The sequence below is a fragment of the Chitinophaga ginsengisegetis genome, from assembly GCF_900168065.1.
Taxonomy (GTDB): domain Bacteria; phylum Bacteroidota; class Bacteroidia; order Chitinophagales; family Chitinophagaceae; genus Chitinophaga; species Chitinophaga ginsengisegetis.
Genome location: NZ_FUZZ01000001.1, coordinates 173014 through 230684, shown reverse-complemented (window position 1 = coordinate 230684; position 57671 = coordinate 173014). Strand labels below are relative to the sequence as shown.

Annotated in this window: 50 protein-coding genes and 1 tRNA gene (2 of these 51 only partly in view); 28 read left to right on the top strand and 23 right to left on the bottom strand. The window is 47.0% G+C overall.

From position 1 onward, the window contains the following. The 5 genes from B5Z18_RS00900 to B5Z18_RS00880 form a co-directional block, all read right to left on the bottom strand. Positions 1 to 69: the beginning of a DUF4397 domain-containing protein gene (locus B5Z18_RS00900; RefSeq protein ID WP_079467532.1), read on the bottom strand. 726 nt of this gene lie to the left of the window's left edge; only the first 69 of its 795 coding nucleotides appear in the window; it begins with the start codon at positions 67 to 69; the stop codon falls past the left edge of the window. 18 nt (positions 70 to 87) lie between these two features. Further along, a complete protein-coding gene (locus tag B5Z18_RS00895) occupies positions 88 to 2643 on the bottom strand; it encodes a TonB-dependent receptor plug domain-containing protein (protein ID WP_079467531.1) in 2556 nt (851 codons plus the stop codon). A gap of 20 nt (positions 2644 to 2663) precedes the next feature. Further along, on the bottom strand, positions 2664 to 3617 hold the full coding sequence (locus tag B5Z18_RS00890; RefSeq protein WP_235015857.1) for a cytochrome-c peroxidase: 954 nt from the start codon (positions 3615 to 3617) through the stop codon (positions 2664 to 2666). A 200-nt stretch (positions 3618 to 3817) separates the two neighbouring features. Continuing rightward, positions 3818 to 4462 (bottom strand): YceI family protein, encoded by a 645-nt coding sequence (locus tag B5Z18_RS00885; RefSeq protein WP_079467530.1) that lies wholly within the window; start codon positions 4460 to 4462, stop codon positions 3818 to 3820. Between the two features lie 83 nt (positions 4463 to 4545). Further along, complete coding sequence (locus B5Z18_RS00880) at positions 4546 to 5802, bottom strand: peroxiredoxin family protein (RefSeq protein WP_079467529.1); 1257 nt, start codon at positions 5800 to 5802, stop codon at positions 4546 to 4548. 272 nt (positions 5803 to 6074) lie between these two features. Between B5Z18_RS00880 and B5Z18_RS00875 the strand changes: the two genes are divergently transcribed. The 7 genes from B5Z18_RS00875 to B5Z18_RS00845 all read left to right on the top strand — a co-directional run bounded on the left by B5Z18_RS00875 (position 6075) and on the right by B5Z18_RS00845 (position 12722). Continuing rightward, positions 6075 to 8276: a B12-binding domain-containing radical SAM protein gene (locus B5Z18_RS00875; protein ID WP_079467528.1), complete on the top strand. Its 2202-nt coding sequence runs from the start codon at positions 6075 to 6077 to the stop codon at positions 8274 to 8276. Between the two features lie 109 nt (positions 8277 to 8385). Further along, positions 8386 to 8934: a hypothetical protein gene (locus B5Z18_RS00870; RefSeq protein WP_079467527.1), complete on the top strand. Its 549-nt coding sequence runs from the start codon at positions 8386 to 8388 to the stop codon at positions 8932 to 8934. Between the two features lie 24 nt (positions 8935 to 8958). After that, complete coding sequence (locus tag B5Z18_RS00865; RefSeq protein ID WP_079467526.1) at positions 8959 to 9597, top strand: hypothetical protein; 639 nt, start codon at positions 8959 to 8961, stop codon at positions 9595 to 9597. Then, positions 9567 to 10346: a sensor histidine kinase gene (locus B5Z18_RS00860; protein WP_079467525.1), complete on the top strand. Its 780-nt coding sequence runs from the start codon at positions 9567 to 9569 to the stop codon at positions 10344 to 10346. The genes B5Z18_RS00865 and B5Z18_RS00860 overlap by 31 nt, the downstream gene beginning before the upstream one ends. 9 nt (positions 10347 to 10355) lie before the next feature. Beyond that, entirely contained in the window at positions 10356 to 10991 is a 636-nt protein-coding gene (locus B5Z18_RS00855) for a response regulator transcription factor (protein WP_079467524.1), read from the top strand. Between the two features lie 176 nt (positions 10992 to 11167). Then, positions 11168 to 11956, top strand: coding sequence for an ABC transporter ATP-binding protein (locus B5Z18_RS00850; protein ID WP_079467523.1), 789 nt, complete (start codon positions 11168 to 11170; stop codon positions 11954 to 11956). A gap of 16 nt (positions 11957 to 11972) precedes the next feature. Further along, a complete protein-coding gene (locus B5Z18_RS00845) occupies positions 11973 to 12722 on the top strand; it encodes an ABC transporter permease (protein WP_079467522.1) in 750 nt (249 codons plus the stop codon). A gap of 46 nt (positions 12723 to 12768) precedes the next feature. Here B5Z18_RS00845 and B5Z18_RS00840 read toward each other — a convergent pair whose 3' ends face one another. After that, positions 12769 to 14253, bottom strand: a complete 1485-nt coding sequence (locus B5Z18_RS00840; RefSeq protein ID WP_200817182.1) for an arylsulfatase — start codon at positions 14251 to 14253, stop codon at positions 12769 to 12771. 61 nt (positions 14254 to 14314) lie between these two features. Beyond that, entirely contained in the window at positions 14315 to 15592 is a 1278-nt protein-coding gene (locus B5Z18_RS00835; protein ID WP_079467520.1) for a hemolysin family protein, read from the bottom strand. Between the two features lie 145 nt (positions 15593 to 15737). Here B5Z18_RS00835 and B5Z18_RS00830 point away from each other — a divergent pair. From B5Z18_RS00830 to B5Z18_RS00820, 4 genes are all read left to right on the top strand, one after another. Then, positions 15738 to 15821 (top strand) — tRNA-Leu (locus B5Z18_RS00830). Between the two features lie 301 nt (positions 15822 to 16122). Further along, complete coding sequence (locus tag B5Z18_RS33010) at positions 16123 to 16209, top strand: RagB/SusD family nutrient uptake outer membrane protein (RefSeq protein ID WP_143313572.1); 87 nt, start codon at positions 16123 to 16125, stop codon at positions 16207 to 16209. 48 nt (positions 16210 to 16257) lie between these two features. Beyond that, entirely contained in the window at positions 16258 to 18936 is a 2679-nt protein-coding gene (locus B5Z18_RS00825; protein ID WP_079467519.1) for a DUF5054 domain-containing protein, read from the top strand. A 204-nt stretch (positions 18937 to 19140) separates the two neighbouring features. Then, complete coding sequence (locus B5Z18_RS00820; protein WP_079467518.1) at positions 19141 to 19884, top strand: hypothetical protein; 744 nt, start codon at positions 19141 to 19143, stop codon at positions 19882 to 19884. 72 nt (positions 19885 to 19956) lie between these two features. Here the strand turns inward: B5Z18_RS00820 and B5Z18_RS00815 are convergent, their stop codons facing one another. Next, complete coding sequence (locus B5Z18_RS00815) at positions 19957 to 20319, bottom strand: DUF2200 domain-containing protein (protein ID WP_079467517.1); 363 nt, start codon at positions 20317 to 20319, stop codon at positions 19957 to 19959. Positions 20320 to 20424: 105 nt separating this feature from the next. On the opposite strand from B5Z18_RS00815, the gene B5Z18_RS00810 reads away from it, so the two are divergent. From B5Z18_RS00810 to B5Z18_RS00800, 3 genes are all read left to right on the top strand, one after another. Then, complete coding sequence (locus B5Z18_RS00810; RefSeq protein ID WP_079467516.1) at positions 20425 to 21621, top strand: metallophosphoesterase; 1197 nt, start codon at positions 20425 to 20427, stop codon at positions 21619 to 21621. An 89-nt stretch (positions 21622 to 21710) separates the two neighbouring features. After that, on the top strand, positions 21711 to 23237 hold the full coding sequence (locus tag B5Z18_RS00805; RefSeq protein WP_079467515.1) for a family 43 glycosylhydrolase: 1527 nt from the start codon (positions 21711 to 21713) through the stop codon (positions 23235 to 23237). Positions 23238 to 23360: 123 nt separating this feature from the next. Beyond that, a complete protein-coding gene (locus B5Z18_RS00800; RefSeq protein WP_079467514.1) occupies positions 23361 to 23723 on the top strand; it encodes a VOC family protein in 363 nt (120 codons plus the stop codon). A gap of 43 nt (positions 23724 to 23766) precedes the next feature. Here B5Z18_RS00800 and B5Z18_RS00795 read toward each other — a convergent pair whose 3' ends face one another. Beyond that, positions 23767 to 25320: a S41 family peptidase gene (locus B5Z18_RS00795; RefSeq protein WP_079467513.1), complete on the bottom strand. Its 1554-nt coding sequence runs from the start codon at positions 25318 to 25320 to the stop codon at positions 23767 to 23769. A 373-nt stretch (positions 25321 to 25693) separates the two neighbouring features. On the opposite strand from B5Z18_RS00795, the gene B5Z18_RS00785 reads away from it, so the two are divergent. Continuing rightward, positions 25694 to 26713: an efflux RND transporter permease subunit gene (locus tag B5Z18_RS00785; protein ID WP_079467511.1), complete on the top strand. Its 1020-nt coding sequence runs from the start codon at positions 25694 to 25696 to the stop codon at positions 26711 to 26713. Positions 26714 to 26735: 22 nt separating this feature from the next. Here B5Z18_RS00785 and B5Z18_RS00780 read toward each other — a convergent pair whose 3' ends face one another. From B5Z18_RS00780 to B5Z18_RS00770, 3 genes are all read right to left on the bottom strand, one after another. Then, a complete protein-coding gene (locus tag B5Z18_RS00780; protein WP_079467510.1) occupies positions 26736 to 27050 on the bottom strand; it encodes a hypothetical protein in 315 nt (104 codons plus the stop codon). Further along, positions 27010 to 27285 carry a hypothetical protein gene (locus B5Z18_RS00775; RefSeq protein ID WP_143313454.1) on the bottom strand — a complete coding sequence of 92 codons (276 nt, stop codon included), beginning with the start codon at positions 27283 to 27285 and terminating at the stop codon, positions 27010 to 27012. The genes B5Z18_RS00780 and B5Z18_RS00775 overlap by 41 nt, the downstream gene beginning before the upstream one ends. 332 nt (positions 27286 to 27617) lie before the next feature. After that, positions 27618 to 28649 (bottom strand): WG repeat-containing protein, encoded by a 1032-nt coding sequence (locus B5Z18_RS00770; protein ID WP_159454134.1) that lies wholly within the window; start codon positions 28647 to 28649, stop codon positions 27618 to 27620. 280 nt (positions 28650 to 28929) lie between these two features. Between B5Z18_RS00770 and B5Z18_RS00765 the strand changes: the two genes are divergently transcribed. From B5Z18_RS00765 to ppsA, 4 genes are all read left to right on the top strand, one after another. Beyond that, positions 28930 to 29667, top strand: a complete 738-nt coding sequence (locus B5Z18_RS00765) for an FISUMP domain-containing protein (protein ID WP_143313453.1) — start codon at positions 28930 to 28932, stop codon at positions 29665 to 29667. A gap of 56 nt (positions 29668 to 29723) precedes the next feature. Next, entirely contained in the window at positions 29724 to 30089 is a 366-nt protein-coding gene (locus B5Z18_RS00760) for a hypothetical protein (RefSeq protein ID WP_079467506.1), read from the top strand. A 306-nt stretch (positions 30090 to 30395) separates the two neighbouring features. After that, on the top strand, positions 30396 to 30848 hold the full coding sequence (locus B5Z18_RS00755) for a hypothetical protein (protein WP_079467505.1): 453 nt from the start codon (positions 30396 to 30398) through the stop codon (positions 30846 to 30848). Between the two features lie 173 nt (positions 30849 to 31021). Then, complete coding sequence (gene ppsA / locus B5Z18_RS00750) at positions 31022 to 33637, top strand: phosphoenolpyruvate synthase (protein ID WP_079467504.1); 2616 nt, start codon at positions 31022 to 31024, stop codon at positions 33635 to 33637. A 62-nt stretch (positions 33638 to 33699) separates the two neighbouring features. On the opposite strand, the gene B5Z18_RS00745 is transcribed toward ppsA, so the two are convergent. From B5Z18_RS00745 to B5Z18_RS00720, 6 genes are all read right to left on the bottom strand, one after another. After that, complete coding sequence (locus B5Z18_RS00745; RefSeq protein WP_079467503.1) at positions 33700 to 33990, bottom strand: DUF1330 domain-containing protein; 291 nt, start codon at positions 33988 to 33990, stop codon at positions 33700 to 33702. A gap of 17 nt (positions 33991 to 34007) precedes the next feature. Next, on the bottom strand, positions 34008 to 34415 hold the full coding sequence (locus B5Z18_RS00740) for a DinB family protein (RefSeq protein ID WP_079467502.1): 408 nt from the start codon (positions 34413 to 34415) through the stop codon (positions 34008 to 34010). A 67-nt stretch (positions 34416 to 34482) separates the two neighbouring features. After that, positions 34483 to 35322 (bottom strand): AraC family transcriptional regulator, encoded by an 840-nt coding sequence (locus tag B5Z18_RS00735; RefSeq protein WP_079467501.1) that lies wholly within the window; start codon positions 35320 to 35322, stop codon positions 34483 to 34485. A 32-nt stretch (positions 35323 to 35354) separates the two neighbouring features. Then, entirely contained in the window at positions 35355 to 36587 is a 1233-nt protein-coding gene (locus tag B5Z18_RS00730; protein WP_079467500.1) for an RNA polymerase sigma factor, read from the bottom strand. 5 nt (positions 36588 to 36592) lie between these two features. Then, a complete protein-coding gene (locus B5Z18_RS00725) occupies positions 36593 to 36934 on the bottom strand; it encodes a YciI family protein (protein ID WP_079467499.1) in 342 nt (113 codons plus the stop codon). 100 nt (positions 36935 to 37034) lie between these two features. Beyond that, the gene (locus B5Z18_RS00720; RefSeq protein WP_079467498.1) at positions 37035 to 37514 is read right to left on the bottom strand and encodes a GNAT family N-acetyltransferase; all 480 of its coding nucleotides are present in this window, start codon (positions 37512 to 37514) and stop codon (positions 37035 to 37037) included. A gap of 238 nt (positions 37515 to 37752) precedes the next feature. Here B5Z18_RS00720 and B5Z18_RS00715 point away from each other — a divergent pair, with 238 nt between their 5' ends. From B5Z18_RS00715 to B5Z18_RS00690, 6 genes are all read left to right on the top strand, one after another. Then, complete coding sequence (locus B5Z18_RS00715) at positions 37753 to 39690, top strand: alpha-L-arabinofuranosidase C-terminal domain-containing protein (protein ID WP_235015856.1); 1938 nt, start codon at positions 37753 to 37755, stop codon at positions 39688 to 39690. 251 nt (positions 39691 to 39941) lie between these two features. Further along, complete coding sequence (locus tag B5Z18_RS00710; RefSeq protein ID WP_079467497.1) at positions 39942 to 40535, top strand: RNA polymerase sigma-70 factor; 594 nt, start codon at positions 39942 to 39944, stop codon at positions 40533 to 40535. Between the two features lie 82 nt (positions 40536 to 40617). Next, entirely contained in the window at positions 40618 to 41808 is a 1191-nt protein-coding gene (locus B5Z18_RS00705) for a FecR family protein (RefSeq protein ID WP_079467496.1), read from the top strand. Between the two features lie 272 nt (positions 41809 to 42080). After that, entirely contained in the window at positions 42081 to 45323 is a 3243-nt protein-coding gene (locus B5Z18_RS00700) for a TonB-dependent receptor (protein WP_159454132.1), read from the top strand. A gap of 9 nt (positions 45324 to 45332) precedes the next feature. Next, the gene (locus B5Z18_RS00695) at positions 45333 to 46973 is read left to right on the top strand and encodes a RagB/SusD family nutrient uptake outer membrane protein (protein WP_079467494.1); all 1641 of its coding nucleotides are present in this window, start codon (positions 45333 to 45335) and stop codon (positions 46971 to 46973) included. A gap of 26 nt (positions 46974 to 46999) precedes the next feature. Beyond that, complete coding sequence (locus tag B5Z18_RS00690) at positions 47000 to 49666, top strand: MBG domain-containing protein (protein ID WP_079467493.1); 2667 nt, start codon at positions 47000 to 47002, stop codon at positions 49664 to 49666. 73 nt (positions 49667 to 49739) lie between these two features. Here B5Z18_RS00690 and B5Z18_RS00685 read toward each other — a convergent pair whose 3' ends face one another. Next, on the bottom strand, positions 49740 to 50165 hold the full coding sequence (locus tag B5Z18_RS00685) for an SH3 domain-containing protein (protein WP_079467492.1): 426 nt from the start codon (positions 50163 to 50165) through the stop codon (positions 49740 to 49742). A gap of 24 nt (positions 50166 to 50189) precedes the next feature. Then, positions 50190 to 50681, bottom strand: coding sequence for a BON domain-containing protein (locus B5Z18_RS00680; RefSeq protein ID WP_079469930.1), 492 nt, complete (start codon positions 50679 to 50681; stop codon positions 50190 to 50192). Positions 50682 to 50864: 183 nt separating this feature from the next. On the opposite strand from B5Z18_RS00680, the gene B5Z18_RS00675 reads away from it, so the two are divergent. Then, a complete protein-coding gene (locus B5Z18_RS00675; RefSeq protein ID WP_079467491.1) occupies positions 50865 to 52127 on the top strand; it encodes an alpha/beta hydrolase in 1263 nt (420 codons plus the stop codon). Here the strand turns inward: B5Z18_RS00675 and B5Z18_RS00670 are convergent. Then, positions 52124 to 52816 carry a molybdopterin-dependent oxidoreductase gene (locus tag B5Z18_RS00670; RefSeq protein ID WP_079469929.1) on the bottom strand — a complete coding sequence of 231 codons (693 nt, stop codon included), beginning with the start codon at positions 52814 to 52816 and terminating at the stop codon, positions 52124 to 52126. The two genes, B5Z18_RS00675 and B5Z18_RS00670, sit on opposite strands and share 4 nt — an antisense overlap. 181 nt (positions 52817 to 52997) lie before the next feature. Here B5Z18_RS00670 and B5Z18_RS00665 point away from each other — a divergent pair, with 181 nt between their 5' ends. Next, on the top strand, positions 52998 to 54023 hold the full coding sequence (locus B5Z18_RS00665; RefSeq protein WP_079467490.1) for a sterol desaturase family protein: 1026 nt from the start codon (positions 52998 to 53000) through the stop codon (positions 54021 to 54023). Here B5Z18_RS00665 and B5Z18_RS00660 read toward each other — a convergent pair. Both B5Z18_RS00660 and B5Z18_RS00655 read right to left on the bottom strand, forming a co-directional pair. After that, positions 54011 to 55096 (bottom strand): metallophosphoesterase, encoded by a 1086-nt coding sequence (locus B5Z18_RS00660; protein WP_079469928.1) that lies wholly within the window; start codon positions 55094 to 55096, stop codon positions 54011 to 54013. The two genes, B5Z18_RS00665 and B5Z18_RS00660, sit on opposite strands and share 13 nt — an antisense overlap. Before the next feature lie 120 nt (positions 55097 to 55216). Then, complete coding sequence (locus B5Z18_RS00655; protein ID WP_079469927.1) at positions 55217 to 55678, bottom strand: cold-shock protein; 462 nt, start codon at positions 55676 to 55678, stop codon at positions 55217 to 55219. 299 nt (positions 55679 to 55977) lie between these two features. On the opposite strand from B5Z18_RS00655, the gene B5Z18_RS00650 reads away from it, so the two are divergent. Beyond that, positions 55978 to 57671, top strand: the 5' portion of a protein-coding gene (locus tag B5Z18_RS00650) for a S41 family peptidase (protein ID WP_079467489.1). It continues 1573 nt past the right edge of the window; the window shows 1694 of its 3267 coding nt (coding positions 1-1694); the start codon lies at positions 55978 to 55980; the stop codon falls past the right edge of the window.

Sequence of the window (57671 nt, the reverse complement as noted above, 5' to 3'; positions counted from 1 at the left end):
CGTTTTATTGCAGGCGCTGAAAGCCAACAGGGTAAAGCTGCTCAGGAGGAAGAGGGTATTATTTTTCATGATTGCATTTTTTAAGGATTAGAAACGGGCATATAATCTCACAAATGGTTGGATGCCTGCGCTGCCGTTCTGAATACCAACTACTGATGGATTGCGCAATCCAGCTATTGCTTTATCGGAGTAATCGCCCAATACATTGAAGGCATTGTTTACGCCGGCGGTTACCTGTATGGCTTTGCTGATACGGTATCCTACGGAGAAGTCGGTTACCCAGATGGGTTTCAGCTCCTGGAAGTAGTAGTCGGGCCGCGGGAAATTAGCATTGAGTGCAGAAGCGGTAGTAACAGATCCAAAATAAATGGTGCGCGCGAGAAATGTAAAGCGGGGTGTATTCAGTATAGCCTGTAACGTTATTTTCTGTTGCGGGATATTGGTAGTTACCCTCGCTTTTTCTGATTCACTGAAGATGACATATTTATATTGTTCCAGTCCTTTGGGCGTATTTACAGACGTTACCTCATTTTTTACAAAGTTGCCGCCAGCCAGCAGTTGCAGGCTATTCCGGTGCAGCGGTATTTTGTAACTGCCAGTGAATTCAATTCCTTTTGTACGGGTACTGAAAGCGTTGTAGAAAAACTTCGCCTGTGTGGTACCTGTTTGCAGGAGCAATGCTCTTACATCTGCGGGGAGATTGGGATCGGTAGCGGAGAAGTTACCGGTGTTGCCTACCCGGTTTTTTATATCCACAAGATAGGCATCTATACTCAGTTCTACGTTCCGGGCGGGTTGCGAGGTGATACCCGCGGTGTACCCTGTACTTTTTTCCGGTGTAAGGGAAGGGATGCCGAGTGCGCGGGTAGCTGCATTTTTATTGGAGGCAGTTACCTGGTCGATGGCGCGGCCCTGCTGGAAACTGGTAGAGGTTTCGGTATAATAGAACTGCGCGAGGTCGGGTGCGCGGAAGCCGGTATTGGCAGAACCGCGGATGCCGAGCCAGGGCGCAAAGCTATACCGGGTGGCTATTTTGCCGGTGGTAACATTGCCAAAGTCGGAGAAGTTTTCCGCACGTACCGCGGCAGACACCAGCCATTTTTCGGTGACATTGAGTTCCACATCGGCATAGCCGGCCACGATAGCGCGACTGACATTCACTTCATTGGAAGGCCGGAACCCTGCATGGATCTGTGATCCGGGCGAGAGGCCGTTGAGTGCAAGGAGGCCGCCGTCGGCGAGGTAAGGAATCCCGTTCACGGAAGTGTCTACCGAGTAAATGGGACGCAGGTCTGCTTTGCTGTAGGAGGCTTCTTCGCCGGCGATGATCTGGTAGGTTTCGGTACGGTATTGTGCGCCGAATGCTATGTTGAGGCCATGCAATACAGAGGTGAAGTACCGGCTGATATCCAGGCTGGCGGTATTTTGCGAGGCGTTGTATTTACCTGCGTCGAAGGTGGTGGGGCTTTTCAGTCCCAGGCTGGCGTTGAGTGAATTGCTGATCACATTGCCGAAATCATTTTTGCCAAATACATTTGAGATATCGAGGTTCCAATCGCCTGCTTTGGCTTTCAGGCCGATAGCGATGGATTTATCGGTGATGCTGTTATCCATGGCAGGGAGGAAACCATCCGGGTAAAGGCCGGTGTTGTTGCGTTCCGTCCAGCCGGGGAGACGGTATACCGCAGTGAATTGGGAGTTGCGGTGACTGATCCCCCCAAATGCGTACACTTCCGCGTGGTCACTAACGGGAATGGCTGTATTAAAAAACAGGAGTGCATCTTTAGCTTTGTTGGAACCTCCGCCGCGCTGGTCAAAGAAGTGGCGGTCGATGCCACGGCTGGCGAGGATGGCGTCGTCTATTTCTTTGGTGTAGATGTTATCGTATCCGCGGGTATTGGCGCCGCCGCCGTAAATGGGACCGTTGTATAGTCCGGCATCATCGCGGCCGGGTTGGAGGGAAACGGCTTGTGTGGCGAATTCGGCGGTGGCGTTGAGGTAGCCGCCACGGTCGCCTATTTTGAGGCCGTAGTTGATATTGGTGCGGGTACTGGCGCCATCACCGCGGCGGCGGATGCTGCCGGTGGTACTCACGATCACATCGTTGGTTTGTTTTTTCAGTACGATATTGATAACGCCGGCGATGGCATCGGAGCCGTATTGTGCGGCGGCGCCGTCGCGCAGTATTTCAATGCGCTCAATAGCGCCGGCTGGGATGGAGTTAAGGTCGTATCCGGTGGCGCCGTTGCCGAGGCCGCCCCAGTTAACATTGGAGCTTTTATGTCGACGTTTACCATTTACCAGTACCAGCAGCTGATCCACGCCCAGGCCCTTTAATTGTGCAAGGCTGAGGGCCGATCCGGCATCGCCGGCATTGGAGCCGTTTACGGAGTGAAAGGAGGGCGACACATATTGCAGCAACTGTGTGATGCTGGTTTGTGGCGCTGCCTCCTGGAGTGATTTAATATCGATGATATCTACCGGTACCGGCGAATTCAACTTGGTACGGTTGGCGCTGCGGCTGCCTACAATTTGTACTTCGCCCAGCTGGCTGGTGGTATCGGTGAGATGTTTATCCTGTGCTGTAAGTGTTGCTGAGAACAGCAGCAGGGGGGAGATGACCGGCAGTATAATTTTTTTCATGCCCTGGTTGATTTTTATGGTTAATGATGTGATAATTTGAATCGGTCGTCTGTAAGCGCTACCAGGAAGGCTTCGAGGTCTTCCATCTCTTCTTTGCTAAGGTTCAGTGGTTTGCTGAGCGACAAATCCCGGTTGATGCCATCATGTACAATGTTGTTGGGTTCATTGTAATAGGCAATTACTTCTTTCAGTGTTTTGAACATACCGTTATGCATATACGGAGCGGTAACGGCTACATTGCGTAGTCCTGGTACTTTGAAGAAGCCGCGGTGGGAGCTGTCTTTCGTTGCTTCAAAGCGGCCGGCATCTGTAAGGGTAGTTCCGTTATAAAGACCGATATTTTTAAAGCGGTCTGCCGTAAAATCTTCTCCCGAATGACAATTATTGCAATTGGCTTTACCGATAAAAAGCAGGCGACCGCGTATAGCCGAAGGCGTTAGTGCGTTATCGTCACCGGCGATGTACCGGTCGTACGGACTGTTGGCGGTTTCCAGCGTGCGTTCAAAAGCGGCGATGGCCTGCAGCAGGTTTTTGCTGGTAGGCGGACTGTTAAACAGTTGCTGGAAGTAGCGCCGGTAGCTTTCATCGTCGTTCAGGCGTTGTACGGCTTCTTCAATGGGCAGTCCCATTTCATCCGGGTTGATGATAGGTTGCAGGGCCTGGTCTTCCAGGGAAGCGGCGCGCCCGTCCCAGAAGAAGTTGGGGCGGCCGGAGAGATTGGTGATGCCGGGTGTATTTCTTTTGGTAGGTGTATGATGAATACCGTTGCTGAAGGCGAGGGTATCTGCAAATCCAAATTGAGGGATATGGCAGGAAGCACAGCTGATGCTGCGGTCTTTCGACAGCAACGGATCAAAAAATAGTTTTTCTCCAAGTTGGGCTTTGGTAGGCGGATCTGTGATATTAAACCCGGCTACGATAGTAACGGCACATAGCATACCCAGTAAAATGAATATCATTTTTCTCAGCTTCATGGTGGTAAAAGTTATAGATGGCATGAAATGCCCGGCAGCAACATGCAGGTTGCCAAAAAAGTAATTGGTTGATGAATAAAAAAAGGTGTTGCTGTAAGGAGGCTGTAAAAAGAAATGGTTATTGGCATTCCCGGGAGCATGGGCGGGAGTGCCCGTGCTCCCCAGGAATTATATAATGGGGTAGTAAAAACAAGAACGAATTATTTGGCAGCGGCTACCAGTGTTACATCCAGGTCAAAGTCATCATAGATGGCTTTATCGCCGATGCCTTCAAAGAAGCTTTTGGAACCGTATTTAATATTGTATTTGGTACGATCCACTTTAATAGCTGCTTTGGCTGTGAGTTTGCTGCCTGCAACCGTTACAGTTGCGGGGAAGGTAACCGGGTTGGTGATGCCTTTGATGGTTAAGTTACCGGTTACTTCGTAGTTACCGCCGCCTTTGGAAGTGACGCTGGTAGTTACAAAAGTGGCTGCCGGGAATTTTTCCACGGCGAAGAAGTCTTCGCTTTTCAGGTGGCCCAGTAATTTAGCATTGCCACCGGCATCTTTGATATCGGTTACTGCGATGCTGCGGGTATCCAGTGAAAAGCTGCCACCTTTCAGTACATTGCTTTCTACTTCCAGTTTGCCGTCGGCAATATTGATGGTACCCTCGTGTTGTCCGGTTACTTTTTTACCTGTCCAGTTTAACTTGCTTTCTTTAATGTCTACCTGGAAAACAGTTGCTTTCCTGGCGGAAGCAGCTTTGGTTGGTTTTTCTCCTTTGTTGACAGTAGCAGGTGTGGTGAAAGACATCAGGAAGATAGATCCTCCAATAAAGAATAATGATGCTAATCGTTGCATATATGTTGTGTGTTTAAATTTGGTGCAATTTAAGGGTGACGGGCGGATTAGCGTTTACGGGATCCGGAAATTAAATGTTAAAATTACTTTTCAGCGATTAAAGCATCCAGGTCCTGGTTCCATTTGGCCACATAATCCTTGTAATACTGGCCTGTAACCTCTCCGGTATAGCCGGTATGTATTTGTCTTACTTCGCCTTTACGGTCTATTATAATAGTGGTAGGGAAGGCCATCATGCGGTTGAGCGCTGGCAGCTTCTCTGATGCCACTTTCTTATCAGCAATGCCACCAAAAAGAATATCATATTGTATGTTGTATTTTTCTTTCAGTTTACCCAGGGTATATTTTGCATATTCCAGGTCATCTTTCTGTTCAAAGCCGATGGCGATTGCTTCTACGCCGCGGTCTTTGTTTTTATTGTACCACGGTGAGAGGAAGGAAGTCTGATCCGTGCAGTTAGGGCACCAGGTACCGATGATTTCCACGATCACTACTTTACCTTTGTATTTGTCGTCGCTCAGGGAAACGTTGTTACCATTGAGGTCCGGCAGGGTGAAGTCCAGTTTTTTATACCCTTCTTTCAGGAAAGTAAGTTTGTAGGGATCCGGTAATTCGGCGGCAGCATTTTTTTCTCCGTCAAATTTGATGTTATTGTAGATACCCAGGCTGATTTCCCCGGTGAGGGATTTATCATCATTTACTTTTCCTTTGATGTAGATAGGACTGGGGCCGGTGAAGCCGGATAATTCAAATTCATCGCCATGAACAGTGCCTTCCAGCTCGCGGCTGTCGCCCACTACAGACATTACTACGCCGGTGAGTTTATTACCGTTTTGTTTCAGTAACCCGATCCGGTTGGGAGTAGGTTCCTTACTGTAAATTTTCAGGTCCCATTTACCACTGATATCGTAAGTGGGAGCGGCTTCTGTGCCAGGTTCCGCGAAGCGGTAGGTTTGTCCGTGTTCCGCTGTAAAGGGCAGGGCATTGCCGCGGAAGTTGGGTACCAGGCTGCGGTATTCGCCGGTGATCTTACCGTCTGATTCAATTTTGGCGACGAGTGCGGCATCATAGGTGTTCATCTTTATAAATAAAGAGTCGTTGCCAATGCGTTGCACGTGGAAGTCGTCGCGGCGGGAACCGTTGATCAGCGTAAACACTGCGTGTTCGGGGTCTTTTCCTTTCAGCTCAAAGTTAAAAGGGACCTGCGATTCGCTGAGGGTAAACACGCCTCTCCAGATGCCTTGTTTTACGAATGGTTTTTTAGGGGCGGCAAAGGAACTGTTGCCAAATAATCCTGCCACCATCAGGCCGGTTAGAAATAGGTGCTTATGCGTTTTCATGTTTGTATATTATTGGTTGAACAATGCAAGACGTTGCCGGTCCTGGTGGGGCGACGAGGTATGCTACGAAATAAAACTGGTGGTGAAATACTGATGGAGTGGTGGCTTTATCAGTGGTGGTGAAACAAAGATAAAGGGGTCTTTTATTATTTCCAAATAAAAGTCTATAAATTTTGTAGACTAATAGGAAAGGCCCACTGCATCATACTCTTAAGGCATCCGTATCGTTTCTCCTTAAAAAAGAACTAAATTTGCGTTTTAAATAACCTGACTTGAGTAATTCCGTTTTTTTAATAACGCCACCATTTACCCAGCTGAACACGCCGTACCCGGCCACTGCTTATCTGAAAGGATTTCTGAATACCAGGCATATTACTTCCTTCCAGTCCGACCTGGGTATTGAGGTAACGCTCCGTTTGTTTTCAAAACAGGGCCTGGAGCGGTTGTTTGCGCATATTGCTGCGGCCCCGCCGGTGGCGGCTTCGGAGAATATTGCACGGATGCTGGTGTTGCAGGAGGATTACATACAAACCATCGACGCGGTTATTTTATTTTTACAGGGAAAGAATCCCACGCTGGCACATCTTATCTGTAAACGGGATTACCTCCCGGAAGCCTCGAGATTTGCGCAGCTGGACGACCTGAACTGGGCCTTTGGCTCTATGGGCACGCAGGATAAAGCGAAACACCTGGCCACCATGTACCTGGAAGATCTGTCGGATCTGATCATGGAATGTGTGGACCCACATTTTGGTTTCAGCCGCTATGCAGAACGCCTGAGCCGCTCCGCCAACAGCTTTGATGAATTATACGCCGCATTACAGGCGGAATATACTTATATAGATACCATCCTGACCGATCTCCTGGCGCTGCATATGCAACAGGTACAACCAGCTATGGTAGCGATTTCTGTGCCTTTTCCCGGTAACCTGTATGCCGCATTGCGCTGCGGACAATGGATCAAACAACATTATCCGGCTGTAAAAGTAGCGATGGGCGGCGGGTTCCCTAATACCGAGCTGCGCTCGCTGGCGGATGCGCGCGTATTTGAATTCGTGGACTTTATCACGCTCGACGACGGTGAAGCGCCCATAGAAAATTTGCTGTTGTTTCTCGAAGGAAAGAAAACGGCGGAAGAGCTGAAGCGTACTTTCCTGCTCACAGAAGACAAAGTAACTTATGTGAACAGCAAAGCCACGCACGATTACAAACAGGCCCAGCTGGGTACTCCGGACTACAGCAACCTCCTGCTGGACAAATACATTTCCGCTATTGAAGTGGTAAACCCGATGCACAGCCTCTGGAGCGATGGGCGCTGGAATAAGCTCACCATGGCGCATGGCTGCTATTGGGGTAAATGTACCTTCTGTGATATTTCTCTTGATTATATAAAGATATATGAACCCATTACGGCCTCGCTGCTATGCGACCGGATGGAAACCATCATTGCGCAAACCGGGCAAAACGGTTTCCACTTTGTGGATGAAGCCGCGCCACCTGCGCTGATGCGGGCGCTGGCACTGGAAATTATCCGGCGTAAGCTCACTGTTAGCTGGTGGACAAACATCCGTTTTGAAAAGAGCTTTACCCGTGACCTTTGCCTGTTGCTGAAAGCATCGGGTTGTATTGCCGTTTCCGGCGGCCTGGAGGTAGCTTCCGACCGTTTGCTGGGGCTGATCCAGAAAGGTATTACTGTGGCCCAGGTGGCGCGTGTAAACCGGCATTTCACGGAAGCGGGTATTATGGTGCATGCCTACCTGATGTACGGATTCCCTACGCAAACAGCGCAGGAAACCATTGATGCGCTGGAAATGGTGCGGCAGATGTTCCAGGCGGGGATACTGCAATCGGCCTTCTGGCACCAGTTTACCATGACTGCCCACAGCCCGGTGGGACTGGAGCCCGCGAAATTCAGCGTACAAAAAGAAACAGACGAAATCGGCGCCTTTGCCAATAATGATATTATGCATATTGATCCTACGGGTGCGGACCATGAAACTTTCAGCTATGGCCTGAAGAAGTCGCTGCTGAACTTTATGCATGGCGCCTGCCTGGATTACCCGTTGTCTAAATGGTTCGACTTCAAAGTGCCGAAAACCACGGTGCATCCCGATTTCATCACTACCGCGCTGATGGAGGAAGAAGCGGGCACGGTGAAGCCCACGTCGAAAGTAGTGTACCTGGGCAAACAGCCGGCGATGGAAATTATTACCAAGTCAAAGAAGGGGAGTACCTGGGAAATGTCTTCCTTAACTTTCCAGGGCAAAAAAGAGAAAGTAAATATCAGCGTGCAACCTCCCCAGGGAGCATGGCTTACGCAAATGCTGCAACAGCTGGCCGTGGCTAACGCTAAAACATATACGCTGCAGGAAGTGAAAGACAGCTATGAGGCGGCAGGGCTGGATGATTTTGAATTGTTTTGGGACAACAAACCGGTAAACACCCTTCACAAGCTGGGTTTGCTCAAGTTGTAAAAAAGAGGACGGCTGCAGGTGGAAAGCAGTAAAATACATTACCGGGGATTTTCCCGGTATCAGTCATGAACAAAAAGTCAAATATTTGTTTCCACTAAACTGACCTAACATGAGTGATCAAATGTCCCTTGCAGGCTATGGTTGTAACGACCAGGGCTACCTGAATCCTATAACTGAACAGCTGGATTACCGCATGCCCTTTACCGAGGACCAGGCCGTGACCTATGGAATGCCTATTACTGTTGCGGCATATTTTGGTATGCTGAATAACTTCTACAAATTTTTAATTGCTAATCCGGGACTGATTCCTTTATTTCAGGGTTCATACTCCGTGGATTTCAGTAAAGCTTCTCTTTTACGTATTCTCAGCCAGGAAGGTTGCGAATACGTACGTTTTCATTTTGCGATTCCGGAGCCCAACGAAAAACTGAGCCTGGTAGCTGAGGGATTAACTTTCGATAGCAGCCAGGTAGGGTATGCGCAGCTGCTGCAGAAAGTTACAGCCAACGACATGGTGCATGCCGGCGGCGATCCTAAAATAGAGGAGAGAGGTAATGGAACACCGGTTCCGGTTCCTCCATTGAAACATTTATTTGAATTGCTGAAAGGGCATGGATCACCGTTAGCCACGGCAGATCTGGACCTGATATTTAGTTAACCCGAATTAAAACTTTTTGTGCCGATGAACGGTTGGGTGTACGCATATTATGCTTTATTGATAGCCTGTTTTATTATTAGCTTATTTTACCTGGAACACAGGGAAGTAAAGCTGCTGTGCGTATTGCTCGGCGTATCTATTATTACCGAAGTGATAGTAGAATTGATCGGCACAGAAGGTTTAGGTTTTTTTATAGTGTATCATTTTTTTGTGGTGCTGGAATATAGTCTGATTACAATTATTCTCCGATCGGGGATCAGGGATTACCGCTGGCGCTTACTGATGGGTATTTCCATTTTTGTGTTTTGCATGGTATCTCTTTTCTACAGCTTTGTATTGGGCGGGTGGCGTGCCTTTCCGGGTATCAACATCACGATAGAGAGCTTCCTGGTTATTTGCTGGTGCCTTTTATCCTTTTTTTCAATAACCCCGGATAGTGAAGCGTCTATATTCCGGCACCCTGTTTTTTGGTTAACCCTTGCCTTCTTTATTTATTTCGCGGCTTCCGTGAGTGTAAATGCCTTTTATAACCTGTTACTGGAAAACGATACCACCAGGGCCAGGCATTTTTTCGCGGTGTTGAACTCATTATCCAATTACCTGTTGTATATTATGCTGATAAAAGGCGTCGTATGCTTCCGGTCAAACAGGATCTCTTTGTAGCTGTGATTTTTATTTCGTTGCTGGTTACCATCATGGGACTGGTGGTAGTGGCAGCGGTAATAAGTTATAAGAAGAAGCAGGATGCATACTTACATCAGCTTAAGTTAATGAAAGAAGATTACGACAAACAACTAATGTGGTCCCAGATTGAAATGCAGGAAGAAGCCTTTGCCCACCTCGGACAGGAGCTGCATGACGATATCGGCCAATTGCTAAGCAGTACCAAGCTCCTGATCAATGTTACCCAAAGGAGCATGAAGGAAATCCCCGATACCCTGCAAATTGCAGAAGATACCCTGAGTACCGCTATTCAGCATCTGCGGGCGCTTTCCAAGTCGTTCAGCCGCCAGTGGCTGGACCAGTTCAGCCTGATAGAAAACCTGAAGGCGGAGGTAGACAGGATCAATTCCAGCAGGGCCATCACCGTAAAGTTTACCCATGAACTAACGGTGCTGCCATTACAGGCAGAGCCCCAGATCATCCTGTTCCGGATTATCCAGGAAGCCATGCAGAACTGTATAAAACATGCCCGTCCGCAGGTAATTGACATCAGTATCAGAACGGCAAACCAACAGCTGATCCTTATTATCGCAGATGATGGCTCCGGATTTGATAAAGCAGGGATGTCGGCTATTGGTATGGGCATCCGGAATATGCAGCACCGCACCACTTTGCTTGGAGGCGATATCCGCTGGGAGGTAACTACCGCCGGCGGTACCGCAGTATTGATAACATTACCCCTTGAATAATTTTTGTTTATGAAGATCAACATAGGTATTGCAGATGACCACCAGTTGTTCCTGAAGTCGCTTAGTTTACTGGTGAGCGGCTTCGCCGGCTTTCATATTGTGGCGGAAGCCATGAACGGCAGGGAGATGCTGGATAAACTGGCACAACTGCCTGCATTGCCCGACATCCTGTTGCTGGATGTAAATATGCCGGTAATGGATGGCGCCAGGGCCACCGAGGCAGTACTGAAATTATATCCCACGGTAAAAGTAGTAGCGTTGTCGATGAAAGACAATGACGCCACGATCATAGAAATGCTGAAGGCCGGTTGCTGTGCCTATCTCCTGAAAGATATCCATCCCACAGAACTGGAAAAGGCATTAACGGAAATTTATACCACCGGTCAGTATAACAACGATGCCTCCAATGTTAACTACCGCCGGTTGCTGCTGCAGTCAGAACAAAAGCAAACGCTCACAGAGCGGGAACGGGAGTTTCTCCACCTGGCCTGCAGTGATCTTACCTATAAAGCCATTGCCGCTAAAATGAACGTTACTGAAAGAACGGTGGATGGTTACCGCGAAATACTGTTTAATAAATTAAACGTGCAAAGCCGCACGGGTATGGTACTGGAAGCTTTGCGCAGACAACTGGTTACTTTATAGTGCCTGGTTTCCCTATAGTTTTTTTACGGGCCGACGCAAATACGCCAACGGACAGTTGGCTTTCACCGTTTTAACTCCTTCATTTACCGCTTTTCCGGTGGCATTCGCCGGTTTAGCCGCGGTGATCCCCGTGGTTGTTGTATTTTCGACCGTCCGTTTAAACTAAATATGATCAGATGATCAATCAACAACAAGCAGCTGCTCCCGTTCTGGCTGTGAGCCAGCTAAACGTGCAGTATGGGGCTTTCCAGGCCGTAAAGGACGTTTCCTTTGAAGTGCATGCCGGCGAAATTTTTGGCTTGCTGGGACCCAATGGGGCCGGTAAAACCAGTACCCTCAGCGCTATTGAGGGATTGCTGCATCCCGCTTCCGGGAGTATTACGGTGGCGGGTTTCGATATCAGGGAGCAACCATTGCATGCCCGCGCCAATATGGGCGTACAGTTACAGGCTACCAGTTTTCAGCCGGAGCTGACTATCTCCGAAATCATCCGGTTATTTGCCAGCATCTATGGTGTAAACTTAAAGGATGCTGCCGTAAAACAGAAGCTGGCAGAGATCAACCTGGAGGAGGCATCCGGCAAAAAAATATCGCAGCTTTCCGGCGGGCAGCAACAACGGGTATCGCTGGTGATATCCACTATTCATAACCCGCAGCTGGTATTGCTGGATGAACCTACTACCGGGCTGGATCCGCAGTCGCGGCGCCAGTTATGGGAAAGGATGGAGCATTTCCGCAACAACGGTCATGCGGTATTACTCACCACGCATTCGATGGAAGAAGCCGAAGCGGTATGCGACCGTATTGCGATCATTGATCATGGCCGCATTATCGCCATAGATACGCCGGAGGCGCTGATTGCGCAGCACCGGGATGATCCGGCTGTGCTGAGCGTGGTGAGGAAGGGGAAGGTTACTTTGGAAGATGTGTTTATCGGTTTAACCGGAACGGCTGTTCGTTCCTGATCAAATTACTACCAGGATGGAAACAAGTGTACCAAAAAATATGACTGTGATGGCCGCATTGCTGCGGGCCGATTTTACAACGCTGTGGCGCAACCGCCGTTCGTTTGGACTGGTGTTGTTGGTGTCGCTCGTTATTTTAGTGTCGTGGAAAGGATTGGTGGATAAGCTGGGCGGCGTGTTTGTGCTGTCGTCCTGTATTACGATCGGCCTTACCAGTATCGGGTTGATGGGGTATTCAAACAGTATTGCCCGCGACCGCGACAGGGGCGTATTTCAGCGCTTGAGGGTAGGGCCGGTATCTGCATGGACCATTATGATGAGCCGCTTGATTGTGCAGATAGCGATGATCGTACTGATGACGGTCCTTGTGTTTGTGGTGGGTTATTTTGTGGATCATATCTATATTTCGCCGGTAGGTTATATCGCCGGTTTGCTGATGGCGATGCTGGGCGGCTTTGTGTACCTGGGTATGGGGCAGGCCATTGTAGGGCTCATTAAAAATCCGGATACGGTTAATTCTACTACCCGTCTTGTTTACTTTATATTTATTATGATCGGCATGTTTGGCGAGTTTGGGGTGTTGGGAAAGAAGATAGGGTTGCTGGTGATCTGGTCGCCTTACGGCGTGGTAAGAAAGGTACTGGCGGCGAGCCTGGATCCTGCCAGCTGGAACATGGATACCACCTGGGCTTTACTGGCGGCTGCCGGCTATACCATTGTGTTTGTGGTATTGGGCGTGAAGTGGTTTAAGTGGGAAAACAAATAATGAGGCGCCGGGGTTTTCAGTAGCGTTGAAAATCCCGGCGGAGTTTTTATTTTGTTTTGCTTGTTTTTGGGTGGATGAATTCCCATTCGTTGATATGTGCGTTCCGGTGTTCTTTATTTACAATATCGTTGAATACCGGCAGCATGGCGGTGTGTGCAGCGGCCACATCATGTTCTTCTCCTTTATCGGTACTGAGGTCGTATAGTTCCCACGGAGCGGCGGGATTTTTCTTCAGACCGTTTTTAATGGCTTTCCATTTTCCCATGCGGATGGCGATGGCGCCGCCCTTTTCGGGATATTCAAAATAGAGATATTTTCTTTCCGGTTGTTGAGCGTGTTTGCCGGTCATTTCCGGCAGCAGTGATATACCATCGTTCGGTGGGGCGGGGGTGCCTGTAATAGCGGCTAGGGTGGCCATCAGGTCGTATTGAACCGCTGGCAGCTCCGATGATTTTCCTGCCGGGATTTTTCCTGGCCAGCGGGCAATGAAAGGCTCGCGGATACCACCTTCATAGAGGTCCATTTTAAGTCCTCTGAGGCCCCCGGTGCTATTGAAGAAGGCAGCGTCCACACCGCCGTTAAAAGTGGTGCCGTTATCGCTGGAAAACATAATGATGGTGTTGTTGTCCAGCCCGAGGCTGGCTACCAGGTTCATGATAATGCCCACCTGTGAATCCAGGTAAGTGATCATGGCGGCGTAGGCCGACAGCGGGTATTTCTGCGGGCTGTATCCCTGCTGGCCGTAGTAGGGCTTTTCATTGAACTGCCCGATGTATTGCCGGAGCGCGCTGTCGGGTACCTGGAGGGACACATGCGGTATGGTGTAGGGGAGATAGAGAAAGAAGGGCCGTTGTTGATTTTTCCTGATAAACTGTGTGGCTTTTTTCGTCATTTCATCTATCGCATAATCCTTTCCTTTATAATAATCGAAATCGGCATCGGTAGCCGTGGCAGGCGACAGTGGCTGATGTACATTGATGAAGGTATTACGTAGACTGTCGGCTTTGCCGTTTTCCCAGAGATGGGTAGGGTAGAAGCTGTGCGACTGCTTCTGATCGAGGTAACCATAGAAGTAATCGAATCCCTGGCGGTTAGGATCACCGGTGCTGTATTGCATGCCCAGTCCCCATTTGCCGATGGCGCCGGTGGTATACCCTGCTTTTTGAAGCATGGTGCCAATAGTAACGGTACCTTCCGGCAAGGGCATTTGTCCGCCTTCCAGTGAATCGGGGAAGCCGCCCATTTCATAGTTTCCACGGATATACGAATGTCCGCCATGACGGCCGGTGAGCAGCATACAGCGTGCAGGCGCACATACCGGTGTGCTGGTATAAAACTGGTTAAAGTGGATGCCTTCTGCAGAGAGGCGGTCGAGATGAGGCGTTTTTATTTTCTGTTGTCCGTAAGGGCCGGTTTCCGCATATCCCAGGTCATCTGCATAAATAAAAATAATATTTGGTTTTCGTGTTTGTGCAGTGGAAATAAAGCCCTGCAAAACGAATAGTCCAAGCAGGAAGGTTTTTCTTACCATAACCATCAGGTTGTTTGTGTCAAGATAGAAAGGTTATGGTACATAAACTATAGTAAAAGTATTATTGCGCAAGCGTTTGCGTACGGATCACCACTTCATCGATGCGGTGATGATCCATTTTTTTTATTTCGAAGGTTACCTGGTTGAGCATTACTTTTTCGCCCGGCGCAGGGATATGTTTTAGCTTATCGATGAGGAGGCCGGCGATAGTAATGTCTTCTTTTTCGTATTCGCGGAGCCATTCAAAGTTCAGTGTTTCGCGGATATAGCTCAGTCGTGTATAGCCGTAGGTAAGCCAGCTTTTGTCTTCCTGCTGTACGAGGTAACGCTCTGTGGCATTGAATCCCGGCAGGCTGCCACCCAGCAGTCCGGACACAATATCATGATAGGAAATCATTCCTTCGCAGGCGCCGTACTCGTTAATTACCACGCCCATATTGGTATTTTCGCGGCGTAGCTGCTGGAAGATATCATACACCGCCTGGTTTACCGACAGGAAAGAAACGGGGCTGAGGAAGGATTCCAGCGGTTTATCGGGATAAAGCAGGAAGTCTTTTACACCCAGGGCGCCCAGTACTTCCCTTTTGTTGCTGATTACCGGGAAGGTACGGTGTATACTACGTTTAATCGTTTCCGTTATTACTTCCCTGCTCATTTCATTATTTACATAGGTGATCATGCTGGAGGGCGTCATGATGTTTTCGGCTGTGAGGTCGTATGCAGAGAACAGGTTTTTATGCAGGGTGAATTCTCCTTTGTCTATGAGTCCCTGTTTATAAGCTGTGGTGAGCATGCTCCGCAGATCGTTTTCCGTTAACTTCTCTTCACGGATCGTATTTACGGAGAAGAGGCCGAGAATTAATTTGGTGCTTGCCGTAAGCAGTTTGATAAAGGGATAGGTAACTTTTGAAAAGAGGATCATCGAGGGGGTGATGAGGTAAGATACTTTTTGAGGGTTTAGCAGGGCAAGGGTTTTGGGGATCAGTTCACCGATCACGATGGTGAGGTAAGTGATGCCGCCTACGCCTACGATGAGTGCCACGAAGTGTGCCATGCTTTCGTGCAGGCCCCAGGAAACAAATACCGGTTCCAGCCAGGCGGCCATGAGATCGCCGCCGTATAGTCCTTCCAGTATGCCTACCAGCGTGATGCCTACCTGCACGGCGCTGAGGAATTCATCCGGATCTTTGATCAGGTTTAAAACGTTGAGGGCTTTTTTATTGCCGTTGTCTGCCTGCTGCTGGAGGAGGGATTTGTCTACCGAAATTAAACCAATCTCCGCAATGGAGAAGTAAAAGTTGAGCGCAATAAGCACGAGTATGATGATGATGGAAGTCATAGCTATTTTAACAACGCTTGCGGGTTATTTGTTTATCGGGCTGGTTTTCAGGGGAATTGCGGCGGTTGACTGAAAAAATATTTCAGTGAAATTTTGGAAAAATAAAATGGCTGCTTATATTTGCAGCCCTGACACAATATCAGTTGCCCAGATGGCGAAATTGGTAGACGCACTGTGTTCAGGTCGCAGCGCCCGCAAGGGTGTGCTGGTTCGAATCCAGTTCTGGGCACGTAAGAAAGGTCGGATGAAAATCCGACCTTTCCTTTTTTAAGTAACTTCCAGGTCCTTTACCGGTAAGGTGGTACTTCAAAAGACACTTGCAATGACAGACAGCTTAGCAAACATCCTGCAAACACTCCACCTGCACAACGGGAGAAAATCAATTAAACCTTGCGAGCGTTGTGGGTTAGATGTGTTTTTTAATGCATCGTTGAAGGCCGATTCAAATTAGGTTGTATAAAACAAAAGACCGCAACAAGTACACCCAATCCCAAATGAAAGAGAAAATCCGGGCATGAAAGAAGAACGAGCTGGCCTTTGAGGGATTTAGGTATGATGATATTAAACGGTGGAAACTGGGAGTTCAATTATTGAACATGTCTGCTTCAAGGGATTAAGAAACTAACGTGGCTAAAATTATTGTTTGATTCAAATTCAATTCGAAAGTGAAAAAAATAAAAGCCTTATTAATTGGTTTTATATTGTTCGCGCATGCAGCATTTGGACAGGACTTAAAAGACCTCAGACAGGCAAATTCAAAAGTGACAGACATCTGGGTTGTATTTAAAACTCATTTTGATCTTGGATTTACGGATTTGCCGGAAAATGTGTTTAGGCGCTACCGGGAAGAGATGATGGATAATGCGCTGAAAACAATTGAAAGCAGTGAATCATTACCCCAAAAAATGCACTTTGCATGGACGGTTTCGGGATGGCCTTTACAGGCACAGATATTAGGGCCTTTGCAAACACCCGAACGAAAAGCAAGAATTGAAAAGGCCATCAAATCGGGAGCGATAGCCGTACACGGCCTTCCATTTACCGTGCAAACTGAATCTCTGGATGATGAAGACCTGGTGCGGGGATTGAGCTTTTCTTCTGCTGTTGCAAGAAAATATGGACTGCCCTTACCCATTAGTGCGAAAATGACTGATGTACCTGGTCATTCGTGGATCCTGCCCACATTGTTGAAACATGCAGGTATCCAATTTTTACAATTAGGATGTAATCCTGCCAGCCAGTATCCCAGGTTCCCCGAGCTGTTTTGGTGGGAAGGGCCGGATGGTTCGAAAGTTTTATGTAATTACACCACATTGTATGGTTCTGATATTCGGCCTACTCCCAACTGGCCAAGTAAAAATTATCTCGCGATGCAAATGACAGGTGATAATCATGGTCCACCGTCATCTCAGGAGATTCATAAGCTACTGGACTATGCGGAAAAGAAATTGCCGGGTGTGAGAATACATTTCGGGACGCTGGATGATTTTGCCAGGGCGGTATTAGCAGAGAATCCTCCTCTGCCAACTATTAAAGGAGATTGCCCTGATACGTGGATTCACGGGGTGCAGACTAACCCGGAGGAGACAAAGCTTGCAAGAAACATCCGTCCGATGGAATCGGCACTCGATGTGTTGCACACCCAAATGAAAGCATGGGGCTTACCTGTCAGGCCCATCACTGCAATGTTAGCAAAAGCGTACGAACAAAGCCTTTTATATGCTGAACATACCTGGGGAATGAACGCAGAATATGGCCCCCGGTATAGCTACGGAGAGGAGTGGAAAAAGTGGATGGAAGAAGCGGCGGCTGAACCTCTTCCTGAAAACGGCAACTATGCGGTCCTGAAAAACAGTGATGCACACAACACTACCACCGGAAGTAAAAGAAAATGGCTATATTCTTATGATGTCAAACGTCAGTATATCCGCAATACAAACGATATTGTAGCCGGGGAACTGACTAAGGACTTGAACCTCCTGGCAACATCGGTGAACAAGAGTGGAAAACGACTGGTAGTATATAATCCTTTGCCGTGGAAACGATCCGGAATGATCGAAAACCCTTTTCAAAAAGGCAGTTATGTTTATGTGAAGGAGGTGCCTCCATCCGGCTATAAGACTTATACCCCCGATGAACTTAGGAATGGAAACCCCATCAGTGATGAGCATCCTGATTTCAGTACGCCTTATTTTAAAGTTGCTTTTGATTTAACAAAGGGGGGTATTGCATCTTTAATTGAAAAATCTACTGGCAGGGAACTGGTCGATCAATCCTCAAAATATGTTTTAGGGCAGTTTGTTCACGAGCGTTTTAGTGCTAATGAAATCAATCAATGGTTTAATGCATATAGCCGCGTAAAGGATGGATGGGGATTGAATGATTTTGGAAAGCCAGGAATGCCCGGCGCAGATAAGATTCCTTATCTGTCATTTACACCAAAGAACTGGAAAATGGCTATTATTCATTCCGATGCTGCAGATATGGCAACATTAACTACTGACTCAACAGAAGGTTATGCAAAGCACTATACGCTGACTTTCACCTTTCCCCGCAATGAGGCTTATGTTGATATTGAATGGACTGTAAATGCCAAAACCGCAGATAAACAACCCGAGGGAGGATGGCTTTGCTTTCCGTTTGGTGTAAAACAACCCACCTTTACTGTTGGTCGTTTAGGGGGCGCTATAGATCCGGAAAAGGATATTATTACAGGCGCCAATAGGTGTCTTATGGCGGTAAACACAGGTGTCGTTGTTGTACAGCCGGATCAATCAGGTATGGCGCTATCGCCTATAGATGCGCCTTTGATTAGTCTGGGTGAGTTGGGATTGTGGAAGTATTCCCTGGATTATGTACCTACTGTTCCGTCTGTATTTGTTAACCTTTACAATAATATGTGGAATACGAATTATGCTTTGTGGCAGGATGGTTCATGGAGCGAAAGGGTTCGGGTATGGTCGTTGAGCAAAAACTCAAATGCTATTCATAACCTGGCACAAAATGCATGGGAGGCCCGTCTTCCTTTATTAACAGCAATTGCGGACGGTGAAGCGGGAAAAATGCCTGCTAGTAAAAGCGGGGTATCCATATCAGGAAAAGGTTTGCTGGTTACCGCATATGGTGATAATCCCGATGGTGAAGGAACGATTTTACGTTTGTGGGAACAAGCTGGCATAGAGGGCGGGCGCATAGTAAACCTGGGTAAAGAAAGTAACGTAAAGGCTGTAGTGCCGATAGATCTGCGCGGAACCCCTCTTGGAGAAAGTATAAAGGTCAACAAGGGAGCCTTTTCCTTTAAATTAAATAAATACGCTCCGGCTTCGTTTTTGCTTGTGTATTAGGTCATAAGGGTCAAAATTGTAATAGCAAGATTACCCAACCGGGATTTCCATGAGAATCTCTCTTTTGTGCCAGACGTTTTAACACGCTCGAAAAGTTTAGCTAAGCAATATATTCGGTATTTTTAGGTATTGTGCAACCTATTGAAATAACTTGTTGCGTTGCGACGAACTTAACGCGATTCACAATTGTAAAGACTTATCTCTATGCTGAATCAGTTTATTAAAGCACTGCCTGTACTATTTCTGACAGCAGCTTCGGTTGATACTTCTGCTCAGGACAACGACTTTGAGCAACTTTCAAAAATCGCTAAAGACACAGGTATTAATTTCCCTTTGAATTATAAAATTTCAAGACCACGACTTGAATATCCTCATTGGGATAACGACTTTGACATTTACTATAATTTTCTTACGCCCACATTAAGAAAGACCCAGGCTGCACTGAGCTTTACTCAAAATGGCGTAGTTACTTCTGTAACAGCTAATTCAATCATTCCACACGCACAGCTGGACACAACAACGATCGTTGATGACCCAAAGAAATTTATCGGGACATGGCGAATGATGAATGTTCGTTCAATACGATATAATGACTCCGTATACCTTCCGACGAAGACATATTACAGGCTTCCGGACGTTCTTTTGGCTGATCAAAGTAAGGATGAAGCTTTTGCGGTTATTTCGGACAATCATTTCAAGCTTTATGTTAAAGAAACAGGAAAGTCTGCTTTCAAAAAAATGATATCGGCTAAGTATAGCATTGAAAACAGGAGATTTATGATGATGTATAAGTTAGCCAAAGCAAGTGCAGGGGTTTCACAAATCGGAATTGACGAAAAAGGATACCTGGTTCTGAATTCCCCGAGAGTAGTAGAGGAGGTGAAAAAAGGAGTATATTTTTCTTATTATACCGTCATTGAACAATACATTTTTGAGAAAATAAAGTGATAATAACGGTTGCTGCAAAACAGGTTGGGCCCGGTAAGACACCGAAAACCGGGAAGTTCTGTCGTGAACACCTCACGACCCGCGCAAAATTTTCTCCATCTTCCGCCCCTTCGCCAGCTCATCCACCAGCTTATCCAAATACCTGACCTGCTGCGTCAGAGGATCTTCTATATCCTCCACGCGGTACCCACAGATTACTCCTGTTATGAGGTGCACATTGGGGTTTAACGATGCCCGCTGAAAGAAGGCGTCAAAAGTTACCTTTTCTTCTATCAGCTCCTGCAGCTTCTTTTTATCGAAGCCTGTCAGCCATTCTAAGATCTGGTGCAATTCTTCTTTTGTTCTGCCTTTCCTCTCCACTTTTGCAACATACAATGGATAGACCGAGGCAAATGTCATTTTTGCGATACGATTATGTGTGTTGGAATTGTCCATGCCTCATATTTTAGTGTCGGTATTCATAATTATGTTCAAAAAGATGACAGATTTCCAAAATATTCCTGTTAGTTGTTCGTCTACTAATTTACATGTTTTATTTATATGGCTAAAAGACTTTCCCTGATATTATTGCTTTTCCTGGTGGGCGATATCTATTTCTACCAGGCTGTTATTACACTTACTCAAAATCCGGTGCTCCATCAGGGCTATTGGGTTGTTGATATTTTATTGATTGGAGGGATAATATCCACACTGTTCATGCTTAGAGCGGGTAAGCAGGTACGGCATCTTCTTTCCCTGCTGATGACGACCATGCTATTGATTTTCATTCCAAAATTATTTTCTTCGCCGGTTTTGTTGACTGAAGATATCCTTCGTTTGTTCCAGGGCTTTCCACCACGGAGCGTGTATATAAGTGAGGCAGCGCTTGTACTGGCAGGGCTGATCTTTCTTGTCATCATTTTTGGCGTAACACGGGGCCGGCATTTTTACAGGATAAGAAAGGAAACGCTCTATTTCCCGGATCTCCCTGAGGCATTTGACGGTTTTACGATCACACAGATATCGGACGTACATTCCGGAAGCTTCAGTGACGCTAAAGGCGTACAAAAAGGACTGGATCTCGTAAATTCCCAAAACAGCGATCTGCTGCTATTTACGGGAGATCTGGTCAACAATTTAGCTTCAGAAATGGATCAATGGATTCCCATGTTTACAAACCTGAAAGCACCTTATGGAAAGTATTCTGTTTTGGGCAACCACGACTATGGCGATTATATCAAATGGGAAAGTAACGCGGCCAAAGAAGCCAATCTGACACGTTTAAAGGAGATTCATGCAGAAACAGGCTTTAAATTACTGCTTAATGAAGCGGTAGAAATAAACAAACAGGGCGAACGCGTTGCCCTCATTGGTGTAGAGAACTGGGGTAAAGGCGGTTTTCATAAATATGGCGATTTGAAGAAAGCAACAGCCAGGGTACCTGATCACTCTTTTAAAATACTGATGTCGCATGACCCGTCGCACTGGGATGAAGTAACTGTAGATCATGAACAACATGTACATCTTACTTTAGCCGGGCATACGCACGGTATGCAGTTTGGTATTGAACTGTTTGGTTTCAAATGGAGCCCGATAAAATATTTCTACAAGCAATGGGCCGGTCTTTACAAGCAGGGGGGCAAATACCTGTACGTGAACAGGGGCTTTGGTTTCCACGGATTAAAGGGCAGAATTGGCATATGGCCTGAAATAACAGTGTTGACCCTGAAACGGGCCGGTGCAGCTTTAACGCGGTAGTTTTTTTGTGGAGAAAGTTCAAAGAATAATTTTGTATATTAGGAAGAAGTATCACATTTTTCCGCGTTAATAGTTAATCCACTTCCTCCATGAAAAAAAATGCTATCTATTTGTTTGCCTGTTTATGTCTTGCACTTTGTTATGCCTGTAAAAAAGTTAGCCCCGGTAAGCTGGTTGCCGACAACGCCAAGACGGCGAATCTGGCTAACGAAGTGAATGAGGCGAACTTTACCCTTGAAAACACGTTCACGAATCCGTTGATGCCACGGGGAGCTGATCCCTGGGTTACGCAGAAGAACGGAATGTATTATTTCATGTATACACAGGGAAGTAAACTGGTGCTTTACAAAACAAGCGCCATGACTGAACTGGCATTGGCGCCGCCATATGATGCCTGGATTCCTCCACAGGGAATGCCGTACTCAAAAAATATCTGGGCGCCGGAACTTCATGAAATCGACAATAAATGGTACATCTATTTTGCTGCCGATAACGGCACCAATGCCAATCACCGGATGTATGTGGTAGAAAATAATTCCGCCGACCCCACACAGGGAACATGGACATTGAAAGGAAAAGTTGCCGATTCTACGGATCAATGGGCAATAGACGGAACCGTTTTTAAGTATAACGGGCAAATGTACATGTTATGGTCCGGCGGTAATGCAGGCGCTGCACCACAGCGTATTTACATCGCCCCCATGAGTAATCCCTGGACAATTGCGGGCGCGAAAGTAGCCATCTCCAGCCCCACATACTCCTGGGAAATGAATGGTAACGCCATTAACGAAGGTCCGCAGGCAATCATCAACCCCAACGGACGCCTGTTTATTGTGTATTCGGGCAGCGGCTATTGGGTGGATACCTACTGCCTGGGATTGTTAAGTCTTAACCTGAACGGGGATCCTATGAATCCTGCAGATTGGGTGAAGACAGCAAATCCTGTTTTCTCGATGAACGCAGATAGTGGCGCCTTTGGTCCCGGTCATAATGGGTTTTTCAAATCACCGGACGGTACGGAAGACTGGATCATCTACCACGCACGCAGTGCGGCTGGCGGCGGTGGCCGGAATGCGCGCATACAGAAATTTACATGGAATGCAGATGGCACGCCAAATTTCGGTGTACCGGTTAAAATCGGTTCGTTTGTGCCGAAGCCTTCCGGTGAACCGGTAAGGAAGATGTATACCAAAGAGAATTGGTCGATCGCCGGATTCAGCTCTGAAGAACTTAACAACAGCAGGCTGGCGATACGGTTAATAGACGACAGCGCTTCCACGCCCTGGATAGCGCGCTATTCCGCCCCTGCTACCAACTATCCTGACCATTGGATCACGGTAGACATGGGAGATACGCTTTCCGTAGATGGTTTTGTTTTCATCCAGAAAGATGGCGACCGGAAAATAAAGGAGTTGCAGATACTGGTGGGCAATGATAACCAGACCTGGGAAGATCTTGGTACTACCGTGCTGCTTAATCTCTATCCAAATAAACAGTATTTCAACCTTCCTGTAAGAAAGCAATTCAGATATTTTAAACTGGTACCAATATCGGGGCTCGACAGTCAGCCGCAACCCGGCCTGGCGGAAGCCGGCACCTTTATACTGGATAATTAAGTTTTGTTTTACAGCCCGCTGTTAATGGCGGGCTGTATTGTGTGTTTCTTTAAATGATACTGTCGTTTTTTTACAAACAGGCAACAACGGCCATTTTATATCTTTGTAAAAAGCATATGATCTATGGCAGACACGCATTCTAAAGGCAAATTAAAACATGAGCAGGTACAGTATATCGAATTCCTGTCAAAAGACATCAGCCGCGCCAAAGAATTTTACACCAGGAGTTTTGGCTGGAAGTTTACCGATTACGGACCGGACTATACTGCATTTGAAGGTGATTATGTAGATGGTGGATTCACCACGGGAAAACCGGTAAAAGGGAGTGTTTTAATCATTCTCTATTCAAACAATATTGAAGCTACCCAACAAAAGATTGTAGCAGCAGGAGGTAAGATCGTAAAGGATATCTTTAGCTTTCCCGGTGGGAGGCGTTTCCACTTCACAGATCCCGACGGCTACGAGCTGGCAGTTTGGTCGCTGTAACAGGCCCGCAGCCGTATATGCTGTGATTACCCGGATGGATATGTCAGGATTTCTCAGCAATGAGTTTCAGCACATATTCCATCTGGGTATCGCGGTTTTGCATAAAATCGCTGAAAGAAGGCCATACCGTGTGATGGGGAATAATGCCCCTGCCTTCCGGTTGATCTGGCTTTACCGGTGCATCCTGCTCCACATAAACGATAGAGAACTTCGTTTTTATTTTTGAATGAGGCAGTTCATATATCAATGGCATATGGCCATTGTGTACATAATATCCGCCAACGGTTTCAACCCCAACAATGGTCACATTGCGTGCATAGGCTTTCACAAGAGAAGCCAGGTGTGATGCTGCTGATGCCACCTCTTCATCAATAAGTAAATACAATTTCCCTTTGAAACCGGGCTGCTTAGGGTAGTACACCGGGTTGTATTTGATGTTCTGCATATTCCTGCCGTTTTGCAATGCAGGAAAATAATCTTTCAGGAACAGCTTCCCGGCCGCCTTGGATGCTGAGTCCATCTTTACAGCCGTGGATACACCCCAAAAATATTCTTCATAGGCAATCCCATCACCAAAGATGGTATAAGCCAGTTTGTTTTCTTTGAAGCTTGAATCCGTCAGGTACATCATCGGTTGTTCAAAAGTAGGATCACTGCCACCGGGATTGCTGCGGATGTCTACAATGAGGTTGGGTATTTTGTTTTGATCAAGTACCCGGAACACGCTGTCGAGGAATGCCACATACACCGGGAAAGCCGGATCGTCTGCCCCGGTGGCCATTGAGAATATCCGCAGGTTCAATAAACCTGTTGAAGGATTCTTCATCTTAAAACTATATTTGGGCTGCACGTTGTAATCGATCACGCTGTCTACCGGTGCGCTATGACGCAGTACCAGGTTGGCTTTCCGTTCTTCCAGCGATACAGCCGGCACCGTTACTGTTTGTTCCATAGTGGCGCCCGGGGCGGTAAACCGGATGGTAAAGCTGTCTTTGATGCCATACTCATAGAGATAACGCAATCCATAACTCTTGTTCACGCTGCCTGATAGCTTTCCTGTTTCGGTAAAGCCATCTGTGGTGATGTATTTGTAAAAAGAGTGCATCAGTTCCTTGTCGGAAACACCATTGATACTTGTTACCTTTGATCCCACGGGGATTTGCGCTGTTTTGCTATTGAAGATCATATTACCCTCAATATATTTAAGGGCAAAAGGGAAGAAGCCTCGCTGCTGGTTGAAATACCTGACAAGGTCGGCATGCGGCTCTGTATAGTTATGGCAGCTGCCTTCAAAATCGGTCAACTGCAGAATGATTTTATAAAAACCCAGCACAGGCATAGGCTTGCGCACCTCCCTGAAAGCCCATTTATAGATGCTGTCGATCTGCTTTTGGGTACGGTAGCGATACAAACCGGAGTTGGTTTTTTTACGGATGTCGAGGAACAATTGCAGATCCTGCTTCATTTCCCGGGGAGAAAGCTGCCGGTTGTATACAGACAGGCTGTCGATAGATGGTTTGGTTGGCTGGGCGGACTTCGCGGTTGGTTGTGCCCATCCCTGATGCGCCAGTAATAGCAAAAACAGTACTTTTCTCATGTGATTCAGATCTCGGGCGCTAATCTACAAAAACCTGTCAGAATGTGGACGGTTAGCAGGAATTTATCTTGTATTTTTTTGAGACGCATAGTAGGGCAGTGGTAGCACCCACCGACACCGTGCTCCACCTGTTCAGTCAGGCATTTGCCGATGCGAAATATACCAGGTGGTGGAACACAGCGGGTACTATACTGTTTCTTTTACAAGGGATAAAACGTAGTGCAGGATATGGTGTGATAAAGCGGGTGCACTCGTTTACGCTACTGCGAAAAAATGAAGGAGTGCTTAGGTCGAAATTTAATCTAAATATAAGTTACCTTGTAGCAGCCCAATATTTGAAGTTATTTTTCCTTGTTGAATAATTACAAAACAGATGTTTAAGAAACTTTTGAAATGGCTCGTATCAGCTACGGTTATTTATACTATATCCATTATCCTGGTTAGTTGCGCCGGGATGGCATCACCCGGACAGCAGCTCCCTCATATGGCCTTGCCTTCAATACAGGTGAGGGCGCTTTATCCTGGAGCTGATGTCAGAATGGTATTAGGTTCAGTAACTCCGCCATTAAAAGATTCCATCTTTCATAATGTTGAAAACATGGATTATATGACCTATACCGCAAGTAGCGACGGCTCATTAATTATTACCGTTTACTTTAAACCAGGTACTGATCTGGACCTGGCTGCGGTAAATATTTCAAATCTGGTTTCTGTAGCTTCAGGACAACTGCCTGCACAGGTAGTACAGTCTGGCATCACCGTTCTCAGAAAAAATGAGCCTATAGTTATGGCGGTTAATTTGTATTCGGAAAATACCGGGCCGTACGATCAGGCATTCCTGGCTAATTATGCCGCAACCAATATTGTTCCCGGAATACAACGGGTTCCCGGGGTCAGTCATTTGATTACTTTTGATGAGAATAAAGATTCGTTGATGCGTATCTGGTTAAATAAAGAGCACATGGCCGCTTTAAATTTAACGCTGAAGGAAGTATTAGCCACTATTCCGGATGATAAATTGGAAGCGGTAACGGGGATATTATACAAGAATGGTAAACGGACTTCTGATTATATTATTAAGTGCAAAAGTGAGCATACCCAGCTTGTTGAGTATGGAAATATGATTGTCCGCAGTAATGCCGATACAGCTTTGAGATTAAAGGATGTGGCAGCGAAGGTTGAATTTGGCCCTTATACTTATGGGAACTTTTCCCGTATAAATGGTAAAACTGGTATCAGCATCGTGGTAACACAGGCAGCTGATTTAAATTATAATGAGGTTCAAATGGCAGTAAAAAAGCTAATGGAAACAGCATCGATGAATTTTCCAGCCGGTATAAAACATTTGATATTATATAACCCTAAAGATTCCGTATATATTTCAGGTGAGTAGGATATATTTCCGTAAACATCTCTCACTGAACGTTTTTACCTGGTTTACGTGTTTCTAACGTCATTGGTATTCTTCTGCCTTTCCTGAAATAGAAACCTATAACCGTATTATTTTTGAAAATTGCCACATTAATCGGTTCGAAGCCCAGCATAAGGATATAATCGCCATCAGCTAACCATTTATATTTCCTGGGCTTCTCGGTTTCATCATAAACAAATACTTTTTCCTTGTCGCCAATGTCTTTCCAATGAGCTATCTCTACGCTGTCTTTATCAAAACTAAAGGCAAGATAGTTATTAGCGGAATGAGTACCACGTGCCGTGCATCCAGTCGCCATTATGGCTGGCTCTTGTATTATATTTGTGGTTTTCTTGTTCAGTAACTATAGTATAAGGTAAAATGAGTACCTCATCTTTTTTAAAGTTGAGCATATAATATTCTGATCTGATTTTACCGCCGTCTTTATTTTTTGAGCGTAGATCATTGACCAATGCCGTATAAGTTTTACCTTCTTGTGCTTGTGCCATAATGCCGAATAATAATAGAACGGTACAGAAAATTTTTACCTTCATGTTTTGTTGCAATCCTTGCTTTGTTAAGGTCAAGCCGATACTCCTTTAAACAAGTTTTGATACTACTTACTGCTCTTTCATCATCTACAACTACACAAAAAATATTCAGTTTCTTTTGTCCTATGTCAAAGCCATCAACATCACCAAGTCCATTCCACCCAAGGTTGCTTTTAGTCCGTTAAGAGATATCTCTTCTGTTGTACCTCTATGACCAACTTTTCCATGATGGATAACGCTCAATTTTTTTTGCTCATCAAACCAGGCTTCTTCGTAAAGTAGCTGCTCTTTTCGTCTGTTTTGTAATACTTTATCATTTTCAAGGTCTCCGGAGATTAGTTCTTTTTCAATGGGTTTTTAATAATGCTTACTATATTCTCACTATTTCTCACAATAGCACGCCCTTCATAAAATTGCGCGGCTTCGGTAAATTGTGGTTGTATTACCCATTTGCCACTTTGGTCAACATAACCCCATAATTCATCTTGTCTTACCGCCAGTAATCCTTCGCTAAAATTGCCCTCAGTACCTGTAATACGTTTGCCTGTGGTATAAAGGAGTAATTTGCCTGTTTCTGTAAAATTGCTGTCCAATAGGTACAGAAAGCCTTCTTTGCTGCCATCGGCCTTTCCATGTATTATGCCCCAAAGCGGCCCGCCATTGTAATCTGGTGGCAACACATCAAAACGGGGAGCCAGCCTTATTGTACCTTTCTTATCCATTAATCCATAATGTCCATTTTCAAGAAACCTGGCTATGCCTGTTTTAAATATTGTTACGTCTTGTATATTGTTGGCAATGGTTAACAGGGTAGTCCCTTTTTTATCAATTATTGCATGGTATTCGTCTTCTTCGTTTGAGTTGCCTGATTTATTTGTTACTGTTACTACCGCCACGTTATCCGAAAAATAAAAGGTATTGCTATACTGATAGGGGATAACCAACCGGCCGGCAGTATCTGCAAATCCGTGGCGGAAATTGTTATCTTTATCTGCCTGGAAAACTTCCAGCAGTCCTTCCTTAAACATATTGGGCATACTGGTAGGTTCGGCTTTTATACTTTCGGCCGTAAATATTATTTTACCGTTACTGTTGATACAGGCCCAGCCTTTGCCCTCGGGGAGCCACACAATGGCGCGTCCACAGGAGAAAGGTCTTGTGTCTTTGAATCTTGCTTCTATAACCAGTTTTCCTGTTTTGTTAATGTAGCCATACAGATCAGCACCCTCCGGTACTACCGATGCTAAGCCTTCACTAAACGGGGATGATAGATGATATTGGGCGGGTATTTTCCACTCACCCCCGGCATTGATAAAACCATATAACCCATCTTTTTTTGCTTTTGCGCTCATGAGCCCCTCGCTCATAGGTTGTATGTGACTAAATTGTCCTGGTGGTATGGCATATTCGATTTCTTGCGCGCAGGAAGTAAAATAAAAAAAGCTGCTTATTAACAGCGGTAATATTTTAAGAAGATTATTTTGGGTCATCAATTATTTCATTTTAATAACATCTGCAAGTGTGCGAGGGTAAAATGTAAACGGGTATTGGCTTCTTCAAAAGAATCAAAAATAATACAGTTTTACCGGCAGATAAATACCTGTAAGCAGGTATTTATTATACTTCTCCTTGTGGTTACTTTTGGATATGATCACGAATGCATGCAGGAAACTATGCGGCCCGGCGCTTGCACTTATCATGTTAGGTAGCTGCGTCGGAAGTTCTAAAATTGTACGGAAGAAAGGAGGATATGCTGTTCTGATAGATAAGCGGGATGGCAGTCGTTATCTGATAGGCCGTATTAATGGCAAATTATGGACAATGAGTAATGCAAGAATCGGGTTGCCCGGTTCAAGCTTTTTCTTCACCCCACGGCATAACCCCATCGGTCCTGAAGGACGAACGTATACCTGGAAGCTGGCACAACAGGCTTGCCCTGAAGGCTGGCGACTTCCAACTTCCGAAGAACTGGCCGGCCTGTTCCTGGCTTATGGCAAAGTTGCCTATTCGGGCGAGTTACCCTATTTTAGAAAAATATTTGGCCCTTACCAGCCAGATAGTACGGCTGCAACCTACCAGGCCTTGCTGAAAGATGAGTTACTTCTTTTTCTTCCGGGACATAAGGCAGAACCGGATATATATAAACAAAGCCTGCAGTTAAGCCTTTTTTGGAGCAGTGATAGCGTAGCTAACGATGCTTATGCCGTTCATTGGGATGAAGAACAAAAAAGCATACATTTTGGCGCGTACCCGCAATCGTATTTTGGCTTTTGCCGTTTTGTAAAAAAGGAGCGGCTAAACAAAAAACAACGACAGGAATTAGAACGCAATCATGCCATCCGTATACAAGAGGAAGCTGCAGCCCAACAGCTTAACCCAAAATAAAAAAGGATGGTCATAAAAGGAGCATTAAAATCTACCAGGTAATATTAAAAAAGAATATGGAACAAATAAACATGAAGGAATATCTGCAAAAAGTGATGGACTTAGCCATTGACGGGAACACGAAGTGTATCATTTCGTTTGAGCACACAACAACTCCCGAATACTGGTTTCAGTTTACCTGGGATATGCTGAATGTATATTATCCTTTTACCCACGACCCCACCATACAGCTAAAGCAATGGGATTTGGATACATATGAGAAAGATGACCTGAGCCTGGTCGATTGGAAAGCAAACGAGTATTGTACCTGGGAGCGTGATCCAGGCAATCTGGATGCCGCAGCTGATTTTATCATGCAGTATTTGAAAAAAGCACTGGGCAAAGATGATAGCGTTGCATCATGGAAAATTATTGAATCATAACAACAATCTTGTAATATGTTTTTTAATGAGAAAAGCAGGCTCTGGCAGCCTGAGTGCATGGATAGTGCATCAATAGTGCATGAGGAGTGCATGAGGAGTGCATGCGAACAGTATAGATAGTGCATGGATAGTCCATCAGATACCCATGTCCGAAGTATCGCAGAGGCATCCGGGAAGTAACCTTACCAGCACTTCTTACTTCTCAGAAGGAAATATCGACTTTGTTCCGTTTTGTACAATTTAAAGGATGGTGACTGTTCTAATTTTACATTCAGAAACAAAATCACCTCAATTAAATTGTAAATTATGAAACGGAATTTTCTTAGTATAAAAAAGATCCTCCTTCTGGTGGCAATGGCCGCACTTTGGTTATCTCAGGCAATGGCAGCGCCCACCGACACCGTACTCCGCCTATTCAGCCAGGCATTTCCCGATGCGAAATATACCCGGTGGGTGGAAGACAATGAATACTACATCGTTTCTTTCACCAGGGATGAAACGCAGTGCAGAATATGGTACGATAAAGCAGGTACGCTCGTTTACGCTTTACGCTACTGCGGGGAAAGTGAATTACCTCTGAGTGTGTTGCTAACGGTAAAGAAAGAATATGCTGACAAACACATCGCCGGCGTTACAGAGCTTACAAATAAAAACGGCGTTTCGTATGAGCTTTTGCTGAGTGATAATAAGAAGTGGTACGTGGTGAAGTCCAGCTCTGATGGCGATATGTACCTGAAGTATGCGATGAAGAAACAGTAGTAACAGCGCTTCCCAATCCCCTCTATTTTGGAATAAAACGTCCCTGCTATTATCGTTATTGTGCAGAAAAAAATATAGTTAAGAAACGGTGTTTTGACGCGTCATACCTTGTATTTTTGACGGCATAGCACATTCTTCACTTAATTTTTTACCGGTAAAAGGAGGGACAACATATGGATCAATTTGTACTTGGTTTTCAGGAGATCAACAGCACAAAACTGATGCTAGTGGGAGGAAAGGGCGCCAATCTGGGCGAACTGTCCGGGATAGAGGGGATACAGGTGCCGGGAGGCTTTTGTGTTACTACAGAAGCGTATAAAAAAGTAACCGGAAATAATGAAGCGCTTAACAGCTTGCTGAGTGAATTAACAGGGTTTAATGCAGAAGAGCGGGAAAGCATCCGTGAACTGGGCGCAAAAATCCGTATGGTTATCGAAAGGATACCCATTGCAGAGGACATCGCCGGAGAGATTGACGCCTATCTCACAAAGTTTGATGAAAAAGAGGCCTTTGCCGTGCGTTCCAGCGCTACAGCGGAAGACCTGCCCACGGGATCCTTTGCCGGGCAGCAGGATACCTACCTGAACATTACCGGGAAACCGGCCATCCTGAAGCATATCAGCAAATGTTGGGCTTCTCTGTTCACAGATCGTGCAATCATCTACCGGATACAAAACGGATTTGATCACAGCCAGGTTTATTTATCTGTTGTTATTCAGAAAATGGTTTTCCCACAGGCTTCCGGAATTTTATTTACGGCTGATCCGGTTACCGCTAACCGGAAGCAGCTCTCCATCGATGCCGGTTTTGGACTTGGAGAAGCACTGGTTTCCGGCCTGGTATCTGCCGATTGCTATAAGGTGCAGGAGGGGGAAATTACCGGTAAGATGACAGGAACCAAAAAACTGGCCATCTATGGAAAAGAAGAAGGAGGAACAGTGACCCGCCAACTCAGCCCTGATCAGCAAAAGGCGCAGGTACTTACTGATCAGCAAATTTTACAGCTGGCGTATACCGGAAGAAAGATCGAAGCTTATTTTGGCAGTCCGCAGGATATTGAATGGTGCCTGGCAGATGATACATTTTATATTGTTCAGAGCAGGCCAATCACTACTTTATACCCGGTCCCTGAAGTGGATGACCAGGAAAATCACGTGTATATATCTGTTGGTCATCAGCAAATGATGACGGATCCTATGAAACCACTGGGATTGTCTTTATGGCAACTGACCGCTTCCCGGCCAATGTTCAAAGCCGGTGGAAGATTGTTTGTTGATATTACGGATAGCCTGGCCACGCCCACCGGCAGAAAAACGATGATAGATGCCATCGGACAACACGAGCCGCTCATAAAAGACGCATTGATAACCATCACGGAGCGGGAAGGTTTTATAAAGCCGCTACCCGATAACAAAGTGTTGAACCCTGCCCTGACCAGTAGTGGTAAATCGGCCGCAGATATCCAGGACCGGATTAAAAATGATCCGGCGATCGTTTCGGATCTGATCCGGCGTTTTCAAACATCGATAGCAACGTTAAAACAAAACATTCAAACGAAATCAGGGCCGGACTTATTTGACTTTATCCTGGAAAATGGTCAGCAATCAAAGAAGAGCTTATTTGATCCGCAAAATATGAGTGCAATTATGGCTTCTGCAGATGCTTCCATCTGGATCAATGAAAACATGAACACATGGTTAGGCGAAAAAAATGCAGCAGATACCCTTGCCCAGTCTGCCGCCCCCAACAATATCACCTCGGAAATGGGCCTGGAGCTATTGGATGTTGCTGATGTGATCCGCCCTTACCCGGAAGTAATTAATTATTTACAACAGGTAAGGGAGGATGACTTTTTAGATGAACTGGCCAGGTTTAATGGTGGACCCGAAGCGCGGAATGCTATCGATACTTATCTCAATAAATACGGAATGCGGTGTGCAGGCGAAATTGATATTACGAGAACCCGTTGGAGCGAAAACCCGGCTACACTTATTCCGATGATGCTAAGTAACATTAAAAACCTTGAGCCCGGCGCGGGTAAGCGGAAATTTGAGGAGGGGAAGCAGGAAGCCTTGAAGAAAGAACAGGAATTATTAGCCAGGTTGAAGCAATTACCGGATGGCGAACAAAAAGCCGCGGAAACAGCACAAATGATCAGCCTGCTCCGGAACTTCGCCGGTTATCGTGAATATCCGAAATACGGCATTATTAGCCGCTTCTTCGTTTATAAGCAGGCGTTACTGAAAGAAGCGGAACAACTCCTGCGGGCCAACGTTATCCATGAAAAAGAAGATATATACTATCTCACTTTTGAAGAATTGCACGAAGTGGTACGCACTAATAAACTGGATCACCAGCTCATCTCCAAACGGAAATACAAGTACAAATTATATGAAAAGCTAACTCCTCCGCGTGTTATCACGTCTGACGGTGAAATCATAACGGGGAAGTATAAACGGGAAAATCTCCCCGCAAACGCAATTGTAGGTCTACCCGTTTCTTCGGGAGTGATAGAGGGGCGGGCACGTGTTATCCTGAACATGGAAGATGCTGATCTGGAAGCGGGAGATATACTGGTGACGGCATTTACGGACCCCAGCTGGACGCCGTTATTCGTGTCTGTAAAGGGCCTGGTCACCGAGGTAGGCGGATTGATGACCCACGGAGCGGTAATTGCACGCGAATATGGCTTACCGGCCATTGTGGGCGTAGAGAATGCCACCACGTTGATCAAAGACGGACAACGTATCCGCGTGAATGGAACGGACGGATATATAGAAATACTATAAAACAGCCGGTTAACAGGAACCGGCCGTTTAGGAAAAATCTCTTACTCATCGCGATGAACGCGTTACCCCAATCCATGTACCAGCGTCATACTGCAATTATCAGTAGAACGCCACCTGATAGCCTTCAGCGGCTGATATTCCGGATCATTGTAGCATTGCAGCGCGGCAGCTTCTGACGGAAATTTAATCACTGCATTCATCTTCTTTACCGTTCCTTCCACAGCGATGGCCTGTAGGTCTGATGCCAGTACTTCGGCGCCGTATTTATGCAGTAGTTGAATAACCGGCGGACCGTACTTTGCATATTCTTCTTCATTAATGATATCGTAGCTGTTGATATAATAAACCGGCATATGATTTTTTTGAATGATCAGTAAACATATTCGGGCGGTACAATGCCCTGGTTGCGGAGATACACCGTTGCTTGTCCGCGGTGATGCGTAACATGGTCAATAGTAGCGTAGAACCCTGCCACTACCTGGTCCGACAGCGGCGTGTTTTCCATATTTTCTTTCAGTGCATCAAAAGCCTGGTTCAGGTAAGCGATGGTAGCGGCTTTGCGGGTGGTGGCAGCGGGAGGGTTCCAGTCGGAAGGCCGTTGTTTGATGTAATTTTCTTCCCACCAGCCAATGCCATAGCCAATATGATGTAGTAGTTCTCCAAACGTCCACACGGCTGGTGTTGGTTTAAAAGGGTAGCCCTTTTCAGGCATCGCTTCTGCTACGCTCAGCGTATAATTTTTAGCATTTTCCAGGGTCGTTAATAATTGCGTTTTCATGATATGAAGTTTGTTACCGCAAAATTAACTGGCAGGGTAGCCATCTGTTTAAGGAAAATTGCTCTTTTTAAGAACGCATGGCGGAGGGTGATTTTCCAAACTGTTTTTTATAGGCAGCGGAGAAATGTTCAAGGCTGTTAAAGCCCGTGGAAAACGCGATATCCGTTACGGGGAGGCTGGTGTTGCGAAGCTGTAGGGTAGCCTGTTTGAGCCTTACCTGTAACATATAACTGTAAGGCGTAACGGCAGTGATCTGTTTAAAAAGACGGTTAAAATGAAACGGGCTCATATTTCCCAGCGCAGCGAGTTGGGGAAGAGTAACATTATCGGCATAGTTTTCATTGATAAACGATTTCACGTTTTCTATCGCCGGCAGGTAATTCCTTTTTTGTTTATCATTCAATGCCGGTAAGGGATGCAGGGGATCTCCGGCAGATAATACCAGCAGGAAAAGTTCCGTCATCAGTTGCTCGGTCCATAACCGGGGGGAATGTGTTTTTTGCAGCAAACCGAATATATGCTGATGCAGGAATTCCATTTCCGGTGTAGCTTTTACCAGGATCGAGTGAATATCCGGGTTGTTGAAAAACCAGGAAAAGGTGGCGGCGTGTTCCATCAAAAGCGCCTCACTTGCTGCTTCGAAGGAAAAGATGGTGCATTGATCCGGTATGTTGTGAACGTGCGCTACCCTGTGCTCGTAGCCGGGTTTACAAAGCAGGAACAGACCGCTGTATGCATCCAGCTCATTCCTGAAAACCCGGAAACGGAAATTCCCTTTCCGGATATAGGCAATGGAAAATGTTCCCTGGTATTCTTTTTCAGACACTGCACACTCCTGGCACCGGCACAAAAAATTATGCACCGTGCAAATGGGAGATTGATAGAGTGTTTGTATATCCGCCTGCATGCTATAAAGTTATCGAAAAAAAACGGATCATATCATAGCAGCAGTCTGTTTATCTCCTTCATCAGCGTTTTCTTTTCTGCTGTTGATTTTGTGAGACAGATAGCTTGCTGGTAATGGGCAATCGCTTTATCAGTATCGGTTTCCGCATACAGATAGCCCAACAGGGAATGATAATGGCTGTTATTGCTCAGGCCAAGTTTTTCCGCTTCCTGTATGCCGGGTTGATGTCCATAAACTTTTGCAAAGGCAAAGGTCCGGTTCAGTGCGGTCATCGGGGAGTATTCAATTAATATCAGCTGGTTATACAGCTGCAGGATGTGCGACCATTTGTTGTTATCGGTGGGCGTGGTATGCCAGTAGGCAATGCCTGCTTCGAGATGATATTTTGATACTTCATTTCCGGAGCATGCATGTACGAGGTAGTAGTTGCCCTGTTCAATGAGTTCTTTACTCCACAGGTTTTTATCCTGTTGTTCATAAAGTACGGTTTCTCCTTCGTTGTTGGCCCTGGCATCCAGCCGGGAGCTTTGAAAGCACATCAGTGCCAGCAGTGCGTTGGATTGGGTGGTGTTGGTGAGCGGGTTTTCGGTGAGTATCAGCGCCAGCCTGATTGCTTCTGAGCAAAGGTCTTTCCGGATAAGATGATTATTGGATTTGGAAAAGTAGCCTTCATTAAACAAAAGATAAAGGGTTCTTAAAACAACGTCCAGTCTTTCTTTTATTGTTGCTTCCTGTAGCTGCCGGATCTGGAAGTTATCGTTGCGCAGATTGCTTCTGGCCCTGAGCAATCTTTTTTTAATAGTTTCTGTTTTAGAGAGAAAGGCGTCTGCAATTTCTTCTACGCTGAATCCGCAAAGGATCTGGAGGGCAAGACAAATCTGTGATGCCGCGGAGTTAGCGGGATTACAAACGGCGAAGATCATAGCCAGCTGGCTGTCGCTGATGCTTTGCGGGTTGAAATCAAAGTCGGTTTCCGCCTGTGTTTCACCGCTTGTAAGAGCGCCTTTTACCTGTGTTTCAAAGATGGAAATATGTTTGAGATAATCTTTCGTTTTATTTTTTGCAACGGTGTACAACCAGGCGGTAGGGTTTTCGGGGATACCCTGTGCGCTCCATACTTCGGTAGCTTTTAAAAAAGTTTCGCTTACAATGTCTTCGGCTGTTTCCATGTGCTGTAAGCCAAAAAGACGGCATAATACTGCCGTCATTTTGGAATACTCCAACCGGAATAACTGGGGTAAAAGTTCTGAGGTGTTTGCTGCCATTGGCGTTAGCTTTTCTCTTCCGGTCTGAGTATGGCCCTTACTTCCACATTACCGCCGGCTTTAAGTACCGGGTTGGCCTGGGCAAAGGCAACCGCTTCTTCAATATTGGCTGCTTTTAAGATCATATAGCCGCTGATAAATTCTTTGATTTCCGTGTAGGGGCCATCCGTTACCATATCTGGTTTCACCGTTTTAGCATCGCTGGCAGATAACCGGTTGCCTTTATCAGCCAGTTTGTTCTGGGCGGCAATACCCGCCAGCCAGTTCATTCTTTCCTGTAGCTGTTCAGGTGATGGGTTGTCGTGGGAGTTGGTGCTGTTTCTGAAAATTAATATGAATTCTCTCATGGCTGAATGTTTTATGGTTTCGTTTTAATAACGACCGGCTATTCATGACGGGGACAAATAACTTCATTTTTTTCGTCCGGTAAAAAATACTTTCCAACCTTCAGGCTTTTAGCTCCATATCGTACCGGTCGAGCCCGGGGCCATAGGAATCTTTTATAATGCAGGTAACCACAAACCCCAGTTTCCCGAAAAAAAGGTAGGAGTGTTGCGTGGTATCGAGCCTGATACGGCATAGCGGGCATATCGACTGAATCACATGTACCCGGTACAGGAATAGTTGTTTGCCATATCCCTGTTTATGCAAGGCATGCGTGATGAGGCCCCAGGTCATGGATGCTTCCTGTTTTGCGGTATCGATATAATAACCTCCGCAACCAATTACCTGTTCTTCCAGGGTAGCTACATAATATTGTTCGTTGTTATTTTTTTGGGGAGATGTATACCGGGCGTCCTGCTTCCGGAGCCATTCTTCAAAGTCGGGTAATTCTGCCGGTGCGAAAAAGCCAGGCATATTACTTTTAAATGCAGCTATACATGCCGGTTTATCGGAGGGCGTATATGGTCTGATGATCATGGACATTTGTCATAAAATGAATAACGGGAAGTTAGGATTTAAATATCAGCCGGAGAAAAAAGACCCGGAAACAAGCCCCGCTTTTGCTTCCGTCAGAAAAAAGTATAACAGCAAAATACAGGCATCTTCCTGTACTATTAAAATTAATTGTCAAATTGACGATTAATAAAATAGTTTTATTATTTTTCCTGTCAGAACGATGCCGGCTACCCCGCCAGGCAGATTTTAAAACTCAATTCACGTTATGAAAATGAATCTAAGAAAAGACATACTCTTTATGTTCCTTGTTGGCCTGTTGGGTACACACCTGGCGGACGCACAAACAAAACGTAAAGCAGGCAAGCCTATTTCCGCCGATCTGTTCGGGATTTTCTTTGAAGATATCAGCTATGCAGCAGATGGCGGCCTGTATGCGGAATTGATCCAGAACAGGTCGTTTGAGTATACCCCGGCCGACAGGTGGGGCTGGCATTCCTTTACCGCCTGGGAATACGTAACCAAAGGTTTCGGTTATGGCGCCGTGAATGTGGAAAGCAAATCGCCCATTCATCCCAATAATCCGCATTACGTAGTGCTCACCATCGAAGAACCCGGCCAGGAAGGTATCGGGTTACAGAACAACGGCTTCGATGGCATTGCTATAAAAAAGGGCGAGCAGTATAACTTTTCGGTATTCACCCGGTTGCTGTCGGCCACACCCGTTCCGGTTTCAGTACAGTTGCGCAGCCGGAAGGGCGAGGTATACGGAGAAGTAAGTTTTACTGCGGATGCAAAGGAATGGAAGAAAAGCAGTGGCGTCCTCACCGCGCAACAAACAGCCGATAGCGCTGTGCTGGTGATGGTAGCCAAAGCGCCCGGCAGCCTGGCGATAGATATGGTGTCCCTGTTCCCGGCCAATACTTTTCACGGCCGGCCAAACGGGCTTAGGGCCGATCTGGGACAAGCCATCGCAGACTTAAAACCCAGGTTCATGCGCTTCCCCGGCGGTTGCCTCGTGCATGGCGACGGCCTCGAAAATATGTACCGCTGGAAAAATACCATCGGTCCTGTAGAAGAAAGAAAAGCACAGCGAAATATATGGAGCTATCATCAGTCGCTCGGACTCGGGTATTTCGAGTACTTCCAGTTTTGTGAAGACATTGGCGCCAAACCCTTACCGGTAGTACCCGCAGCGGTGAGTTGCCAGAACTCCGGCGGCACCTGGCGCATTGGCGGCACCGGGCAAAAAGGATTACCCCTTGAAGAAATGCCCGCGTATATCAATGAAATACTGGACCTGATTGAATATGCCAACGGACCGGCTACTTCCACCTGGGGCGCTAAAAGGGCCGCTGCAGGGCATCCTGCGCCGTTTCACCTGGAATACCTGGCCGTCGGCAACGAAGACAAACAAACCCCCGCTTTCAGGGAACGCTTTAAATTAATTGAAGCGGCAGTGAAACAAAAGCATCCGGAAATCACGCTTATCGGAACTGTAGGTCCCGCGCCGGCAGGGGAAGACTTTGAGGCAGGATGGGCGTTTGCCGATAAAAATGCGTTACAGATAGTAGATGAGCATTACTACGAAAAACCCGAATGGTTCCTGGAAAATAAAAACCGCTACGATTCATACAACCGTAATAAATCCAAAGTATACCTCGGTGAATATGCCTCCAGGGGAAATACCTGGTTCAACGCCCTGGCCGAAGCGGTGTACATGACGGCCCTGGAACGCAATGGCGACGTGGTACGGCTGTCGTCTTACGCCCCGCTGCTGGCCCGCACCGGTCATACTTCCTGGAACCCGAACCTTATTTATTTCACCGGCACTACTATCACGCGTACGCCAAATTATTATGTACAGCACCTGTTTTCAAACAATGCCGGCGATACTTATTACCCGGATATCATCACGCTGAATAATAACAAAAATACAGGTGTGTCCTGCGTAAAAGACAGTAAAAGCGGTGATCTTATTATTAAACTGGTGAACGCCGGCGAAACCAGCGTAGCTGCCAAAGCCAACCTGGCAGGCCTGGTGGCGCGGCATACCAATGCAGCGGTAACGGTGTTGACAGAGAATGTAACGGATAAAAATGCAGCGGTTACATCGGCCACTGATAAACTGGAAGTTGATAAGGTGATTAGCTATGAAGTAGCTCCCCGTTCAGTGGCGCTTATCAGGATTCCGGCAAATAAATAAAGTGGGGGAGCGGATGTTGTCTTTCTCAGGATTAAACTGATTGTACTGATTAGCTTGATCTGACTTTTGGGATTTTAAAAGATTCGGGGAGATATAAGCGGATATTTTTGCTTATATCTCCCCGAATCTTTTAAAATCAAAAGTGATCAAATCCCTGAATCAGTACAATCAGTTTAATCCTGAGAAAGACAAAATCCGCGGTATTATCAACCATTCTTTTTATTTTAGATTCAAAATACCTTTGCGGTTAAATGGGGGCAGACAACAGTTATACAGACGAGGAATTAATACAATTGCTGCAAACTGGCAATGAGCCTGCATTTAACCTGTTGTTTGAACGTTACCGGGATAAGCTGTATTATTATCTCATCACCATTGTGAAGGCGCCGGAAATTGCAGAAGAGATAGTAACCGACATCTTTGTAAAGTTCTGGATCGGGAAAGAACTGTTGCATAATATCCGGAACCTGGAAAGCTTTTTACACAAAGTAGCGTATCACAAAGCGCTTGATTTTCTCCGCACCACTGCCCGTCACGCCCGGTTACAGCAAATATATATCGACCGCCAGGAGCCGGCCTTCCAGAGAGGAGCCGATGAACTGCTGATAGATGCCGAATGCCGGCAGTTATTACTCCAGGCCATTAACCAGTTGCCTCCGCAACGGAAGCTGATCTACGCCATGAGCCGTGAACAGGGGCTTACCCACCGGCAGATAGCGGAAGCGCTGCGGCTGTCGCCCAGTACGGTCAAAAACAGCATGGTAGCGGCTACCCGGTCTATCAGCGACTTCCTGCGCAGGCATCATTCCAGCAAAGCTGCCTTGAACCTCTTCTTTATCAGCTGATCAGAAAGCCTGTTAAATTTTTTTCGGGAGAAGTAGTCCTGTTTTTTCCTTCGTGCCGTCTTATAAGGTATAAGCACGTTATATGTCCTCCGATCCAACAAGACTTCGATACCTGTTCCACCTGTTTGTGAATGACAGCGGCACGCCGGAAGAGATCCGTGAGTTCTGGCAGCTGGTGGGCGACCTGGAAAACGACGACTCTGTAAAAGAAGAACTGTGGCAGTTATGGGGAAAAACGCCCCATGATAAGTTTGTCCGGAAAACGGATTGGGATCAAACGCTCATGCATATACGCTCTGGCATACACGAATGGGAAGAACAACAGCCCGCGTACCAGCAACCACGTCATAACTCCTGGCTGGCTGCCGCAGCGGTAGCAGCTTTCCTGTTGCTTGCCGGCGGCGCCTACCTGTGGCTGCGTCAGCCGGAAAAGCCCCGGCTGGCCGTCGCACCGGAAGTACCGGCAATTGTGCCTGGCCACGAAGGCGCCATCCTTACCTTATCCGACGGTAGCACCGTGGTACTCGATAGCCTCGGCAACGGGGTAGTGGCGAAGCAAAACGGTACACAGGTAACGTTGAACAACGGCCGCCTGGCTTATAACAGCGAAGCCATTTCCGGTACCGGGGGCATGAGTTATAACACCATGACTACTCCCCGCGGCAGGCAGTTTCAACTGGTATTACCGGATGGTACCAAAGTATGGCTCAATGCGGAGTCGTCGCTCCGCTATCCCGTGGCTTTTAATGCCGGCGAACGGCGCGTGAACCTCACCGGGGAAGCCTATTTTGAAGTAGCCGCGAATGCATCTGCCCCGTTTAAAGTATCGGTAGCCAACATGGAAGTAGCCGTGCTGGGTACCCGCTTTAATATTATGGCGTATAAAGAGGCAGCAGAGATCCAATCCACCCTGCTGGAAGGCGCTGTGAAAGTAAGTAAAGGAACCGTGAGCAAATTATTGCAACCGGGGCAACAGGCAGGATTATCTAAAAATAACAACCAATTCACTATTTCCCGTCCGGACCTCCCCGGTGTAATAGCCTGGAAGGATGGCATTTTCCGGTTCAGGTCGGAGAATATTGTTACCATCATGCAGCAGCTGGCACGCTGGTATGATATAGAACCGGTGTTTGAAGGCAACCTGTCTGCGAAAAATTTTTCCGGTACTATTTCCCGGAAAAGCAGTCTGACAGAGGTATTACAGATGCTTGAACTAACAGAAGATATACACTTTGAAATTAAAGGAAGAAAGGTAATGGTTTCTTCCCTGTAACACATTTTTTTCCACGGTAAATGAAAAACGATTCCATCACGATGAAAAACGTCCACGTATGAGTGAATAATACACCCGTTCCCGTTAGTGATTGCCAAAAAAAACCAGGAGCGGTTGCAACGCCCCTGGCAAGTAATTGGGCAATCCGACAACACCCATTTGTAAAAGATTGCTTAACGGATAAACCCAACCTGAACAAAAATATGAAATTCTACACTAAGTGTAAGGGGGAGCCTTTGCCTGGCTTGTCGTTCCCTAAAATGTTCCTCGTTATGAAAATGATCTTCGTTTTGATGGTCGGTGTTTGTATGCATGCCTTTGCGCATGTATCTGCCCAATCTGTTACGATTTCAAAAAAGAATGTATCGCTGGAGGAAGTGTTTGATGCCGTGCAGCAGCAAACCGGTTATTTTTTCTGGTATAATACAGAACTGGTGCGGCGTACCGGCAAAGTGGATATAGATGTGCAAAGTGCGTCTGTTACTGCCCTGCTGGAAATTTGCCTGAAAGACAAACCGCTCTGGTACACTATCTCCGGGAAAACAATTGTTATCAAACGAAAACGCGTGTTTGTGGAGGAGCAGCCTGCTCCCAAAGAAAATATAAAAGGAAAAGTAACGGCTGCCGGTGGCCCGCCACTGTCGGGCGTTACCGTTAAAGAAAAAGATGTGGCCAATGGTACGCTTACCAATGAAAACGGGGAGTTTGAACTGAAAAATGTTTCTCCCGGTGCAACGCTGGTGTTTAGTTATATCGGGTACGATACAAGGGAAACAACGCTGACCGGCAGCGACTTTCTGCTGGTGAATCTTACACCTTCCCTGTCCGGCCTCGATGCAGTGGTAGTAGTAGGTTATGGTACACAGAAAAGGGGAGATGTAACGGGCGCTATTTCTTCCGTATCATCCAAAGCACTGAGAGAAGTGGCCGTAACCAATGTGCAGCAAATGCTGCAGGGACGGGTACCCGGCGTATACGTAAACAATACCGGTAACAAACCCGGCTCTCAGCCATCCGTGCTGATCAGGGGCGTACGGTCGTTCAGCGCAGGGAATGATCCGCTGTATGTAGTGGACGGTATTCCATTGTCTGGTGGGTTAAACGACATCAACCCGGATGACATTGAGTCGATCGATGTATTAAAAGATGCCTCCGCTACCGCCATCTATGGTTCCCGCGGCGCCAACGGCGTATTGATCATCACCACCCGGAGAGGAAAGCCCGGACCCGCCGTGGTCAGTTACAATTCCTATCTCAACATATCCGATGTAACCAGGAAGGCCAATATGATGAACGGGCCGCAGTTTGCAGCATACCGCCGGGAAGCCAACCGCGCTGTTGGCCGCTACAATGATGCAGACCCCAATGCAGACGAAAAGATTTTCGACAAAGGGGAGCTGGCAGCTATCGCAAACGGCTCCACTACCGATTACCAGCAGCTGATATTACGTACCGGTATCGCGCAAAACCACGAACTGAGCGTATCCGGCGGCAACGATAATACGCTCTTTAACATCTCCCTGGGATATTTCAGTGATAAAGGATACATCCGCATACAGGACTTTACACGGTATACCACGCGCATTAATATCGACCAGAAGATAGGCCGCCGCATTAAAGCGGGCATGTCTACCCTGGGCACTTTCAGCGTATCTAATGGCATCGATGTAAACCCTTTTTATGCTGCGCTCACCACTTCGCCTTTAAGTGCAGCCTTTGATAGCACCGGGAAAATAAATATGCGCCCTTCGTCGGATCAGTTGCAGGTAAACCCGATGGTAGACCTGGAGCCCGGAGCAGTAGTGAACCGCAATAAACGTTTCCGTATTCTCAGCAGCATATACGGAGAAGCGGACCTGGCGCCCGGCCTGAAGTTCAGGATGAATTTCGCCCCGGATCTCACAGAAAGCAGAACCGGTAACTACCGCGGTGCTACATCCACTTTCCAGAACGGTGCAGCACCCGCAGCAAATAACAGCGAAACATTTACGCTGTCATATACCTGGGAAAACATGCTTACCTATAACAAAGTATTTGCCCGTAAACATAAACTGAATGTAACCGGTTTATACAGTCTCCAGAACTTCAACAGCGAAAGCAGCAGCGGTAGTGTGAAAGACCTGCCCACCGGGCTGGATTCCATCCTCTATTATAACGTGGGCGCCGGCGCCACCATTACCGGTATTGGCAGTGGTTACAACCGCTGGAGCATCTTATCCTGGATGGGCCGCGTGAACTATGCTTTCGACGACCGTTTCCTGTTAACGCTTACCGGCCGTGCCGATGGATCATCAAAGTTCGCCGGAAAGAACAAATGGGGCTTCTTCCCGGCAGTAGCACTGGGATGGAATATCAGTAACGAAGATTTTTTTAGTAAGAAGAACTGGCTGAACAACCTGAAACTGCGACTCAGCTACGGACAGAATGGTAATGCAGGGATAGATCCCTACCAGACGAGGGCATTGTTGTCACGTACGTCGTACGACTGGGACGGGGTGGCCGCCTTTGGCTACCGGCCCGCCAGTTTGAGTAATGGCTCCCTCAGGTGGGAAACTACCCGGTCGGCCAATGCGGGCCTCGATTTTGGTGTCCTTAATAACAGGATTACCGGTACCGTGGATGTATACCAATCCAAAACTACTGACCTCTTGTTGCCACGATTGCTGCCCATTACTTCCGGTTATGCTACCATCACTTCCAATGTGGGTTCTACCAGTAATTCGGGTATTGAATTCGCCGTATCGTCTGTAAATATCGAAGCAAAGCAGGAAGGCGGTTTTGAATGGAGCACCGATTTTAATATGGCTTACAATAAGGAAAAGATCCTTTCCCTGTCGCAGGGAAAAGTAGATGACGTAGGCAATGCCCGCTTTATCGGGGAACCGCTCGGCGTGTATTTCGATTATGTAAAAACAGGCATCTGGCAAACCGGCGAGGAGCAACAGGCGGCGCAATACAGTTCTGCAGTAGGACAAATAAAAGTGAGTGATCTGAACAACAGTAAAAAAATAGATGCAGGCGACCGTATGATCCTGGGCCAGGTAAGACCCAAATGGACCGGCGGCATCACCAGCCGCTTTAGTTACCGCGGTTTTGATTTGTCAGTTTTTCTTAACGGTGCATTCGGACACCTGGTAAAAGATCCGCTGCGCAGCGGTAACACCTTTGCACTCGAAGGACGGTACAACACCGTAAACGTGGACTACTGGACGCCGGATAACCCGGTGAATACCTATCCGCGGCCACGCGCCGGACAAGGACAGGGGCCGGTTTTCGGCAGCACGCTTACCTATTTTAAAGGCGATTACCTGCGGATCAAAAATATCAACCTGGGCTACCGCCTGCCAGGCAGCACACTGAAACATGCCGGTATACAATCTTTTCGTATATACGCCAACGTGCAAAATCCGTATGTGTTCTCGTCCTTCGTACACAAGGACCAGGGGATAGATCCTGAAATCCTCAGTCAGCCTTTTTATGTGAACTATGTATTTGGCATCAACCTCACTTTCTAAATTCCGTTTATGAAGCCGATTTGCTTTATTATCATCATATTCGCCTGTTTTACTTCTTCCTGTTATAAACAACTGAATGAGGATATGCGTTCCGGTATCCCGGATAACTACCTTAATACGCCGGAGGGCTTTAACGCCGGCGTAAACAGCGCTTACAGCTATTTGCGCGCCTGGTATGGTAACCAGATGGGCGCACAGTTAACCGTGTATGGTACCGATACTTATATGTGCGGCAGCGGGGAGCTGGCATTGGATGCCTATAACTTCAACCTTACGCCCGGCAGGGGATTTATTTCCAGTCCGTGGAATGATCTCAACCTGGCGGTGAACGCCTGCAACGCTGTGATCACGAGGGCGCCGCTGGTACCCATTGCAGAAGGAACGCGGAATGCAAGGGTGGGAGAAGTACGTTTCCTGCGCGCTATGTATTATTTCCTGCTGGTGCAAACCTGGGGACCGGTGAACCTGTCGCTCACAGAAACTACTGAAGTAACTACGGTGGCACACCGCACACCCATTGACAGCGTATACAAAGCCATCATTGCGGATCTGCAGTTTGCCATCGCCAACCTGGGCGCCACCACTACGGAGTATGGCCGTATTACAAAACCAGCAGCTGAAAACCTGCTGGCGAAAGTATACCTCACCCGGGCAGGCACCACCGCCCGGCAGCCAGGCGATTACCAGCAGGCCGCTACGCTGGCAAAAAATGTGATCAGTAATTATAAATACCAGCTGCTGAATAATTTTTCGGATGTGTTTGCACAGGGTAGCGGAGAGAAGAATCCCGAAGTTATTTTTGCCGTACAATACAGTAAAAATGTATTGACCAATGGCGTTGGCAATCAAACTCACCTGTTCTTTATTATGAGCTATACTTCCCTGCCGGGAATGGCCAGGGACCTCGCTAACGGAAGACCGTATTCGTATTTCAGACCTACCCGTTTCACCACGGACACATTGTTCGATAAAGCACATGACAGTCGCTACGAAAGAAGTTTTGTTACAGTATATTATTGTAATAACCCTGGCGCCTATACGATTAACGGTAAACGGGTAACCCTGCAACTGGGTGATACCGCCGCTTATTTTCCGGGGCGTGAATATACTGCCGCAGAAAGGAATGCCGTTAACTATACCGTTATTGCTCCCAGTCAGTATAACCAAACCAATTTTCCAACGCTGACAAAGTTCCTCGATCCGCAACGACCCGACATTAACAACGAAGCAGGTTCCCGCGATTTTATTGTTTCCCGCCTGGCGGAAACGTACCTCGTGGCAGCAGAAGCGCTGATGATGAGCGGCCAGGCCGCAGAAGCAGTGCCGTATGTAAACGCCGTGCGCAAACGTGCCGCCAAACCCGGCGCCACTGCAGAAGAAACGGCAGCCAACCAGGCCGCTATGGAAATAACCGCCTCCGACCTCAACATCGATTTTATCCTGGACGAAAGAGAACGGGAACTGCTTGGTGAACATCACCGGTGGTTTGACCTGGTTCGTACCGGGAAATTGCTGGAAAGGGTACGGCTGCATAATCCGACCGGTGCACCAAATATTAAACCCTTTCATGTACTAAGACCTATACCGCAGGATCAGATAGATAAAACAGCAGGTGGTATCTCTGCATTTCCACAAAATGACGGCTATTGATAATGTAACATCTTAAAAAACATTTTATGATCAACCAAATTATTCGCTGCATTACTATATGCATTACTTTCCTGTTGCCCTACATCACTCTTTCCGCACAAACAGGAAGTCCCTGGGGCGTTTGTGCGCATGCACAAAAAAATCCGGAGTGGCCTATGATTGATAATGAACTGCTGAAATGCCAGCAGGCAGGTATCAAATGGATGCGGGTAGATATACAATTCTCCTACGTATGCGCTACCGCCGGTGTTATGCAGTTCAGCAGGTATGATTCGCTGCTGCTGAAATGCCGGCAGTATGGTATCCAGATCCTTCCCATCTTACAGGCGTTTGATTCGGAGATTACCAAACCCCGGCCGGATATGGTGCCTATTTATAATCACCTGCCCGAATGGCGGGCGTTTGTAAATGCAGTGGTAACCCGCTATCACGGCGATATGAAATACTGGGAGATCTGGAATGAACAGGATGGCGGCTTCTGGAAACCCAGTCCCAATGCAACGCAATACGTACCGGTGCTGAAAGCAGCCTATGAAGAAATAAAGAGCATTGACACGGCCTGCGCGGTGATCGTTGGCGGTCTTTCCGGATGGAATACCGACTACCTGAAAAACATGTACAACGCCGGTGCAAAAGGCTACTTCGATAAAATAGCTGTTCATCCCTATGGCTATGCAACAGACAAAAGCGCCCGGATCATCCGTATGCGGAACGACTTCTATGCAGAAATGAAACTGCGCGGCGATTCGGGTATGCCTGTCTGGATCACGGAGTCCGGCGGCTCCTCCTTTGTGGCGCCTACCATCCAGAAGCAGCCGCAGTTTGTTGTTAAAGCCATTCGATATGCTTTGCATAAGTTAGGAAAAGATACTACCTCTTTCAAAGTAGGGATTGCGGTATCACCCAGGGTTCCTAATCTCGATGAGGTGGAAACGTGGCGTTCGTGGTTGCCGGGTATCACCCTGGAGCCTATCCCGTTCAGCGAGCTGGCCACTGTTGATCCCGCGGAGTTCCCCGTGATACTGGGTTCTGAGTCCACCACCACCGATCAGCCCCTGCTGGAACCCCTGCGTAATTATGTGATCAACGGCGGATTAATGCTGGCCGTGAATGTATTACCGTTCTATTATACCGGTATTCAGAACCCGGATGGTACCTGGAGCAATGTATCGCAAACAGGGATTACCTATCCTTATTTCAGGCTGGGCTTTGAAGCTTTCTGGACCAAACCCGGTATACCGCAGAGTACTACCAGGATTGCTGTAAGTCCTGATGCCCTGGCAGGAGGAGTGCCGGCCTTATCCAATGTACTTGTTGATCGTTTTATCAGCCCCAAAAACCTCCAGCCGGGCGATACCTATTATCCCATCATTCATGCGTACAACAGTACCGATGTAAATGTAGGAGAAGCCATGTCGCTGTTTACTTATGGCGATTGGCAGGGAGGTATACTCATGGGTACCGCTTCGCTGGCGGGAGGTTACTCTGAAAGCGACCAGGCCAACCTGCTGCAGCGGGTATACCTGAATTATTTATCGTTGGGGGTAGAGAAAATATTCTGGTACGACCTGCATAACGATGGCAACAATGCCGCAGATAAGGAAAGTAATTTCGGTTTGCTGAGATGGGACTTTTCACCCAAACCATCTTATAATGCCTATAAGGAAATGACGGGGTACCTGGGGAGCAATCCGGGGTTTGTTAAAAGACTTCCCACCGTTGATAATGACATCTGGGCGTTGGCGTTCCGGAAGCAGGAAGACAGCTCCGCCGTGTTGGCCGTATGGTCTGCCGATACAGCTGTTACTTATAATGTATTGCACAGAGACAGCCTCATAGCTACTTACAAAGGCGCCAAAGTACGTTTCATCGTATTGAATGATTCAATAGGCGCCTACAAAATTGGCATTCCCGGTAACCTGAGAATGGATTCCATTGCCTGGAAGCAATATGGAGATGCTGACTTTGCATTGACCGCCGGCAGTGATAACACGCTTTTGCCCGTTACCTTTTCCGGCGGCAACCCTGCGCTCACCAGGGTTTACCGGGACAGTACCGCTAATAATCAATGGAAGGTTAAAATCCTGGGTGCGGGTACCGATACCATTACCGCTACCCAGTGGGATTATAACGTATATCCATCTGCAGAAAAAATTCAGAGAACACTGGTGATCAGCCCGGCCCTCTTAACGGCTACTCCGAAAGATACCAGCAGAATATACGGGATGCCCAATCCTGCTTTTGAAATAGATTACACCGGATTTGTTTATGACGATGATTCAACCGTTATCACCCAACGCCCGGTGCTAACGTCTACGGCTACACTGTATTCGTTTCCGGGGCAGTATCCGATTACTGCTGCCGGGGCTGCTGCTGCGAACTATTCGTTTATTTACAATAACGGAACGCTTACGGTGGGTGAAAGTACCAATAGCACCAAAGGAACGCCCAATGTACTCACCGGCGTATTCCTGGGTAGCACTACTTTAATGTCTAACATGTTCAGCACTTATGCAGGAACGGCATTTTATCAGCTGGTGGATTTAAGTGGAAGAAGGATCTTTGCACAAAACGTTACGCTGCGGAAGGGGATAAACCTGTTCCAGTTCCAGGTACCAAATGTAGCAAGAGGGATTTATATAGCGACGGTTACCACACCCCGCTGGCGCATTTCTGTTAAGATATTTAAATAACCACCTGTAGCTATAAAATAGAGAAGGCGCCTCGTAATCAATACGGGCGCCTTCTCTTTTATACATTCAATGGTTATTCTACCGGTTGCAGATACTGCGCGTAGGCATAGCCTTCTTCGCCTGCATCTGTGCGGATCAGCCACCACTGGTCGCTTTGTTTACTGATCAGCGAAACAATTTCATTGTGTGCTGCTTTTCCTACAATAGGCTGGTCGGTGCCGGGACCTTTGCGGATATTCAGGTTAGATGACTCTGTGATCACTTTCAGTTTAGCGCCTGCTACCGCAGTAGCTACATTAATATTCATCACTACGTCGCCGGTGAGGAAGTTGGGATCAATTTTTCCGTAGATGTTCCACAGCTGGTCCTTTACAGCGCCGGTAGGTGCTTCGCCCTCTATATGCAATACGCCATCCAGTTCGTTTACTTTCAGGTTGCTGGTGCCTGCAGCCTGTGCTGCATCAATCAACTCTTTGTATTTATCCTGTAATGCTGCCATGATTATTGTATTTAAAGAGAAAGATTATTTTACTTTTAAACCGGAGGCATCTACCTTTTTGGGTTTCAGGGCATCCAGCGCCATTTTCAGTTTCTTCCAACGGTCAGCTTTCTGTTCGCCGGTAATGATAATCACTCCATCTTTAACATCCGCCTGGATACCAGGGAAGTCTTTCACAATACCTGCTACCGCTGTTTTCAGCGCATCATCGGCAGTAACTTCTACCGGTGCTGGTGGCGGCGGCGGAGGTGGGGCTACGGTAACATTGTTAACAACACTCTTAACACCCTGGTTCAGCTTAACAGCAGCTTCTGCCGCATCTTTGTCAGCCTGGCTGGCAACAGATCCGGAAAGGGTAACTACGCCATCCTTAACATCTGCACTAACGCCGGGAGAGGACTGTAATGCAGTGGTTACTGCAGCCTGTATGTCTGCATCCTTTGGTTTCGATTTGCAGGAAATCATGAACAATAGTCCCACGGAGAGGATCACTGTGGTCAGGTGTTTCAGTTTCATAATCATACTGAGGTTTTAATGATGAAAAAATACCATCTTAAGTTAAGTATCTTTTTTCATCTGGCAATAAGACTATAAGAGTTGTTTATTTTTTAATAAACGCGCCCTGTCTTTTTAACCCGATTTTAATTGGACTGTCAGCCTTATTCGATTAATTTAGGTCAACAAAAAAATTCCGGACCCATGAAGAAGTGGTACCTGTTATCATTCCTGTGCATCCTGTTTTGCACGGCATCTGCACAACAAAACGATCAGATAACCACTCAATTTTTTGGGCAACTCGGCAAAGGAAACTGGGATGGCGCCAGGGAAAATATGGATGCCAATATGAAAACAAAGGTAACGCCGGACATGCTCAAAGGGATCTGGCAACAGCTCGAACAATCCTATGGGAAATGGGAAGCGCTCATCTCCCAAAAAACAGCAAAAGAAGCGGCATATGATATTATACTGGCAGATAACCGCTTTGGTAAGGCCATTCTCACATTCCGGGTGGTGTTCGACAACAATCACCGGATCGCCGGCTTTTTTATTGCCGGCACCAAACTTATAACTACCGCACTGCTGCCTTATGAAGAAACGGATACGGTGGTTACCACAGACGGTGGTATCCTGTATGGAGTGCTTACAAAGCCCGTGATGAAACAACCCTGGCCGGTGGTACTCATCATTGCAGGATCGGGCCCCACTGATCATAATGGGAATAACCCATTATCGCCTGCCACGAACGGTAACTCCTATCAGCAACTGGCGGCGGCTTTGGCGGCCAATGGCATTGCTTCCGTGCGTTACGACAAACGTGGTATCGGCCAAAGTACCGGCTTCAAAAAAAGTAACAGCGCCACCTCGCTCGATGATTATACGGATGATGCCATTGCGTGGATAGATCACCTGCAGAAAAATACGCAGCAGTTTAAAAATGTGGCGGTTATTGGTCATAGCGAAGGGGCCTTAATAGGTTTGATGGCCGCCGGCCGCAGGAGCTTCAAAAGCCTGGTATCTTTATCCGGACCAGGGGAATGTATGGATAAAGTATTGCTCGCGCAGTTAAAACCGAAACTGGCGGATTCGCTGTACAACGATGTAACCGTGATTTTAAATGAACTCCGGCAGGGTAATAATCCGCAACAGGTACCGGCGGCATTAAGCCTGCTGTTTAATCCCTCCTTATACACTTTCTGGAAAAGCACTTTTCACTATGATCCCTGTGCATTGCTGCCGGCTGTAAAGATGCCGTTTTTTATTATCGGCGGCACCAGTGATGTACAGGTACCGCCTGTGCAGGCGGATATCCTTCATAATTGCAAACCTGGTTCGCAGCTGCTGATGATCAAAGGAATGACGCATGCACTGAAAGACACCGCACCGGTTCCGGCGGGAAATCAGGCGCCGTTGCCGCTGTCGGCCCAATTAGTGCCTTCACTGGTGAAGTTTATAACGAATTAACTGTACCGGTCATTGCGCCACGGGTAAGCGGTATTGGAGTAGCCTCTTTCTTCCCAGAAGCCCAGTTTGTTGGTGGTGAGGAATTCAATGCGGTGAATCCATTTGGCGCCTTTCCAGGCATATAATTCAGGGGTGATCATTCTTACCGGTCCGCCGTGTTCCCTGGGTAATGGCGCGCCTTCAAAGGTATGTACCAGCAACACGTCGGGTTTCAATGCTTCTTCCAGCGACACATTGGTGGTGTAATCGTCGTAGCCGTAACAGAGTATATGCGTGGCCGTATCTTTGGGTTGTACCAATGCAGCCAGGTCCAGCAGGCGAACGCCCACCCAGTTCATATTCAGCTTCGACCAGGTGGTAACGCAATGAAAATCGGAGGTGTCGGATGTTTGCGGAAGCGCGAGGAAGTCTTCCCAGTTTAATGTTACCGGGTGTTCCACGGCGCCGTCCAGGATAAGCTGCCATTCGTCTTTTTCAATTTCCGGCTGTATTCCCAGGTCCAGTACAGGCCATTTATGCGTGATGGTTTGCCCTACAGGTAATACCGGCATGCCATGCCGGTTAGGATTGCCACTGCCTTTGGGTTTGTTGTCGGCTACCGATGGGGTGAGCCGCATCTTTTCCTCAAAGCGGGATTTGAGCTTCATTCTCGCTTCTACAATACGCTTTAGTTTGTCCGCCTCTTCCATAAAATGATTTTTGGGTCTTCGGGTATAAATATACGGATTTACGCCCATCAGGCGGTGCTTCCGGCATATCATCCCGGTTTATCAAACACTTCCTTATCTGAAAAAAGTATTCCTTTGTATATACTTTGTTCATACAAAGTCGTATATTGTACGTACAAAGTAAACTAAATAAACGCGCGTTATGGAGGTCATTCAAACGGTATTCCAGGAGATCATCGGATTCCTGGGGATCTCACAATTAATAGAAGTATGTAAAACGGGGAATTACAAGGTGTTGCTTACACTAAACGGGATCTTCTCTGTTATTTCCCCGCTGGTGCCTTTCCTCCTGTTGCTGGAAATAGGGCGGGCCCTTTTTTATAAGAAGTTCAAGATCGAAGACTATAAAATGCCCTTCCTGATCTTTGTGGCCAACCGGTTTATCTCCCGGTTCATTTCCATTGCGGCGGTGGCTTTCTGTATCGGATTGCTGGAGAAATATGCGTTGATCAATACTTCTCTTAAATGGTACTGGTTTATTTACGGGTATGTGATCTGGGAGTTCTCCCACTTTATTTATCATTACTACGGGCATAAGGTGCGCTTGTTTTGGTGCCTGCACTCTACTCATCATGCGCCGCAAACCATGAACCTTTCGGTTACCTATGCGCATTTCTTCCTGGAGGCGCCTTATGCAGATGTGATCCGCACCAGCATCTGCATCCTGATGGGCGTTAATCCGCCGTTGCTTTTTATCATTATGTTTATTGACGGCACCTGGGGATCTTTCATCCATGTGGGCGAAAACCTGATTAAAGACGGGCGTCTTGGCTTTCTCAATAAAATCATTCTCACGCCGTCGCATCACCGGGTGCATCACGCAAAGAACCCTTTGTATATGGATACCAATTTCTGTAACCTGCTTAACATCTGGGATAAAGTATTTGGTACTTTCCAGCCTGAAAAGCGTGATATGCAGATTGAATACGGTATTTCAAGGGAAATGAATCCCAACAATTTCCTGGATGTTTATTTTGGTGAACTGTACGGCTTGTGGAAGGATGTCCGGAAAGCGCCCGGTATAAAAAATAAGCTGCTGTACGTTGTAATGCCGCCGGGATGGAGCCATACCGGGGATCATAAAACGGCGAAAGTGGTGAAACAGGCGTTCCTCGAAGAGGTGCAGCATCAACCAATGAGACAAACAACAGCTGATCAGGTCATCTGATCAAAGAGGTAATACAGCGGGGATTCTTCCAGCACCACGCGGGAATTCCCCTGTGCATCTTTTTTCCATTTAATCAGCCGGATAGCGCCATCTGCTATTTCCAGCCCGGTAATATCGCCATCATTAAAACAGCAGCAGCCGGTGTTGAAATAGGAGGGGTACGCCATTGTTTTTACCAGCTGTTTGCCGGCATATTCTGCCTGTCTTGCTGCCAATGCTTTTTGTAAGATGGCAATCTCGCCGGTATCTCCCTGGGCGCGGGCTTTATCCAGTTGTTTCGTAAGCTTGTCGATGTGATCCAGTGATGCGAACACCGGTTTGTGGGTATGCCCTGAAACGAGGAATGTTTTTTTGTACTGGATGCTCCATTCGTACATCATGATATTGTGCCGGTCGGCCAGGTCGAAGGAATCGGAAAGGGTATCCATCCGGATGTCAAAAAAGCGTTGTATGGGTGTCCATATGGCGGCTACAAACCATTTGCTGAAAGCATTGCCGTCGCTGCGCAGGTCGCCCTGGTGGCCATGTGTGAGATAGATTTTGTAATCATGGTCCTGGTAGCGTGTTTGCAGGATCAACCCTTCATATACTTTCAGTTTCTTCCCGAAGATTCCTTTCAGGAATTGTTGCCGCGGTACGGCGTAATGCCACTCCAGGTCGTGGTTCCCGAATACCCGGAAGTAACGTTGCTGCTGCAGGAAGCGGGCTTCTTCCAGCAAGGTGTCGCGGTTTTCCCGGATCACGGTTGCCGGCGGGCATTCCCATAATTCCTCGCAATCGCCCAGGTTAATAAAGGTATAGCCCCTGTCGTAGTAATAACGGAGCGCGGCTACGTAATTGGCTTCTGCGGCCATAAAATCGTCGGCGCCATCTTTTCCGCCTTTATGCTGGTCGGAGAAGATAATAAAGCGGCTATGCTCGTAATCAAAAGGAACGATCAACCCTTTTTGCCGGTTGCCTTTCAGGATTTCTTCGTGAAGCTGGGATAGGGACGCAAATACCTGGGATTTATCCGGCTGGGATGAAAATCTGTTGGATAGCCAGATGATAGGACGTTGGAAGAATTTTTTCACTGGATGCGGCACGCTGTATTTTTTTAGGAAGGTGGCTCAGTACCTTACCACGCACAAAAATGAGCGATTATCAATAACCGCTCAGATTTTTTATTTTAATAAAGCCAGACCTGTTACAGTTTAGCTTTTTACTTCTTTCTTTACGTTAACGGCACTTGGACCTTTCTGTCCTCTCTCCACTTCAAAAGTTACCTTGTCTTTTTCTTTAATAAGTTCAGTCAGCTGGTTAATGTGTACGAACACGCTATCCTGTGTCTGCTGATCGATAATAAACCCGTAACCTTTGGACTCATTGAAAAATTTCACCACACCTCTGCGGATCAGTTCTGCTGGTTCTTCCGGCAATTGTCTGCCTGGTCCGAGCTGAATGTCTTCCACATTGATTTCCCTTTTCCTGCTTGGATCGGGTGGAGTAGAGGAGATATTACCATTCTCATCTATGTAAGCCATCATATCTTCCAGACTCTTTCCTTTACCGCTTTCTCTCTTTCGTTCTTCCTTTCTTTCCTGTTTATCCAGTCTTTGTTTCGCTTTTTTCTTTTCTTTTTCTTTTTTACCAACTGTTTCCTGGGATCTAGCCATATTTATGTATATATTTTGATACCTTACAAAGATCGGCTTTTTTTGCGTAAAAGGCCCGGAATATAAAGCAGCACAGCCTTTATGCACACGCATTTTGCCCCAGGACTCCCCATAGCGGCTATTCTATATTTTTTGCACATCGGGAAATAACTACTTCGCAATACTGATTATCATGATATTTTATTTGTGATCAGGGGTAATTATGGTATCAACGGATTTCCATAGATTAGCAAACTGGTTTTTAATCCGCAACAAATAAACCGCGTAAAAGTGGTCCTGTCAAAAAATTTAAAACGCTTATGATGAAAAAAACGGCCCTGGTTTTCCTTGCTGCTATAGCAGGAAAACAGGCAATGGCACAGGTAGATGCCGGCCTGTTCCGCTATCCTGATGTATCCCGGTCGCAGATCGCATTTTCCTATGCCAATGATATCTGGATTGTTCCGAAAACAGGTGGTACCGCCATCAAACTGATCTCTCCACCGGGCGTGGAAACCTTTCCGAAATTTTCGCCGGATGGCAGTAAACTCGCCTTCAGTGCCAACTATGATGGTAACACCGACGTATACGTGTTACCGGTAGCCGGCGGCGTACCCCTGCGCCTCACCTCATATGGTGGCTCCGACCGCGTGGTGGACTGGACGCCCGACGGCAAACAGGTGCTCTTCGCCTCCGGCAGGGAAAGCACCAAAGAACGCTTCAACCAGTTTTATACCATCCCGGAAAATGGAGGCGCCGCTACCAAACTGCCATTGGCCTATGCAGAATTCGGGTCATGGTCGCCGGATGGCTCCAAAATGGCCCTGGTAACCCGCTCCCAGAGTTTCCGCAACTGGAAAAGATATCGTGGCGGTATGAAAGCAGATATTCATGTGTTTGATTTTACGAAGCAACAGTCGGAGAATATCTCCGCTAAAAGTGAAGCCGGCGATGAATTCCCCATGTGGCACAACAACTTCATCTACTTCCTGTCCGACCGCGGCGCAGAGAAAAGGATGAACATCTGGCGCTACGATACCAATACCAAAGCATACGAGCAAATTACCAGCTACAAAGACTATGACGTGCACTTTCCCTCGCTGGGGCCGGACGACATCGTGTATGAAGCCGATGGTAAATTGTTTGTGCTGTCGCTGAACACGCAGCAATCCACCGAGGTGAAGATCAATATCAGCACGGATCTCGCCGCGCTGAAACCACGCACGCAACGCACGGTGAAATATATCCAGTCCACCGCCATCAGCCCTGATGGCCAGCGTGCATTGATAAGCGCCCGCGGCGATGTATTCTCCGTACCCGCCATAAACGGTTATGTGAAAGACCTCACCCGTACCAGCGGCGTGGCAGAACGCTACCCCGTATGGTCGCCCGATGGCAAAACCATTGCCTGGTGGAGTGATAAGTCGGGCGAATATGAGCTCTGGCTGGCCTCCGCCGGCAAGGAAAATGAAGCTAAACAAATCACGCACTACGGCGCCGGATTCCGCTATCGCCCGCACTGGTCGCCCAACAGCAAGCAAGTGGCGTTTATAGACCAGGAACTGAAAATATGGGTGCTGGATATAGCCAGTGGTAAAACCACGGCGGTAGACAAAGCCCTTCATTATTCACCCGACGTACTGGAAGGCTTCCGTTTCAGCTGGACTCCCGACAGCAGGTGGCTCACCTATAGCCGCGACATGGACAACGGTCATGAAGCGGTATTCCTCTTCGATACAAAAAATAACCAGCGCCACCAGGTAACCAGCGGCTTCTATGATGCCGCCCGGCCGGTGTTTGATGAAGATGGTAAGTATCTCTATGTACTCACTAACCAGTCGTTCAAACCTACCTACAGCAGCATCGACAATACCTTCATCTACGCCAACAGCACCGTGATCGGGATCATTGGCCTGCAAAAGGAAACACCCTCCCTGCTGGCAACCCGCAACGATGCGGTGAATGTAAAGGAAGATAAAAAGGAACCGGAAAAACCGGCTGCCAAAAAAGGAAA

What these genes read in the sequence shown, in the direction of transcription:
- B5Z18_RS00690 (WP_079467493.1), top strand. Translation starts at nt 47,000, where the DNA reads ATGATCAACCAAATTATTCGCTGCATTACTATATGCATTACTTTCCTG.
- B5Z18_RS00860 (WP_079467525.1), top strand. Translation starts at nt 9,567, where the DNA reads ATGCTTCCGGTCAAACAGGATCTCTTTGTAGCTGTGATTTTTATTTCG.
- B5Z18_RS00850 (WP_079467523.1), top strand. Translation starts at nt 11,168, where the DNA reads ATGATCAATCAACAACAAGCAGCTGCTCCCGTTCTGGCTGTGAGCCAG.
- B5Z18_RS00865 (WP_079467526.1), top strand. Translation starts at nt 8,959, where the DNA reads ATGAACGGTTGGGTGTACGCATATTATGCTTTATTGATAGCCTGTTTT.
- B5Z18_RS00775 (WP_143313454.1), bottom strand. Translation starts at nt 27,285, where the DNA reads ATGAAGGTAAAAATTTTCTGTACCGTTCTATTATTATTCGGCATTATG.
- B5Z18_RS00810 (WP_079467516.1), top strand. Translation starts at nt 20,425, where the DNA reads ATGGCTAAAAGACTTTCCCTGATATTATTGCTTTTCCTGGTGGGCGAT.
- B5Z18_RS00880 (WP_079467529.1), bottom strand. Translation starts at nt 5,802, where the DNA reads ATGAAAACGCATAAGCACCTATTTCTAACCGGCCTGATGGTGGCAGGA.
- B5Z18_RS00670 (WP_079469929.1), bottom strand. Translation starts at nt 52,816, where the DNA reads ATGGAAGAGGCGGACAAACTAAAGCGTATTGTAGAAGCGAGAATGAAG.
- B5Z18_RS00740 (WP_079467502.1), bottom strand. Translation starts at nt 34,415, where the DNA reads ATGAAAACGCAATTATTAACGACCCTGGAAAATGCTAAAAATTATACG.
- B5Z18_RS00700 (WP_159454132.1), top strand. Translation starts at nt 42,081, where the DNA reads ATGAAAATGATCTTCGTTTTGATGGTCGGTGTTTGTATGCATGCCTTT.
- B5Z18_RS00735 (WP_079467501.1), bottom strand. Translation starts at nt 35,322, where the DNA reads ATGCAGGCGGATATACAAACACTCTATCAATCTCCCATTTGCACGGTG.
- B5Z18_RS00720 (WP_079467498.1), bottom strand. Translation starts at nt 37,514, where the DNA reads ATGTCCATGATCATCAGACCATATACGCCCTCCGATAAACCGGCATGT.
- B5Z18_RS00840 (WP_200817182.1), bottom strand. Translation starts at nt 14,253, where the DNA reads ATGGTAAGAAAAACCTTCCTGCTTGGACTATTCGTTTTGCAGGGCTTT.
- B5Z18_RS00785 (WP_079467511.1), top strand. Translation starts at nt 25,694, where the DNA reads ATGTTTAAGAAACTTTTGAAATGGCTCGTATCAGCTACGGTTATTTAT.
- B5Z18_RS00890 (WP_235015857.1), bottom strand. Translation starts at nt 3,617, where the DNA reads ATGAAGCTGAGAAAAATGATATTCATTTTACTGGGTATGCTATGTGCC.
- B5Z18_RS00845 (WP_079467522.1), top strand. Translation starts at nt 11,973, where the DNA reads ATGGAAACAAGTGTACCAAAAAATATGACTGTGATGGCCGCATTGCTG.
- B5Z18_RS00655 (WP_079469927.1), bottom strand. Translation starts at nt 55,678, where the DNA reads ATGGCTAGATCCCAGGAAACAGTTGGTAAAAAAGAAAAAGAAAAGAAA.
- B5Z18_RS00730 (WP_079467500.1), bottom strand. Translation starts at nt 36,587, where the DNA reads ATGGCAGCAAACACCTCAGAACTTTTACCCCAGTTATTCCGGTTGGAG.
- B5Z18_RS00715 (WP_235015856.1), top strand. Translation starts at nt 37,753, where the DNA reads ATGAAAATGAATCTAAGAAAAGACATACTCTTTATGTTCCTTGTTGGC.
- B5Z18_RS00870 (WP_079467527.1), top strand. Translation starts at nt 8,386, where the DNA reads ATGAGTGATCAAATGTCCCTTGCAGGCTATGGTTGTAACGACCAGGGC.
- B5Z18_RS00780 (WP_079467510.1), bottom strand. Translation starts at nt 27,050, where the DNA reads ATGGCGACTGGATGCACGGCACGTGGTACTCATTCCGCTAATAACTAT.
- B5Z18_RS00760 (WP_079467506.1), top strand. Translation starts at nt 29,724, where the DNA reads ATGGAACAAATAAACATGAAGGAATATCTGCAAAAAGTGATGGACTTA.
- B5Z18_RS00765 (WP_143313453.1), top strand. Translation starts at nt 28,930, where the DNA reads ATGATCACGAATGCATGCAGGAAACTATGCGGCCCGGCGCTTGCACTT.
- B5Z18_RS00855 (WP_079467524.1), top strand. Translation starts at nt 10,356, where the DNA reads ATGAAGATCAACATAGGTATTGCAGATGACCACCAGTTGTTCCTGAAG.
- B5Z18_RS00665 (WP_079467490.1), top strand. Translation starts at nt 52,998, where the DNA reads ATGGAGGTCATTCAAACGGTATTCCAGGAGATCATCGGATTCCTGGGG.
- B5Z18_RS00755 (WP_079467505.1), top strand. Translation starts at nt 30,396, where the DNA reads ATGAAACGGAATTTTCTTAGTATAAAAAAGATCCTCCTTCTGGTGGCA.
- B5Z18_RS00805 (WP_079467515.1), top strand. Translation starts at nt 21,711, where the DNA reads ATGAAAAAAAATGCTATCTATTTGTTTGCCTGTTTATGTCTTGCACTT.
- B5Z18_RS00820 (WP_079467518.1), top strand. Translation starts at nt 19,141, where the DNA reads ATGCTGAATCAGTTTATTAAAGCACTGCCTGTACTATTTCTGACAGCA.
- ppsA (WP_079467504.1), top strand. Translation starts at nt 31,022, where the DNA reads ATGGATCAATTTGTACTTGGTTTTCAGGAGATCAACAGCACAAAACTG.
- B5Z18_RS00745 (WP_079467503.1), bottom strand. Translation starts at nt 33,990, where the DNA reads ATGCCGGTTTATTATATCAACAGCTACGATATCATTAATGAAGAAGAA.
- B5Z18_RS00770 (WP_159454134.1), bottom strand. Translation starts at nt 28,649, where the DNA reads ATGAGCGAGGGGCTCATGAGCGCAAAAGCAAAAAAAGATGGGTTATAT.
- B5Z18_RS00885 (WP_079467530.1), bottom strand. Translation starts at nt 4,462, where the DNA reads ATGCAACGATTAGCATCATTATTCTTTATTGGAGGATCTATCTTCCTG.
- B5Z18_RS00895 (WP_079467531.1), bottom strand. Translation starts at nt 2,643, where the DNA reads ATGAAAAAAATTATACTGCCGGTCATCTCCCCCCTGCTGCTGTTCTCA.
- B5Z18_RS00695 (WP_079467494.1), top strand. Translation starts at nt 45,333, where the DNA reads ATGAAGCCGATTTGCTTTATTATCATCATATTCGCCTGTTTTACTTCT.
- B5Z18_RS00680 (WP_079469930.1), bottom strand. Translation starts at nt 50,681, where the DNA reads ATGAAACTGAAACACCTGACCACAGTGATCCTCTCCGTGGGACTATTG.
- B5Z18_RS00705 (WP_079467496.1), top strand. Translation starts at nt 40,618, where the DNA reads ATGTCCTCCGATCCAACAAGACTTCGATACCTGTTCCACCTGTTTGTG.
- B5Z18_RS00675 (WP_079467491.1), top strand. Translation starts at nt 50,865, where the DNA reads ATGAAGAAGTGGTACCTGTTATCATTCCTGTGCATCCTGTTTTGCACG.
- B5Z18_RS00835 (WP_079467520.1), bottom strand. Translation starts at nt 15,592, where the DNA reads ATGACTTCCATCATCATCATACTCGTGCTTATTGCGCTCAACTTTTAC.
- B5Z18_RS00815 (WP_079467517.1), bottom strand. Translation starts at nt 20,319, where the DNA reads ATGGACAATTCCAACACACATAATCGTATCGCAAAAATGACATTTGCC.
- B5Z18_RS00725 (WP_079467499.1), bottom strand. Translation starts at nt 36,934, where the DNA reads ATGAGAGAATTCATATTAATTTTCAGAAACAGCACCAACTCCCACGAC.
- B5Z18_RS00800 (WP_079467514.1), top strand. Translation starts at nt 23,361, where the DNA reads ATGGCAGACACGCATTCTAAAGGCAAATTAAAACATGAGCAGGTACAG.
- B5Z18_RS00710 (WP_079467497.1), top strand. Translation starts at nt 39,942, where the DNA reads ATGGGGGCAGACAACAGTTATACAGACGAGGAATTAATACAATTGCTG.
- B5Z18_RS00685 (WP_079467492.1), bottom strand. Translation starts at nt 50,165, where the DNA reads ATGGCAGCATTACAGGATAAATACAAAGAGTTGATTGATGCAGCACAG.
- B5Z18_RS00795 (WP_079467513.1), bottom strand. Translation starts at nt 25,320, where the DNA reads ATGAGAAAAGTACTGTTTTTGCTATTACTGGCGCATCAGGGATGGGCA.